At 71.1% G+C, this 47,771-nt stretch carries 40 protein-coding genes and 2 tRNA genes; 17 read left to right on the top strand and 25 right to left on the bottom strand.

Annotation, left to right across the window (positions count from 1 at the left end; genetic code table 11):
- Positions 1-304: 50S ribosomal protein L21 (rplU, locus tag ASF89_RS06375; RefSeq protein ID WP_055812885.1), on the bottom strand; the 304-nt coding region annotated here is incomplete at its 3' end.
- A 192-nt stretch (positions 305-496) separates the two neighbouring features.
- On the opposite strand from rplU, the gene ASF89_RS06370 reads away from it, so the two are divergent.
- The gene (locus tag ASF89_RS06370) at positions 497-775 is read left to right on the top strand and encodes a DUF4031 domain-containing protein (protein ID WP_055812882.1); all 279 of its coding nucleotides are present in this window, start codon (positions 497-499) and stop codon (positions 773-775) included.
- A gap of 33 nt (positions 776-808) precedes the next feature.
- Here ASF89_RS06370 and ASF89_RS06365 read toward each other — a convergent pair whose 3' ends face one another.
- From ASF89_RS06365 to ASF89_RS06355, 3 genes are read right to left on the bottom strand one after another with little or no spacing between them, the layout of a single operon-like run.
- Positions 809-2,242 carry a hypothetical protein gene (locus ASF89_RS06365; RefSeq protein WP_055812879.1) on the bottom strand — a complete coding sequence of 478 codons (1,434 nt, stop codon included), beginning with the start codon at positions 2,240-2,242 and terminating at the stop codon, positions 809-811.
- Complete coding sequence (locus ASF89_RS06360; RefSeq protein WP_055812876.1) at positions 2,239-3,045, bottom strand: hypothetical protein; 807 nt, start codon at positions 3,043-3,045, stop codon at positions 2,239-2,241. The genes ASF89_RS06365 and ASF89_RS06360 overlap by 4 nt, the downstream gene beginning before the upstream one ends.
- 18 nt (positions 3,046-3,063) lie before the next feature.
- Positions 3,064-6,036, bottom strand: coding sequence for an Rne/Rng family ribonuclease (locus ASF89_RS06355; protein WP_156463322.1), 2,973 nt, complete (start codon positions 6,034-6,036; stop codon positions 3,064-3,066).
- 396 nt (positions 6,037-6,432) lie between these two features.
- Here ASF89_RS06355 and ASF89_RS06350 point away from each other — a divergent pair, with 396 nt between their 5' ends.
- A complete protein-coding gene (locus ASF89_RS06350; protein WP_235483996.1) occupies positions 6,433-7,062 on the top strand; it encodes a vitamin K epoxide reductase family protein in 630 nt (209 codons plus the stop codon).
- A gap of 75 nt (positions 7,063-7,137) precedes the next feature.
- Entirely contained in the window at positions 7,138-8,058 is a 921-nt protein-coding gene (locus ASF89_RS06345; RefSeq protein WP_055812873.1) for a thioredoxin domain-containing protein, read from the top strand.
- An 82-nt stretch (positions 8,059-8,140) separates the two neighbouring features.
- Here ASF89_RS06345 and ndk read toward each other — a convergent pair whose 3' ends face one another.
- The 4 genes from ndk to ileS form a co-directional block, all read right to left on the bottom strand.
- Positions 8,141-8,557, bottom strand: coding sequence for a nucleoside-diphosphate kinase (gene ndk / locus ASF89_RS06340; RefSeq protein ID WP_055794738.1), 417 nt, complete (start codon positions 8,555-8,557; stop codon positions 8,141-8,143).
- 62 nt (positions 8,558-8,619) lie between these two features.
- On the bottom strand, positions 8,620-9,036 hold the full coding sequence (locus ASF89_RS06335) for a DUF4233 domain-containing protein (RefSeq protein WP_055794736.1): 417 nt from the start codon (positions 9,034-9,036) through the stop codon (positions 8,620-8,622).
- Positions 9,033-10,430 (bottom strand): folylpolyglutamate synthase/dihydrofolate synthase family protein, encoded by a 1,398-nt coding sequence (locus ASF89_RS06330; protein WP_055812870.1) that lies wholly within the window; start codon positions 10,428-10,430, stop codon positions 9,033-9,035. The genes ASF89_RS06335 and ASF89_RS06330 overlap by 4 nt, the downstream gene beginning before the upstream one ends.
- Positions 10,427-13,708 (bottom strand): isoleucine--tRNA ligase, encoded by a 3,282-nt coding sequence (gene ileS, locus ASF89_RS06325; RefSeq protein ID WP_055812867.1) that lies wholly within the window; start codon positions 13,706-13,708, stop codon positions 10,427-10,429. The genes ASF89_RS06330 and ileS overlap by 4 nt, the downstream gene beginning before the upstream one ends.
- A 278-nt stretch (positions 13,709-13,986) precedes the next feature.
- On the opposite strand from ileS, the gene ASF89_RS06320 reads away from it, so the two are divergent.
- The gene (locus ASF89_RS06320; protein WP_055794730.1) at positions 13,987-14,955 is read left to right on the top strand and encodes a cation diffusion facilitator family transporter; all 969 of its coding nucleotides are present in this window, start codon (positions 13,987-13,989) and stop codon (positions 14,953-14,955) included.
- A 122-nt stretch (positions 14,956-15,077) separates the two neighbouring features.
- Positions 15,078-15,587 (top strand): GtrA family protein, encoded by a 510-nt coding sequence (locus ASF89_RS06315; RefSeq protein ID WP_200937103.1) that lies wholly within the window; start codon positions 15,078-15,080, stop codon positions 15,585-15,587.
- A 54-nt stretch (positions 15,588-15,641) separates the two neighbouring features.
- Here ASF89_RS06315 and ASF89_RS06310 read toward each other — a convergent pair whose 3' ends face one another.
- Entirely contained in the window at positions 15,642-16,286 is a 645-nt protein-coding gene (locus ASF89_RS06310; RefSeq protein WP_055794726.1) for a TetR/AcrR family transcriptional regulator, read from the bottom strand.
- A 98-nt stretch (positions 16,287-16,384) separates the two neighbouring features.
- On the opposite strand from ASF89_RS06310, the gene ASF89_RS06305 reads away from it, so the two are divergent.
- The 6 genes from ASF89_RS06305 to ASF89_RS06280 all read left to right on the top strand — a co-directional run bounded on the left by ASF89_RS06305 (position 16,385) and on the right by ASF89_RS06280 (position 24,489).
- On the top strand, positions 16,385-18,022 hold the full coding sequence (locus ASF89_RS06305; protein ID WP_055812861.1) for an ABC transporter substrate-binding protein: 1,638 nt from the start codon (positions 16,385-16,387) through the stop codon (positions 18,020-18,022).
- Positions 18,000-19,022, top strand: a complete 1,023-nt coding sequence (locus tag ASF89_RS06300; protein ID WP_082489806.1) for an ABC transporter permease — start codon at positions 18,000-18,002, stop codon at positions 19,020-19,022. Before ASF89_RS06305 ends, ASF89_RS06300 begins: the two co-directional genes overlap by 23 nt.
- A gap of 5 nt (positions 19,023-19,027) precedes the next feature.
- Positions 19,028-19,882, top strand: coding sequence for an ABC transporter permease (locus ASF89_RS06295; RefSeq protein WP_369814538.1), 855 nt, complete (start codon positions 19,028-19,030; stop codon positions 19,880-19,882).
- Positions 19,879-21,513 carry an ABC transporter ATP-binding protein gene (locus tag ASF89_RS06290; RefSeq protein ID WP_055812858.1) on the top strand — a complete coding sequence of 545 codons (1,635 nt, stop codon included), beginning with the start codon at positions 19,879-19,881 and terminating at the stop codon, positions 21,511-21,513. Before ASF89_RS06295 ends, ASF89_RS06290 begins: the two co-directional genes overlap by 4 nt.
- 124 nt (positions 21,514-21,637) lie before the next feature.
- Positions 21,638-24,232 carry a valine--tRNA ligase gene (gene valS, locus ASF89_RS06285; protein WP_082489843.1) on the top strand — a complete coding sequence of 865 codons (2,595 nt, stop codon included), beginning with the start codon at positions 21,638-21,640 and terminating at the stop codon, positions 24,230-24,232.
- Positions 24,232-24,489, top strand: a complete 258-nt coding sequence (locus tag ASF89_RS06280; protein WP_055812852.1) for a hypothetical protein — start codon at positions 24,232-24,234, stop codon at positions 24,487-24,489. The genes valS and ASF89_RS06280 overlap by 1 nt, the downstream gene beginning before the upstream one ends.
- A 70-nt stretch (positions 24,490-24,559) precedes the next feature.
- On the opposite strand, the gene ASF89_RS06275 is transcribed toward ASF89_RS06280, so the two are convergent.
- Together ASF89_RS06275 and ASF89_RS06270 are read right to left on the bottom strand one after the other, a co-directional pair.
- Complete coding sequence (locus ASF89_RS06275) at positions 24,560-24,763, bottom strand: hypothetical protein (protein ID WP_156463321.1); 204 nt, start codon at positions 24,761-24,763, stop codon at positions 24,560-24,562.
- Between the two features lie 241 nt (positions 24,764-25,004).
- A complete protein-coding gene (locus ASF89_RS06270) occupies positions 25,005-25,823 on the bottom strand; it encodes a methyltransferase domain-containing protein (RefSeq protein WP_055812846.1) in 819 nt (272 codons plus the stop codon).
- Between the two features lie 75 nt (positions 25,824-25,898).
- Here ASF89_RS06270 and ASF89_RS06265 point away from each other — a divergent pair, with 75 nt between their 5' ends.
- Positions 25,899-27,926, top strand: coding sequence for a M3 family metallopeptidase (locus ASF89_RS06265; RefSeq protein WP_055812843.1), 2,028 nt, complete (start codon positions 25,899-25,901; stop codon positions 27,924-27,926).
- A gap of 77 nt (positions 27,927-28,003) precedes the next feature.
- On the opposite strand, the gene clpX is transcribed toward ASF89_RS06265, so the two are convergent.
- From clpX to ASF89_RS06240, 5 genes are all read right to left on the bottom strand, one after another.
- Positions 28,004-29,284, bottom strand: coding sequence for an ATP-dependent Clp protease ATP-binding subunit ClpX (gene clpX, locus ASF89_RS06260; protein ID WP_055794709.1), 1,281 nt, complete (start codon positions 29,282-29,284; stop codon positions 28,004-28,006).
- 175 nt (positions 29,285-29,459) lie between these two features.
- On the bottom strand, positions 29,460-30,122 hold the full coding sequence (locus ASF89_RS06255) for an ATP-dependent Clp protease proteolytic subunit (RefSeq protein WP_055794708.1): 663 nt from the start codon (positions 30,120-30,122) through the stop codon (positions 29,460-29,462).
- Positions 30,123-30,159: 37 nt separating this feature from the next.
- Positions 30,160-30,747: an ATP-dependent Clp protease proteolytic subunit gene (locus ASF89_RS06250; RefSeq protein ID WP_043597035.1), complete on the bottom strand. Its 588-nt coding sequence runs from the start codon at positions 30,745-30,747 to the stop codon at positions 30,160-30,162.
- Positions 30,748-30,918: 171 nt separating this feature from the next.
- Entirely contained in the window at positions 30,919-32,244 is a 1,326-nt protein-coding gene (gene tig, locus ASF89_RS06245) for a trigger factor (RefSeq protein ID WP_055794706.1), read from the bottom strand.
- A gap of 62 nt (positions 32,245-32,306) precedes the next feature.
- Positions 32,307-32,379, bottom strand: a tRNA-Pro gene (locus ASF89_RS06240).
- A 151-nt stretch (positions 32,380-32,530) separates the two neighbouring features.
- On the opposite strand from ASF89_RS06240, the gene ASF89_RS06235 reads away from it, so the two are divergent.
- Positions 32,531-32,604: transfer RNA gene (locus ASF89_RS06235), tRNA-Gly, on the top strand.
- Position 32,605: 1 nt separating this feature from the next.
- Here ASF89_RS06235 and ASF89_RS06230 read toward each other — a convergent pair.
- On the bottom strand, positions 32,606-34,414 hold the full coding sequence (locus tag ASF89_RS06230) for an acyltransferase (protein ID WP_055812840.1): 1,809 nt from the start codon (positions 34,412-34,414) through the stop codon (positions 32,606-32,608).
- Between the two features lie 114 nt (positions 34,415-34,528).
- Here ASF89_RS06230 and ASF89_RS06225 point away from each other — a divergent pair, with 114 nt between their 5' ends.
- Positions 34,529-35,314: an SGNH/GDSL hydrolase family protein gene (locus ASF89_RS06225; RefSeq protein WP_055794703.1), complete on the top strand. Its 786-nt coding sequence runs from the start codon at positions 34,529-34,531 to the stop codon at positions 35,312-35,314.
- Here ASF89_RS06225 and ASF89_RS06220 read toward each other — a convergent pair.
- From ASF89_RS06220 to ASF89_RS06210, 3 genes are all read right to left on the bottom strand, one after another.
- Positions 35,288-36,595, bottom strand: coding sequence for an acyltransferase (locus ASF89_RS06220; protein WP_055812838.1), 1,308 nt, complete (start codon positions 36,593-36,595; stop codon positions 35,288-35,290). The genes ASF89_RS06225 and ASF89_RS06220 overlap by 27 nt on opposite strands.
- 86 nt (positions 36,596-36,681) lie before the next feature.
- The gene (locus tag ASF89_RS06215) at positions 36,682-37,347 is read right to left on the bottom strand and encodes a response regulator transcription factor (protein ID WP_055794699.1); all 666 of its coding nucleotides are present in this window, start codon (positions 37,345-37,347) and stop codon (positions 36,682-36,684) included.
- A 4-nt stretch (positions 37,348-37,351) separates the two neighbouring features.
- Entirely contained in the window at positions 37,352-38,761 is a 1,410-nt protein-coding gene (locus ASF89_RS06210; protein ID WP_055812835.1) for a sensor histidine kinase, read from the bottom strand.
- Positions 38,762-38,947: 186 nt separating this feature from the next.
- Here ASF89_RS06210 and ASF89_RS06205 point away from each other — a divergent pair, with 186 nt between their 5' ends.
- Positions 38,948-39,436, top strand: coding sequence for a Dps family protein (locus ASF89_RS06205; protein ID WP_055794695.1), 489 nt, complete (start codon positions 38,948-38,950; stop codon positions 39,434-39,436).
- A 96-nt stretch (positions 39,437-39,532) separates the two neighbouring features.
- On the opposite strand, the gene ASF89_RS06200 is transcribed toward ASF89_RS06205, so the two are convergent.
- The 5 genes from ASF89_RS06200 to ASF89_RS06180 form a co-directional block, all read right to left on the bottom strand.
- A complete protein-coding gene (locus ASF89_RS06200; protein ID WP_055812832.1) occupies positions 39,533-41,038 on the bottom strand; it encodes an amidohydrolase in 1,506 nt (501 codons plus the stop codon).
- A complete protein-coding gene (locus ASF89_RS06195; RefSeq protein ID WP_055812830.1) occupies positions 41,035-41,655 on the bottom strand; it encodes an FMN-binding negative transcriptional regulator in 621 nt (206 codons plus the stop codon). The genes ASF89_RS06200 and ASF89_RS06195 overlap by 4 nt, the downstream gene beginning before the upstream one ends.
- A 4-nt stretch (positions 41,656-41,659) precedes the next feature.
- Positions 41,660-42,634: an Fpg/Nei family DNA glycosylase gene (locus ASF89_RS06190; protein WP_055812827.1), complete on the bottom strand. Its 975-nt coding sequence runs from the start codon at positions 42,632-42,634 to the stop codon at positions 41,660-41,662.
- A gap of 97 nt (positions 42,635-42,731) precedes the next feature.
- Positions 42,732-43,217 carry a ribose-5-phosphate isomerase gene (locus ASF89_RS06185; protein WP_055795553.1) on the bottom strand — a complete coding sequence of 162 codons (486 nt, stop codon included), beginning with the start codon at positions 43,215-43,217 and terminating at the stop codon, positions 42,732-42,734.
- Positions 43,218-43,296: 79 nt separating this feature from the next.
- Positions 43,297-43,923, bottom strand: coding sequence for a DsbA family protein (locus ASF89_RS06180; protein WP_055812824.1), 627 nt, complete (start codon positions 43,921-43,923; stop codon positions 43,297-43,299).
- Between the two features lie 89 nt (positions 43,924-44,012).
- On the opposite strand from ASF89_RS06180, the gene pepN reads away from it, so the two are divergent.
- A complete protein-coding gene (gene pepN, locus ASF89_RS06175; RefSeq protein WP_055812822.1) occupies positions 44,013-46,553 on the top strand; it encodes an aminopeptidase N in 2,541 nt (846 codons plus the stop codon).
- Positions 46,554-46,680: 127 nt separating this feature from the next.
- Positions 46,681-47,682 carry a mechanosensitive ion channel family protein gene (locus tag ASF89_RS06170; protein ID WP_055794683.1) on the top strand — a complete coding sequence of 334 codons (1,002 nt, stop codon included), beginning with the start codon at positions 46,681-46,683 and terminating at the stop codon, positions 47,680-47,682.
- Positions 47,683-47,771: the final 89 nt, after the last annotated feature.

Raw genomic sequence — 47,771 nt, 5'->3', positions numbered from 1 at the left:
TGATCGAGGTGATCTTGACGCGGGTGAGGTCGGCACGGAAGCCCATGCGGCGCTTGTACCCGGTCTTGTTCTTGTAGTTCTGGATGACGATCTTCGGGCCGCGGAGGTCACCGAGGACCTCGGCCGTGACCGTGACGCCCGACAGGGCGTCCGCCGCCGAGAGGATCGTGTCGCCGTCGACGTGGAGGACGGGCACGAGGGTGATGCTGTCGCCGACGGAGGCCTTCAGACGATCGAGGGTGACGATCGTGCCGACCTCGACCTTCTCCTGGCGACCACCGGCGCGCACGACTGCGTAGACCATGTGTGTTCCTTAATGTTGTTGGCTGTACGGGGCCGCCTCGTCGCACGCGAGGTGCGGTGACGGACGGAGGCGGTGACCGGACGGCTCGTGGTCTCCGCGGGTGACGACGCGACCATGGGCCAGCGCGCACCAACCGCTTAGATTACACGGCGGCTCCGACCGCCGTCAACGCATGCGGTCTACCATCGGCGCGTGACCATCTTGATCGACGACCCCGTGTGGCCCGCCCACGACACGGTGTGGGCCCATCTCGTCAGCGACGAGTCGTACGACGAGCTGCATCGCTTCGCGGCCGCCAACGGGATCCCCCGTCGCGGCTTCGACCACGACCACTACGACGTCCCCGAGTCGCGTCATGCCGACCTCGTCGCGGCCGGCGCCCGACCGGTCGGCGGTCTCGAGCTCGCCCGGCGCCTGGAGCGCAGCGGGCTCCGGATCTCGCAGCGCGTCAAACGGGGGCTGCCCGCCTGACCCCGTTACCCGGGCCGGACCCGCCCGGCCCCCTCACCAGGCGGCGGAGTGCCCCGAGAAGCTCGCCACGACCCCGCCCGAGGCGATGTCGACGACGGTCGTCGTCACCGTCGCCGGCACGGGGTCGATGGTGTACGTGAAATCGGTCTCCGCCGTGGCGTCGGCCGTCTCGACGGCGAGGTACTGCCCGTTGGGCGAGACCGAGAAGCCCTCGATCGTCGTCCCGGCGGTCGACGGCTCGTACAGGCTCCGCGCCTCCTTCTCGTCGTCGACGACGATGAGGTTCCGGTACGCGGCGCCGTCCGAGGTCGGGATGGCCACCTGCTGCACGTACGTGGTCTCGCCGATCGCCACGAGCTCCCCGCGGAACGGCGTGCCGCCCTCGACGGCGGAGAAGGGGATGGCGGTCTGCTCGCCGGTCTCGAGGTCGATGCGCGACGACTCGACGGCCGTCGCCGCGACGATCGTGCCGCCGTCGAGGGCGACGCCCTGCAGCGAGACGAAGGTGCCGTAGGGCCGCGGAGGCGCCACGCCGGTCAGATCGTAGGCCGCGACCGACTCGTCGGCGGACTGCACCACGACCGTGGCGCGACCCGGCACGAAGAACCAGTCGAGGGCCGTGAGCGGCTGCCCGGCGAGGGACTGGACCGGGGTCGCGGCACGTTCGCCCTGAAGGGGCATCGCGTAGAGAGCGTCGGTCTCGGCACCCTGCGGACGCCACGAGAAGGCCAGGGTCGTCGAGGTGCGGTCGGCTCCGAACCGCGTGATGAGCCCCGGCCCGTCGGGGAGCGGCAGGTCCTCGACGGCGACGCCGTCGAACGCGACGAGGCTGAGCCTCGAGGTGGTGCCGTCGTCCGTGACGACGGCGACCGCGGTGTCGAAGACCTCGAAGGCCTGGATGCGCGGCGCCTGGTAGACGACGGTGCGGTCGGCTCCCCCGGTCAGAGGGGCCCGTTCGATCCGGTCGTCGGATCCGTCCACGCCGTGGACGATGCGCCACGTCTCGGCGGCGGCGGTGCCGAACGTCGTCGACAGCTCGGACGCTCGCGCCTGATAGACGCTGGAGACGCCCGTCACCGTCACCGTGTAGTCGGTCCCGTAGCGCAGGCGGTCGGTGAACCGCACCGCGATGACGTCCCCCGAGGTCGACACGGTGTGCGGTGCCGCCGGCGAGACGACGACCTGGTCGGCGTCGACGTGCGCGACGACCTGGTTGGCGAACATCCGCAGCTGCTGCCCGGGCTGCGCCACGGCGGCCTCGGTGTCGATCCGGGTCTCGGTCAGCTTGGGGCCCTGGAGGTTCGACAGCACGCCGAAGAGGGCGCAGACCACGGCGAGCACGACGACGACCGCCCCGAAGCGGAGGCGCTGACGTCGGCCGAGCTCGGCGTCGTCGAGGCCTGCGCCCTCGCCCGGTGCGCGCCCGCGTCCGGCCGGCTGGAGGCGATCGCGGAGGGGTCCCGTCACCTGTCCGACTCGTTCGGGGCCGGAGGAGGCGCGTAGCGCGACCAGTCGTCGGCTCCTGTCGGTGCGGAGGGGGTCTCGCGGAGGCTGCGACCCGGTGCGGAGCCGTCGTCGGGGGTCGTCCGCGTGCCGATCCCCCGCGCCTCATGGGTGACGGGCGGCGTGGGGGCACCGGCGACCGCATCGACCTCCCCGTCTCGACCGGGCTCGTCGTCGGCGGGGTCGTCGGTCGTCGACCGGTCGTGGTCGGAGGCGGGCGAAGTGTCGCCGGCCCGGAGCCACCACCAGGCCAGCACGCCGCCGAGCGCGAGCACGGCGGTGTCGACCACGCCGGCCGAGAGCGGGATGGTCGTGAGGTACAGGGCGAGATTGGCCCAGGTGCCGCCCTCCTCCGACAGGGTGATCCCCGGCACGATGCCGACGACCGCCAGCGCCGCCGTGCCGACGGCTCCGGCGACGAGGGTGCTGCGGAGGACGACCCCGAGGCCGTCACGGGCCCGGATCGGCCTGGCCACCACGAGGGTCGCGAAGGCGGCCACGTAGAACGGGAAGGGGTAGAGGACGAAGCTCCCGAGGAACTGGCCCACCGGCGTCGCCGTGAAACCGCTCGGGAAGGCCGTCACCGAGTACCCGATGGCGGACCCCACCAGGGCGAGCAGGCCGAGCGCGAACCGGACGACGAGCAGGACGCCCAGCGCCGTCGCGGCGGTGAGGAACGCCTCACGGCCGTCCGCGCCGCGAGCCGAGACGACGACAGCCCGGAGCCGCGACCATGCGGTCGGGGTTCCGGGCTGGGTCGGGGTCACGCAGTCACCCTAGACGACTCAGAGGTCGTCGGAGCTGACCCCCACACCGAGGATGAACGGGCCGGACTCGTCGCTCGGCGTGGCCGCCGGTGCGGTCGCCGGGGCCGTCCCGGAGCTGGAGGCGCGGCGCGAGCGGCCACGCCCCTGACCGGGCTGCTTGGGCTCGGGCAGAGCCCCCAGCACCGAGTCGAGCAGCTGCTCGGCGTCGTCCCTGCTGAGGCGAGGGGCCTCGCGACGCGTCGTCGCGACGGGGATGTCGAGGATCGCCACCGTCGCGTCGGGCGTCGACACGGTGGCCCGCGATCGACGCGGCTCCGTGCTGCGCTCGGGCTTGTCCGCCGCTGCGGTCCGGTCCGCCACGGGAGCGGCCGCGACCGGAGCCTGTGCGGCGGGCGCCTCGACCTCGGTCGTGGTGGTGGTCGGCGCGGTCACGATGGCCGGACGGTCGGCGGAGTCGTCCGAGACGGACGGCGTCGGGGCCTCGGGCGTCGAGGTCGCCGACTCGACGGCCTGACCCTCGTCACGCGATGCCCTGCCGCCGCGGCGACCCTTGCGAGCCCCCCGGGTGCGACGGGGCTCGTCGCCCGTGGTGTCGGCGCCGTTCGTCTCGCCGCCGGTCGCGGACTCCGAGCCGGGGGCCTCCGTGCCGGCCGCCTGCGCCGCGGCGTCGATGGCCGCCTCGACGGCCGCCGCAGCCTCGGTGGCGGAGTCCGTGCTCCGGTCGCCGTCCTCGGCCTGGGCGATGGTGGACGCCGCGATGCGCGACAAGGCGTTCTTGACGTCCTCGGTGATGGCGTGCGTGCCGGTCGACGGGCCGGCCGCCGGCGACGACGAGCCGCCTCGCCCGGAGGACGCGGGAGCGCCGTTGCCCTGGTTCTGCCCGGCGCCACCGGTCTTGCCGGCCTGCGCCGCGCCTCCTCGGCGTCGCTGCTGGTCGTTCCTGCCCCGACCCTGCGGCTGCTGCTCCTGCACGCGAGCGGCGCTGCCGGCCTCGGAGAAGGACTCGGCGAGCCCCAGCCCGAGCTTCTTGCGGGTCATCTGCACGAGACCCAGGGAGGTGACCTCGGCGACCTGGTGCTTCGTGCGGTCGCGGCTGAGGCACTCGACCAGACGACGCAGCACGAGGTCGCGGTTCGACTCGAGGACCATGTCGATGAAGTCGACCACGATGATCCCGCCGATGTCGCGCAGCCGCAGCTGGCGCACGATCTCTTCTGCGGCCTCGAGGTTGTTCTTCGTGACGGTCTCCTCGAGGTTGCCGCCCGAGCCGACGAACTTGCCGGTGTTGACGTCGACGACCGTCATGGCCTCGGTGCGGTCGATGACCAGCGAGCCGCCCGAGGGCAGCCAGACCTTGCGGTCGAGCGCCTTCTCGATCTGCTCGTTGAGCCGGTACTCGTCGAACGCGTCCTTCTCGCCCTCGTAGCGCTTCACGCGGTCCATGAGGTCGGGGGCGACCGCCGAGAGGTACGACTGGAGCGTGTCGAAGGCCTCGTCGCCGTCGATCACCATCTCGTGGAAGTCCTCGTTGAAGACGTCGCGGACGATCTTGATCAGCAGATCGGGCTCGGAGTGCAGCTGGTTCGGGGCGTTGCCCGCCTCGACCTTCTTCTGGATGTCGGCCCACTGGTTGAGCAGGCGCTTGACGTCGAGGGTCAGCTGCTCTTCGGTGGCACCCTCGGCGGCCGTGCGGACGATGACGCCGGTGTTCTCGGGCAGGGCCTCTTTGAGGATCTTCTTCAGACGCGCGCGCTCGGTGTCGGGGAGCTTCCGGCTGATGCCGTTCATCGAGCCGTTGGGCACGTAGACCAGGTACCGGCCGGGCAGCGAGATCTGGCTGGTCAGACGGGCGCCCTTGTGCCCCACCGGGTCCTTCGTCACCTGGACGAGAACCCGATCGCCGGGCTTGAGGGCCAGCTCGATGCGACGCGGCTGGTTGCCGTTGGCCAGGGAGTCCCAGTCGACCTCGCCCGAGTAGAGCACGGCGTTCCGACCGCGTCCGATGTCGACGAACGCCGCCTCCATCGAGGGGAGGACGTTCTGCACGCGACCGAGGTAGACGTTGCCGATCAGCGAGACGTTCTGCGCCTTGGCGACGTAGTGCTCCGCGAGGGTGCCGTCCTCCATCACGCCGATCTCGATGCGGTCGCCCGACGAGCGGACGATCATCTTGCGGTCGACGCTCTCACGACGCGCCAGGAACTCGGCCTCGGTGATGACGGTGCGGCGACGACCGGCGTCGCGTCCGTCGCGTCGACGCTGCTTCTTCGCCTCGAGGCGGGTCGAGCCCTTGATGCGCTGCGGCTCGGTGATGAGCTCCGCCTGGCGCTGGGGACGCTCGCGCGGCGAGCGGTCGGACTGCTGGCGCGGCTCGGAGTCGCGCTCCTCGCGATCGTGCGAGCGGCCACGCGACCGACGTCGCGAGGTCGGCTGCTGGGGCTCGTCGTCGCCGTCGTAGCCCTCGTCGTCGGCCTCGTCGCCGTCGTCGTATCCGTCGTCGTAGTCGTCGTCGCGTCCGGGGCGCCGACGGCCGGGCCGTGCCGGGAGCGGGACGATCTCGGGGGCGTGGAAGATGAGGCTCGTCGTCGTCAGCTGAGCCGGGATGGGCGACGACGGGGCGTCCTCGCGCTGACGCACCTCGTCGGCCGCCGCGAGCGCGGCATCGGCCCGCTCGACCGACGTGGTCTCGGTGGGGTCGTCGACCGCCGTCGGGTCGACGAGCGACCCGGTGACGGCGGAGTCGGTCGCGGTGGCGTCGGTCGGGGCGGTCGCCGGCTGCGCCGCGACCTCGTTCTCGTGAGTCACGGCTGATGCCTCCTGGGCGTCGTCTCGTCGGGTGGTCCGGAGGGTGGTGTCGTCTGCGGGCGATGCCGCCGCCAGGGCGCGCTGCCCCGAGGGGGCGGCGGCCTGGCGGGCGCGGAGCCCGCTGAACAGCCCCCGTCTCTTCTTCGGACCGTTCTCGTTGCTGGTGTCGTCTCTGTTGTTCACCACGGGTGGTGCGCTCCTCGCCCCGCCGAGGTCGAGCCGTCGGCGGGTGGTCTCGTGTCGTGGCCGGTCGGCGCCCCGCGCCTGCCCCGGTCACCGCGTCCTCTCACGACGCGCGGTGTCGGTCACGCGACGTTCGGTCACGGGGCCCACCGTCTCTGCGGTGGCGGCCGTCGTGTCGTTCGTCGTCGTGCGGTTCTTCGTTGCTGTTCGGAACTGGCCATCCGACGAGGGGCGGCTGCGCCCCGGCCCGGTTTCCGTCGCACCCGCGCGAGGCCCCCGGAGGGGATCGCGGGGTCGACACGGCCCGGCAAGTCTCGATCGCGGCTGTCACCCGGCGACTGAAGCGATTATCGCACGGTTGGCCGCAGACCACTCATCGGGGCATGGAACAATCCCCGTGTGACGACCACTCCGACCACCCCGCGCACCCACCCGATCGGCCGCACCCCGGCGGCGACGGCCGTCCTGCTCGTCGTCGCCGGCGTCGTCGGGCTGATCGGGTCGTTCGCCCTGACCCTCGACAAGTTCCGGCTGCTCGAGAACCCCACCGAGGCGCTCGGCTGCGACGTCAACCCGTTCGTCGGCTGCTCCCCCGTCATCAACAGCTGGCAGGCATCCCTGTTCGGGTTCCCGAACCCCGTCCTCGGACTCGTCGGGTTCATGGCCCCCGTGGTGGTCGGCGTCGCCCTCCTGGCCGGTGCGCGCTTCGCCCGGTGGTTCTGGATCGCGTTCACCGCGGGCACGTTCCTGGCCTGGATCTTCGTGACGTGGCTCTTCACGCAGACCGTCTTCGTCATCGGCGCCCTCTGCCCCTGGTGCATGCTCGTCTGGTCGGTGACCATCCCGCTCTTCTGGCTGACGACCGTCTGGGGCCTGGCACGAGGCATCACCGCCCCCGCCGGCGGAGGGGTGCAGCGTGCCGCCGCGCGCCTCCTGCCGTACTCGTGGGTGCTCCCGGCGATCAACTGCATCGTCGTCCTGACCGTGATCGTCGTGAAGTTCCCCCTGCTGCTCCCGACCCTGTTCTGACCCGGCCGCCGTTCCCAGGCTCCTCTTGGAGGCCCCCGCGAGACTCGCCGGAGCCCACCCGAGAATCGAGGAACGATGACGCCGTCACCCGGCACCGGAGACACCAAGCGCGAACGCCGGGACGCCGCCCGCGAGAAGGCCCGTGCGACCCGGGAGGCCGAGGCGCGACGGCGTCGACGGAACCGCGTCCTGACGCAGGGCGGCCTCGTGGTCGGGGTCCTCGCCGTCATCGGCGTGATCGCCCTCGTCGTCAGCCGCTCGCTCGTGCCGGCGGGGCCCGGGCCGCTCAACATGGCGAGCGACGGTCTGCTGCTGACGGGCGACGGCACGACGATCTCCGCCGCGACCACCGATGCGCCGGCGGCCGATGCGGACCCCGTGGCCTCCCCCGCGGGCACGGCGCAGAAGCCGAGCATCGTCGTCTACCTCGACTACATGTGCCCCTTCTGCGGTCAGTTCGACACGACCAACGCCGAGCAGCTCGAGACCTGGGTGTCGCAGGGCGACGTCGACCTCGAGATCCACCCCCTGGGCTTCCTCGACAACGCCTCGCTCGGCACGAAGTACTCGACCCGGTCGGCCAACGCCTTCGCCTGCGTCGCCGAGCACCAGCCCGATGCGGCCCTCGACGTGAACACGGCGCTCTTCGCCCAGCAGCCGGCCGAGAACACGAGCGGCCTGACCGACGCCGAGCTCGTCTCGCTGGTCGAGGGAGCCGGGGCCGACGACCCGGCCGTCGCCGCCTGCATCACCGGCGGCGACTTCGACGACTGGGTCGCCGCCGCCACCCAGCGCGCGCTGAACGACCCGCTGCCGAACTCCGACGAGCCGAAGGTGACGGGCACCCCGACCGTTCTCGTGAACGGTCGCAAGTACGGCGGCTCGCTCACCGACCCGACCGTCTTCGCGCAGTTCGTCTCCGAGGTGGCGAGCGGCGCCTCGACCGACGACACGTCGTCGGGCGGAGCGGAGTCCACCCCCGCGCCGACTCCGTAGGAGCGCCGACGGAACCGGGCCCGCGCCTCCTCGGATCAGGAGGCGCGGGCCCGGTCGGTCACGCGCGAGGGCGGTCGTGGGGTCAGAACCAGAGCGCCAGCTCGCGGGCGGCGGACTCGGCCGAGTCGCTGCCGTGGACGAGGTTCTGCTGCACCTTGAGACCCCAGTCGCGGCCCAGATCGCCCCGGATCGTGCCGGGTGCGGCGGTCGTCGGGTCGGTGGTGCCGGCGAGCGAGCGGAAGCCGGCGATCACCGAGTGGCCGGCGACGCGGATCGCGACCGTGGGGCCGCTCTGCATGAACTCGACGAGGGGCTCGTAGAAGGGCTTGCCGACGTGCTCCTCGTAGTGCGAGGCCAGCAGGTCGCGGTCGGCCTGCACGAGGCGGATGTCGACGAGGGCGTAGCCCTTCGCCTCGATGCGGCGCAGGATCTCTCCGGTCAGGCCGCGGGCGACGCCGTCGGGCTTGACGAGGACGAGGGTTTCTTCGAGGGCGGTCACAGGTGCTCCTTAAGATCGGTGACGAGGGGGTCGAGGGGGTTGGGGGGCCGGGGAGGCGCGGGTCAGGCCGACTCGCCGGGGTCGCCGTAGCGCGCGGCGTTCAGGCGGTCGAGCTGCAGTCCCTTGATCAGGCAGTACGTCCACAGCGCGACGAAGACGGCGGCGACGACGTACATGACCGGGTCGAGCAGGCCGCAGGCGATGAGCCCGATCTGCACGAGGCAGCCGAGGACGATCCCCCAGCGGAACCTCAGCACGCGCGACACGAGCAGCATGACGACGATGGCGCCCAGCCCGCCGCCGAACGCGACGCCGGTGGGCAGGAGGTCGCGGCCGTTCACCACGAGCATGACGAAGAACATCGACATGGCCTCGAGCACGAGCACGATCGAGAGCAGGCTCTCGGCGGCTCCGCGTCGACGGCGGGGGCGGCCGGGGCTCGCGGCGACGCCCTCGGGCGGCGGCGGGGCGGCGCTCATGCGAGGCCCTCCGGACCCTGCGCGAGGGCGAGCACGTCGCCGACGAGCGTGATCGAGCCGGTGACGACGACGCCGCCCGGGCGGTCGCCCTCGGTCTCGTCGGCGATGTCCCGCGCTGTGCGGAGCGCAGCCGCGAGGTCGGTCTCGACGACGACGCGGTCGGCGCCGACGACCTTCACCGCGACCGCGGCGAGCTCGTCGGCCGGGACGGAGCGGTCGGAGTCGGACTGGGTCACGACGAACTGCTGCACGGTGCCCGAGAGCGCGCGGACGATGCCCGCGGCGTCCTTGTCGGCCAGCACGGCCAGGACGGCGACGACGCGTCCGAACGGGAAGTACGACTCGACGGCCTTCGCGAGGGCCCGCGCGCCGTGCGGGTTGTGCGCGGCGTCGACGAGGATCGTCGGGTCGTTGGCCACGATCTGCAGACGCCCCGGAGAGGTCACCTGAGCGAGCCCGTCCGAGAGGACGTCGAGATCGAGCGCCTGGGTGCCGCTCCCGAGGAACGACTCGACGGCGGCCACGGCCACGGCCGCGTTCTGCGCCTGGTGGTCGCCGAAGAGGGGCAGCACGAGATCGGGGTACCGACCGGCGAGGCCCCGGATGGTCACGACCTGACCGCCCACCGCGACCGTGGTCGACTCGACCCCGAAGCCCGTGCCCTCGACGACGAGGGTCGACTCGGTCAGCTCGGCCGCGCGCTCGAGCTCGGCGAGCGCCTCGGGCGCCTGCGACGCGCTGACGACCGAGGCGGAGGGCTTGATGATGCCCGCCTTGGTGCGGGCGATGGCGTCGACGGTCGAGCCCAGACGATTCTGGTGGTCGAGCGCGATGGGTGTGAGGACCGCCACCTGGCCGTCGGCGACGTTGGTGCTGTCCCATTCGCCGCCCATGCCGACCTCGAGCACGACCACGTCGGCGGGGGCGTCGGCGAAGCAGGCGAAGGCGAGCACCGTCAGAGCCTCGAAGAAGGTGAGGGCCTGCTCACCGGCGGCGCCGAGCTCGGCGTCGACCATGGCGAGGTAGGGCTGGATGTCGTCCCAGTTGGCGACCAGCCTCTCGTCGCTGATCGGCTCGCCGTCGATGACGATCCGCTCGTTCAGCCGGACGAGGTGGGGGCTGGTCAGCAGACCCGTCCGCAGCCCGTACGACCGGAGGATGCTCTCGATCATGCGCGACGTCGACGTCTTGCCGTTCGTGCCCGTGACGTGGATCACCGGGTAGGCGCGCTGCGGGTCGCCGAGCAGCTCGGCGGCCCGACGCGTCGCGCCGAGACGGGGCTCGGGCGCCTGCTCGCCCACGCGTCGGAGGAGCTCGTCGGAGACGCGGGCCGCACCCTCGGCGAACTCGCCGTCGTCGGCGGGCTCGGGATTCCTGCTCTTCTTGGGGGTCATGCGCGTCGCACCTCCACGGTCACGGCCGAGCCGGTGCCGACGGCGACCGCGCCCTCGCTGGTCGCGAGGTCGCCTCGCCGCTCGATGACGAGCTCGGTGGTCAGGGTCTCGGCCTGGATGAGGTCGCGGTGCGTCTCGACGGCGTCGGCGCCCGGGGCGTCGAGACCCAGGGTCGTCGCGATGCGGTCGCCGACGTCCAGCCCGGCGTTCTTCCGGGCCTGCTGCACGGCGCGGACCACGTCGCGGGCCAGGCCCTCGGCCTCGAGCTCGGGGGTGGTGGCCGTGTCGAGCAGCACGAATCCGCCGTCTCCGACGAAGCCGATGGCGGCGGACGCGTCGGCGACGGCCAGTTCGAGGGTGAACTCGCCCGGCAGCAGCTCGACGCCTCCGACGACGACGTTCTCGCCCGACGGCCGCCAGTCGCCCTTCTTGGCGGCGGGGATCACCTGCTGCACCTGCTTGCCGATGCGCGGGCCCGCCGCCCGGGCGTTGACGGTCAGCTTGCGGGTCACCCCGTAGTCGGCGAGGCTCTCCTCGCTCAGCGGCGTGAGCACGACGGACTTGACGTTCAGCTCGTCGCGGAGGATCGACGCGAACGGCTCGAGGGCGGCGGGGTCGGGGGCGACGACCGTGAGGCGCGCCAGCGGCAGCCGCACCCGCAGACCGGTCGACTTCCGGAGCGACAGACCCGACGACGCGATGGCCCGCACGGAGTCCATCGCCTCGACGAGCGCGTCGTCGGCGGGGAACGCCGTGGCGTCGGGCCAGTCGGCGAGGTGGACGCTGCGACCGCCGGTGAGACCCTTCCAGATCTCCTCCGAGACGAGCGGGGCGAGCGGCGCGGCGACTCGCGTCACCGTCTCGAGCACCGTGTGGAGGGTGTCGAACGCATCGCGGTCGTCGCCCGACCAGAAGCGGTCGCGCGAGCGCCGCACGTACCAGTTCGTCAGCACGTCGGCGAAGTCGCGCAGGGCCGCGGCGGCGAGCGGCGAGTCCAGCGCGTCGAGGTGACGCTCGACGTCGGTGACGAGGAGGCGCGTCTTCGCCAGCAGGTACCGGTCGAGCACGTCCGTGGAGTCGGTGCGCCATGTCGCGACGTAACCGTCGGCGACGTGGCGACCCGCGCCTCCTGAACCGGCGGAGTCCGCCGCGTTGGCGTAGAGGGTGAAGAAGTAGTAGGTGCTCCACAACGGGAGGAGGAACTGCCGGACCCCCTCGCGGATCCCCTCCTCGGTGACGACGAGGTTGCCGCCGCGGATCACCGAGCTCGACAGCAGGAACCACCGCATCGCATCGGCGCCGTCGCGGTCGAAGACCTCGGAGACGTCGGGGTAGTTGCGGAGGCTCTTCGACATCTTCTGACCGTCCGAGCCGAGGACGATGCCGTGGCTGATCACGTTCGAGAAGGCCGGGCGGTCGAAGAGCGCGGTCGACAGCGCGTGCATGACGTAGAACCAGCCACGCGTCTGACCGATGTACTCGACGACGAAGTCGGCGGGCGCGTGCGTCTCGAACCAGTCCTGGTTCTCGAACGGGTAGTGCACCTGGGCGAACGGCATCGAGCCCGAGTCGAACCACACGTCGAAGACGTCCTCGATGCGGCGCATCGTGCTGAGGCCGGTGGGGTCGTCGGGGTTCGGACGGGTGAGATCGTCGATGTAGGGGCGGTGCAGGTCGGGTTCGCCCTGCTCGTTCAGCGGCAGCCGTCCGAAGTCCGCCTCGAGCTCGGCGAACGACCCGTACACGTCGACGCGCGGGTACGTCGGATCGTCGCTCTTCCAGACGGGGATCGGCGATCCCCAGTAGCGGTTGCGCGAGATCGACCAGTCGCGGGCTCCGCCGATCCACTTGCCGAACTGGCCGTCCTTCACGTTCTCCGGCACCCAGGTGATCTGCTGGTTGAGCTCGCTCATGCGGTCGCGGAACTCGGTCACGCGCACGAACCAGCTCGAGACGGCCTTGTAGATCAGGGGGTTGCGGCAGCGCCAGCAGTGCGGGTAGCTGTGCTCGTAGCTGGCCAGGCGGACGAGGCGGCCGTCGGCCCGGAGCCGCTGGATCAGGGTCCTGTTGGCGTCGAACACCTGCTGCCCGGCGACGCCGAGCTCGTCGAACATCGGCAGGAACCGGCCGGCGTCGTCGACGGAGACGAGCACGGGGATCCCGGCGGCGGCGCAGACCTGCTGGTCGTCCTCGCCGTAGGCGGGCGCCTGGTGCACGATGCCCGTGCCCTCGCCGGTGGCGACGTAGTCGGCCACGAGGATCCGCCAGGCGTTCTCGGTCCCGTAGGTCTCGGTGTCGGCGTAGACGTCCCAGATGCGGTCGTACTCGACGCCCTCGAGCTCGGCGCCGGCGAACGTGGCCGTGACGGCGGCCTGCGCGGCCTCGGCCGAGTCGTAGCCGAGGTCTCGGGCGTAGGCGGCGAGCGTGTCGGCGGCGAGGAGGAACACGCTGCCGGTCAGCAGCTGCTGGTCGCCGGTGCGCTCGCCGGGCAGGAGCGCGTGGGGCACGGTGACGTAGTCGATCGCCGGTCCGACGGCCAGCGCCATGTTCGTGGGCAGGGTCCAGGGCGTCGTCGTCCAGGCGAGCGCCTCGACCCCGGTGAGCCCGAGCGATTCGGCCTTGGCCCCGACCAGGGGGAACGCGACGGTGACGGTCTGGTCCTGACGCATCTTGTAGACGTCGTCGTCCATCCGCAGCTCGTGGTTCGACAAGGGGGTCTGGTCGTGCCAGCAGTAGGGCAGCACCCGGAAGCCCTCGTAGGCGAGCGACTTGTCGTGCAGCTGCTTGAACGCCCAGATGACGCTCTCCATGAACGTGGAGTCGAGGGTCTTGTAGTCGTCGTCGAAGTCGACCCAGCGCGCCTGGCGGGTGACGTAGCCCTGCCACTCGTCGGTGTACTTGAGCACCGAGCTGCGGGCGGCGGCGTTGAACGCGCCGATGCCCATGTCGTCGATCTCGTGCTTCTCGGTGATGCCGAGCTGACGCATGGCCTCGAGCTCGGCGGGCAGCCCGTGGGTGTCCCAGCCGAATCGGCGGTGCACCTGCTTGCCGCGCATCGTCTGGTACCTCGGGAAGACGTCCTTGGCGTAGCCGGTCAGGAGGTGCCCGTAGTGCGGCAGCCCGTTGGCGAAGGGCGGCCCGTCGTAGAAGACCCACTCGTCGCATCCCTCGCGCGCGCGGATCGACTCGCGGAAGGTGTCGTCGCCCTTCCAGAACGCGAGGATCCCCTGCTCGACGTCGGGGAATCGGGGCGATGCGGGTACCGGCTGGTAGGCCATGGGAGCTCCAGGTGGTGCGGATGTCCGTTCACGAGGACGCCTGCCGAGGGTTCTCGGTCGGCGCGGTACCACCCCGCTTGCCGCCCCGGACGGGGCGACCACTCTGCTTCGGCTGTGACGGGCCTGCCCCGCTCGGGTCTACTGACGTCTCGTGCCCTGTCGGGCCGGTCGACGCGTTCTGCCGAGAGCTCCCCGGTGATGGCCGGATCACAGCGGTCCCATCGTACAAGGCGAGGAGGCGCGGCGCGATCAGGTGCAGAGAGTGCAGAATCGGGTCCATGACAACCGAGACCGGCGCGGCGACCCGAGGGGCGGCGAAGCCCGAGAGCTTCGTCACCGTGCTGGTCGCCTTCGTGGCCAATCTGCTCATCGCCGTCGCGAAGACGGTCGCGGCGCTCCTGACGGGCTCGGCCTCGATGGTCGCGGAGTCGGCGCATTCGTGGGCGGACACCGGCAACGAGGTGTTCCTCTTCATCGCCGACAAGCGCGGGGTGCGGCGGCGGGACGCCGATCATCCCCTCGGCTACGGGAAGGAGACCTACGTCTGGTCGATGTTCGCGGCGTTCGGCCTCTTCACCGTCGGCGCCGTGGTCTCGATCCAGCACGGCATCTCGCAGCTCGGGGCGGCCGAGGCCGCCGAGGACTACCTGGTCAACTACATCGTGCTGGGCGTGGCGTTCGTCCTCGAGGGCACGTCGTTCCTCCAGGCTCTCCGACAGGCCCGCGGCAGCGCCCGCGAACGCCGCCAGCCGACCCTCCGCTTCGTGCTCCGCAGCTCGAACCCCACGCTGCGGGCCGTGTTCGCCGAGGACGCCGCGGCCCTCGTCGGCCTCGTCATCGCCTTCCTGGGCATCCTCCTGCACCAGATCACCGGCTCGGCCGTGTTCGACGCGATCGGGTCGATCGCCGTCGGCGTGCTGCTCGGCGTCGTGGCGATCGTCCTCGTCGACCGCAACCGGAGGTTCCTCGTCGGCGAGAGCCCCAGCGACGAGCTCGAGTCGCTCGTGCTGGACCGCCTTCTGAGCCGACCCGAGATCGCCCGCGTGACGTATCTGCACACCGAGTTCGTCGGGCCCGGCCGCCTCTACCTCGTCGCCGCCGTCGACATGACCGGCGACGAGACGGAGGAGCACGTCGCCGTCGCCCTCCGACGCGTCGAGCGCGAGATCGAGGAGCACGACGCGGTCGAGGAGGCGGTGCTCACCCTGGCCACGCCCGACGAGCCGAGCCTGCGGCTGCGGAGCTGACCCCCGAGCGGCCGTCCATCGTCGGCTGCGCCGTCCGTCGCCGGCTGTCCGTTGTCGGCTGTCCCGGCGCATCGTCACCACCCTGTCAGGTAGACGAGGGGCCGGGCGTCTAACGTGAAGCGGTGCGCGCAGTGATCCGGTTGGCCCGAGCCAACCCCTCAGCCCTTCGATTCCTCGTGGTCGGCGGCATCGGCTTCGTCATCACCATGGTGATCAACTACGGCCTCAAGCTGTTCGTCATCCCCCAGCATCCGGTCACCGCCCTCGCCGTCGGGATCATCGTGGCGACGGTCGTGTCGTACTGGATGAACAAGAAGTGGTCGTTCGACGACCGGGGCGACCGCCATACCGGCTACGAGATGCTGCTCTTCGTGATCGTCAGCGCCATCGGCGTCGGTCTCAACTCGGCGCCGCTGTACTTCTCCCGCTACGGCCTCGGCCTCGAGGTGCCGAACGTGTCGTTCGCGACCCAGGAGGTCGCGGACTTCATCAGCGGACCGATCATCGGCACTCTGATCGCCATGGTCTTCCGCTACTGGGCCATGAACAAGTGGGTGTTCCCGAAGCGCGCCGAGATCGCCGACGTGCTGTCGCCGACCTCGCCGCCCACGCAGCCGACGCCGACCCGCTGACCGGCGCGCGCCTCCTCGGGGGCGGCGTCGCGATGATCGCGGCGGGGCAGCCGGTCAGTCGACGATCGGGTCCGACCGGACCGCGTGTCCGGCGACCGACTCGAGCCCGTCGGCGACGGGGCGGATCGCCTCGGCCAGCACGTCGTCGAGCCCACGCCTGCCGACCCCGGAGCGCGCCCACCAGGTGATGGCCGTCGCCGCTGCGGCCACCAGCGCGGAGGCCGCCACCTCGGCGGCGAGCCCCCCGCGGGACCCTCCCGAGGCCTCGGCCAGGTGGGTCGCCACCACCGCCTGCAGACGCATCACGCGCACCGCGGCCGAGGCGACGAGCTCGTCACCGAGCCCCATGGCCTCCGACTGGGTCAGGGCCCACGGCACCCGGCCCGGATCGTGCGCCCGCCCCACCTCGACGAGAGCGGCCTCGACGACCCGCACCGGCGAGCCGCCCCGGCCTCCGCCTTCGCGGAGCAGGCCCGCGAGACCGGCGAGCCCCTCGTCGAGGTCGAGCCAGAAGAGATCCGACTTCGACTCGAAGTGGTTGAAGAACGTGCCGCGACTGACCCCGGCGCGCTGCGCGATCTGATCGACGGTCGTGTGCGACCAGCCGTTCTCGAGGAACAGCTCGGCCGCCGCGTCCGCGAGCGTCTCGGCCGACGAGCGCCGCGGTCGGCCGATGGTGCGCCGGGACGGTTCTGACATGCCCCCATCATGTCGGTACACTCGGGGAGCCACTTGTTGTACTCAGTACAACAAGTGGCTCCCGCTGCCACGCACGACCGCACCCGACCCGGAGTCCCATGCGCACCCGCCTGTCCGCCCTCATCGCCCTCACCGCCGTCGGCAGCCTCGTGCTCGCCGGCTGCACCTCGGGCGGCGACGCCTCCGACGCCTCCGCTCCCCGCTCGGGCGGCACCCTCACCTACGCGACCGGCGACGCCGAGCCGACCTGCCTCGATCCCCATGTCGGCGGCAACTACCCGCAGGCGCTCGTGTCGACCCAGTACCTCGAGTCGCTCGTCTCGAAGGACTCCGACGGGGAGATCGTCCCCTGGCTCGCCACCTCGTGGGAGGAGTCCTCCGACGGGCTCAGCTGGACCTTCGACCTGCGAGACGACGTCGCCTTCAGCGACGGCACGCCCTTCGACGCCGCCGCGGTCGCCGCCAACGTCGCCCACCTCCAGGACCCGGAGACCCTCTCGTCGACCGGCTACCTCGCCCTCGGCAAGGTGACGGGCGTCGAGGCCGTCGACGAGCACACCGCGCGCTTCGACCTCAGCGCCCCCGACAGCGCCCTTCTCGAGTCGTTGACCCAGCCCTGGGTCGCCATGGAGTCCCCCACCGCCCTCGAGCGCAGCCAGGAGGAGAACTGCGAGTCGCCGGTCGGCACCGGCCCGTTCGTCGTCGAGTCGTGGACGAAGCAGGACCGCGTCGTCCTCACCCGCAACGACGACCACACCTCGCCCCCCGCCGATGCCGCCCACGACGGACCCGCGTACCTCGACGAGATCGTCTGGCGCTTCATCCCCGACTCCGCCGCCCGCTACGCGGCACTCCAGGCCGGGCAGGTCGACGTGATCGACAACGTGCAGCCCGACACGCTGGTCGCGGCCGGGAAGGACGACGCGCTCGCCGAGATCGACGCCCCCCGCCCCGGCGCGGCGAACCGCATCGAGTTGAACTCGGGCAAGGCGCCCTTCGACGACGAGCGCGTGCGCGAGGCCTTCATCACCGGGGTGGACGTCACGGACGGCATCGACTCCCTGTTCTTCGGCACGGCCGAGCGCTCCTACTCGCCGCTGTCGAGCATCGAGCCCCTCGCGTACTCCGACCCGTCGCTGTTCGAGGTCGACGTCGACGCGGCGAACGCCCTGCTCGACGACGCGGGATGGACCGAGCGCGACTCCGACGGCTTCCGCACCAAGGGCGGCGAGCGCCTCACGCTCGAGTTCCCGGTGAGCACGAACCAGTCGATCCCCGCCGAGCAGTCGCTCTTCGAGCAGATCCAGGCCGGAGCCCGCGACCTCGGCTTCGACGTCGTCCTGTCACCCCTCGACGTGTCGAGCTGGTACGGGGCCCTCGCCGCGAACGACTACGACCTCGTGAGCGCGCCGTACACGAAGGTCGGTCCCGACGTGCTGCGGATCCTCTACGACACGGCGGGCATCACCCCGGCGCCGAGCGGCTACTTCGCGAACCTCGCCCAGCTGAGCGACCCGGCCCTCGACGACCTCCTGAAGCGCGCCTCCGAGACGTCCGACGCCGACGAGCGCGCCGACCTCTACGAGCAGGCTCAGACGATCGTGCTCGAGAGCCGCACCGTCCTGCCCCTCTACGACCAGCAGAACCACTACCTGGTCGGCCCGGCGGTCACCGGGGTGCGTGCGCTCCCGCCCGTCTCGGCGGTCACGCTGTATGACGCGTACACCGTCGACTGAGGCCGACGGCGCGGTCGACGGGCCGACGGAGGCGACCGTCCCGGAGCCGAGGAGGCGCGGGGTCGTCCCCGCACCGCTCCGGTGGGTCACGGGTCGCCTCGTCGGAGCCGTCGTCGTGCTCTGGGCCGTCGCGACGCTGATCTTCTTCGCCATCCGGCTGGTGCCGGGCGACCCGGCCGAGGCGATCCTGGGCGGGCCCGGCTCGCAGGCCTCCGCCGAGGCGCTCGCGCTGGTGCGCGAGCAGTACGGTCTGGATGATCCGCTCGTCGTCCAGTACCTCGCGCAGCTCGGCCGTCTGGTGGTCGGCGACCTCGGCACGTCGTACTCGCTCCGCACCGACGTGTCGGGGCTGCTGCTCGAGCAGCTGCCCGGCACGGTGCTGCTCGCCGTGCTGTCGCTGGTCGTCGCCTGGGCGCTCGCCCTCGGCACCGCCTGGTGGGCGACGCTCGGCGGGCGGACGGCGGCGGCGGTCTCGTCGTCGCTCGAGATCGTGGCCTCCGCCGTTCCGCACTTCTGGCTGGCCGGCGTGCTCGTGCTGGTGCTCAGCACGCAGCTGGGCTGGCTGCCGCCGGTGAGCACGGGCACGCCCGTCGGCATCGTGCTGCCGGTCGTCACCCTCGCGATCCCGGTGGCCGGGTTCCTGGGGCAGGTCACGCGCGACTCCCTGCTCGACGCGGCGGCCGCCCCCTTCGCGCTCACGGCCCGGGCCCGAGGCGAGTCGCGGTCGGGGCTCTTCCGTCGTCATCTGCTGCGGCACGCCGCCCTGCCCGGCCTCGCGCTCTCCGGCTGGGCCTTCGGGTCGCTGCTGAGCGGCGCCGTGGTGGTCGAGTCGATCTTCGCCCGGCCGGGTCTGGGGCGGACCCTGCTGCAGGCGGTGACCCTGCGCGACATCCCGCTCGTGACGGGCGTCGCCCTGGCCTCGGCTCTGGCGTACGTCGTGGTCGTGGCGCTCGGCGACCTGGCCGAGCGCGCCGTCGACCCCCGGGAGCGTGCCGCGTGACCGTCATCGCCGAGCTGCCCCGGGTCCGGTCGCGGGCGAGGGCCCGCGTGCGTCCCCCCGAGGTCGCGGCCGCGATCGTCCTGGGCGCCGTCGTGCTCGCGGCGGTGGCCCCGCAGCTCCTCGCGCCCGGCGACCCCCTCGCCGTCTCCCCCGTCGACGCGTTCTCACCGCCCGGGCTCGCGCACCCGTTCGGGACCGACGAGTCGGGGCGCGGCATCTGGACCCGCGTCGTCCACGGGACCGGCGCCTCCTTGTCCATCGGGGCGATGGCGACCCTCATCGGCACGGCCCTCGGGGTCGTGCTCGGCGTCGCGGCCGGATTCGGCGGCGGTCGGCTGCCCGGGCGCATCGCCGACGCGGGGGTCAGCCGGCTCCTCGAGGTGCTCTTCGCCCTGCCCGGTCTGCTGCTCGCGCTGGTCGTCATCGCGTTCACGGGCCCGGGTGCGGTGCCCGCGACCATCGCGGTCGGGCTCGCCACCGCCCCCGGGTACGCGCGCATCGTGCGCAGTCAGGTCGTCCGGGTGAGGCGCTCGGCCATGGTCGAGGCCGCCGTCGTGCTCGGGAGGCGACCCGGCACGGTGCTGCTGCGTCACGTGCTGCCGAACGCGCTCGCGCCCGTCGTCGTCCTCGCCACCCTGGGGCTCGGCCAGGCCGTCGTCTGGGCCTCGTCGCTCAGCTACCTCGGGCTCGGGGCGCCTCCGCCCGCGCCGGAGTGGGGCGCCATGCTGTCGGCCGGGCGCACGTACTCGACGACAGCCTGGTGGATGACCGTGTTCCCGGGCCTCGCCGTCGTGGTGACCGCCGCGTCGGCGACCGTGCTCGGTCGAGCGCTCGCCCGGCGAGGGAGCGAGCTCCCGTGACGGCAGCCCCGCAGGCCCCCGGCGCTCCCGGCCCCCTCGAGGTGCAGGGCCTCCGCGTCGCATTCGGTGCGACGACGGTCGTCGACGGCGTCTCGTTCTCGCTCGCGCCGGGCGAGTGCGTCGCCCTCGTCGGCGAGTCGGGCTCGGGCAAGAGCGTCACGGCCCGGTCGCTGCTCGGACTCAGCGGCGGGCGGGTCGAGGTCGACCGTCTGACCCTCGGCGGACGCGACCTCTCGGGGCTCGACGACCGCGCCTGGCGGCGGATCCGCGGCGCTCGCATCGGGCTCGTGCTGCAGGACGCCCTCGTCTCGCTCGACCCGCTGCGTCCGATCGGGCGCGAGATCGACGACGCCCTGCGCCTCCACAGCCGCCTCGGGCCTCTCGAACGCCGGGCCCGCGCCGTCGAGGTGCTCGCGGAGGTGGGGATGCCCGACCCCGAGGCCCGCCTCGGTCAGCGCTCGGGCGAGCTCTCGGGCGGACTGCGTCAGCGGGCCCTGCTCGCCGCCGCCCTCGTGCTCCGACCCGAGGTGATCGTGGCCGACGAGCCGACGACTGCGCTCGACGCCGAGGTCCAGCGTCTCGTGGTCGATCACCTGGCAGCCCTCCGCGACGCAGGGACGGCCGTGCTCGCGATCAGCCACGACCTGGGGGTCGTGCGTCGACTCGCCGACCGGGTGCTCGTGATGCGCGACGGTCGCGTCGTCGAGCAGGGCGCCACGGCCGACGTACTGGGCTCCCCCGAGACCGAGTACACGCGGCGCCTGCTCGCGGCGCTGCCGGGCGGGGTCCCCCGCGGGCGCCGCCTGTCGCGGCCCGCCGACGCCGAGGGGCAGGAGGTGCGGGTCGCGTCGTCTCCCGAGCCCGACGCCGCCGTCGTCCTCTCGGCCGACGCCCTCCGCCGGGTCTTCCCCGCGGCCCGCGGACGGGCCGCCCGGGTGGCCGTCGACGGGGTCTCGCTCGAGCTGCGCGAGGGCGAGACGCTGGGCCTCGTCGGCGCGTCCGGGAGCGGCAAGACCACGACCGCGCGCCTCCTGCTCGGACTCGACGAGCCGGACGCCGGCACGGTGCGCCTCCTCGGCGGGCCCTGGTCGCCGGGCCGCGAACGCGACCGCCGCCCCCGCCGGGCGGGTCTCGGCGCCGTCTACCAGGATCCGGCGAGCTCGTTCGACCCCCGCCTGACCGTGGGGCAGCTGCTCGCCGACGCGGTCACCGCGGGTCGCAGCACCCGGCCGGGGACCGCCCGCTCCGAGGTGACGGCGCTGCTCGCGCGCGTCGGACTCGCCGACGACCTCGCCGCACGGCGTCCGGCCTCGCTCTCGGGCGGGCAGCGCCAGCGGGTCGCGATCGCCCGGGCGTTGGCACCACGGCCCCGCGTGATCGTCTGCGACGAGCCCGTGTCGGCGCTCGACGTGTCGGTGCAGGCCCAGGTGCTCGACCTGCTCGACGATCTGCAGCGAGACGACGGCCTCTCGTACGTGTTCATCTCGCACGATCTCGACGTGATCGGGCACATGGCCGACCGCGTCGCCGTCATGCACGACGGTCGCGTCGTCGAGCAGGGGCGCACCGCCGACGTCTTCGCGTCCCCTCGTCATCCGCACACCCGCGCCCTCCTGGCCGCGCGTCCCTGAACCCGCGCCACCCCTCCGAGGAGGCGCGGTGCGGCCCGCGTAGACTGGCCGTCGTCCCACAACCAGGCACCTCCACACCGACACGGTGCCGCCCACAGAACCGGAGAAGACCATGCCGTCAGCCATGCCCGAGAAGCCCGCACTCGAAGGACTCGAGGCCCGCTGGGGCCAGGTCTGGGAGTCCACCGGCACCTACCGGTTCGACCGCGCCGACGCGACCCGCGCCTCCGTCTTCTCGATCGACACCCCGCCGCCCACCGCATCGGGCAGCCTGCACATCGGCCATGTCTTCAGCTACACGCACACCGACGTGAAGGCCCGGTTCGAGCGCATGCGCGGCAAGCGCGTCTTCTACCCCATGGGCTGGGACGACAACGGCCTCCCGACCGAGCGTCGCGTGCAGAACTTCTACGGCGTCCGCTGCGACCCGTCGCTGCCCTACGAGGCCGACTTCACGCCGCCGTTCGAGGGCGGCGACAACAAGTCGTCGAAGGCCGCCGACCAGGTGCCGATCTCCCGCCGCAACTTCGTCGAGCTCTGCGAGCGGCTGACGATCGAAGACGAGAAGCAGTTCGAGGACGTCTGGCGGAAGCTCGGCCTCTCGGTCGACTGGACGCAGAGCTACCGCACCATCGGCGACGACTCGCAGGCCGTCGCTCAGAAGGCGTTCCTCCGCAACCTGTCGCGCGGCGAGGCCTATCAGGCCGACGCTCCGACCCTGTGGGACGTCACCTTCCGAACGGCCGTCGCCCAGGCCGAGCTCGAAGACAAGGACATGCCCGGGGCTTACCACAAGCTCGCGTTCCACCGCACGGACGGGCAGGGCGACGTGCTCATCGACACGACGCGCCCCGAGCTGCTGCCGGCCTGCGTCGCCCTCGTGGCGCACCCCGACGACGAGCGTTACCAGGCGCTCTTCGGCACGACGGTGCGCTCGCCCCTGTTCGAGGTCGAGGTGCCCGTCGTGGCGCACCACCTCGCTCAGCCCGACAAGGGCTCGGGCATCGCCATGGTCTGCACCTTCGGCGACACCAACGACGTCGTCTGGTGGCGTGAGCTGCAGCTGCCGAACCGCGCCGTGATCGGCTTCGACGGCCGCTTCGTCAGCGAGGCCCCTGATGCGATCACCTCCGAGGCGGGTCGCGCCTCGTACGCGCAGCTGGCCGGCAAGACCGTGTTCAGCGCCAAGCAGTCCGTGGTCGAGCAGCTGACCGCCTCGGGCGAGCTGGTCGGCGAGATCCGCACGATCACCCACCCCGTCAAGTTCTTCGAGAAGGGCGACAAGCCCCTCGAGATCGTCTCGACCCGTCAGTGGTACGTCGTCAACGGCGCCCGCGACGAGTCGCTGAAGTCGTCGCTGCTCGAACGCGGCGCCGAGGTGGCCTTCCACCCCGAGTTCATGCGCGTGCGCTACGAGAACTGGGTGAACGGACTGAACGGCGACTGGCTCATCTCGCGTCAGCGCTTCTTCGGCGTGCCGATCCCGGTCTGGTACCCCCTCGACGGCGACGGCAACCCCGTCTTCGACGACGTCATCGTGCCGACCGAGGCGCAGCTGCCCGTCGACCCGTCGTCGGACGCGGCGCCCGGATACGACGAGTCGCAGCGCGGCGTGCCCGGCGGCTTCGTCGGCGAGGTCGACGTCATGGACACCTGGGCGACGTCGTCGCTGACCCCTCAGCTGGCCGGCAAGTGGGAGACCGACCCCGAGCTGTTCGATCTCGTGTTCCCGTACGACGTGCGTCCGCAGGGCCAGGACATCATCCGCACCTGGCTGTTCTCGACGATGCTCCGTGCACAGCTCGAGGCGGGCACCGTCCCGTGGCGGAACGCCTCGATCTCGGGATTCATCGTCGACCCCGACCGCAAGAAGATGTCGAAGTCCAAGGGCAACGTGGTCACCCCGGCCGCGATGCTCGACGACCACGGCTCGGACTCGGTCCGCTACTGGGCGGCCTCGAGCCGGCTCGGCACCGATGCGGCGTTCGACCCGCAGAACCCGAAGCAGATCAAGATCGGCCGACGTCTGGCGATCAAGGTGCTGAACGCCGCGAAGTTCGTGTACTCGTTCGAGCTGCCCTCGGGCGAGCACGCCGTCACCGAGCCGCTCGACCGCGATCTGCTGGCCGCCTTCGCCTCGGTGATCGAGACGGCGACCGAGGCGCTCGAGGGCTACGACCACGCCCGGGCGCTCGAGACGACCGAGAAGTTCTTCTGGACCTTCTGCGACGACTACCTCGAACTCGTGAAGGAGCGCGCCTACGGGGCGACCACTCCGGCGGAGCAGGCCTCGGCGGTCCTCGCACTGCGCACGGTCCTCGAGGGCCTGCTCCGACTGCTGGCGCCCTACCTGCCCTTCGCCACGGAGGAGGTCTGGTCGTGGACGCACGACGAGTCGATCCACCGGGCGTCCTGGCCGACGGTCGCCGAGCTCGGTCTCGCCGACGGAGAGAAGGCCACGGGCCTCGTCGGTCTCGTCGGACAGGCGCTGATCTTCGTCCGCCGCGCGAAGTCCGATGCGAAGGCCTCGCAGAAGACCCCCGTGTCGACGGCCGTCATCACGGCTCCGGCGGCCCAGCTGGCGCTGGTGCGTCTCGCCGCCGGCGACCTCGCCGCGGTCGGAAAGATCGCCGACCTGTCGTTCGCCGAGGGCGACGAGCTGGCCGTGGGCGACATCGTCTTCGCCGAGCAGCCGGCCGACACGGCGGCGGGCGCCTGATGCAGCTCGGAACGCGCTGGAGCGTAGGAGGCACGGCTCCCGCCGATCTCACCCCTCCCGTCCTCGGGGCGATCGCCTCCGTCGAGCGCGAGCTCGCCGATCAGGGCGTCGACGCGTCGACCTGGCGCTGGACCCTCACCTGGCTCGAGCGGCGCCCGGTCGTCGAACTCGACGACGGCACGGTCATCAAGGTCGACGCCGTGACCGGCGAGGCCCACGTGCACGAGCCCGTCGACGCCGAGGGCGACGACGACTAGCCGGAGCCCACACCACGAACGACGACGTGCCGCTCACCTCCATCGGTGAGCGGCACGTCGTCTTCTGAGGTCAGACGGGGTCCGCCCCCGCGTGAGCCGGGACGACCTCCTCGGCCGGAAGAGCGACTTCGTTCGCCGGCGCCGGCCGAAGGGCCGAGACCACGAGCGCGACCAGGGCCGCGATCCGGACTGAGGCCCAGAACCAGGTCTGCGTCTCTGAGACTCCTGCCAGCACGGCATCGATCATCGAGACGAAACAGACGAGCACGAGCATGACGACCAACCAGACGCGAGACATGGTCACTTCATACTCAGCAGCCTTGCTCGCGTTTTCGTCATCTTCTCCGATCCGGGATGCCTCGTCGCATCCAGAGAGCCAGAATAGGCGTTATGCCAACAGCTGTCACAACAGATGTGTAACAGTGTCGAATCGGTCGGAGGTGTCTCAGATCAAGGTCCAGGTTCTCATGCATCCTGCCCGATGATCCTTCACTGCGAGGCATGCACGTGAGTCGTCAGACACGACCGAGCACCTCGCCGTGCGGCATGACCAGCAAGCCGTCGGGGGCGTCTCGCCAGGAGCGCCAGGCGTCGGCGATCGCGTGCAGCTCGTCGTGGGTGGCCGCGCCCTTCGCGATGGCGTCGGCGTAGAAGGCCGACTCGGTCGCTCGGGCGGCCCAGCTGTCGCCCCACCAGGTGCGCTCGTCGTCCGAGGCGAAGCACCAGACGGAGGCGCTGCTCGCCACCTCGTCGAAGCCGGCCTCGAGCATCCAGCCCTTCAGGCGCCTCCCGGCGTCCGGCTCGCCGCCGTTGCCGCGGTGCACGGCCTGGTAGACGTCCATCCAGCTCTGCAGACCCGGATTCTCCGGCGCCCAGACGCAGCCGTGGTAGTCGACGTCGCGAGCCGCGACCACTCCCCCGGGGCGCGCGACGCGACGCATCTCGCGGAGCGCCGCGACCGGGTCGCCGACGTGCTGCAGCACCTGGTGCGCGTGCACGACGTCGAAGGAGTCGTCGGCGAAGGGCAGGTCGAACAGATCGGCCGTCTCGAAGCGCACCCCGGACAGGCCTCGCTCGGCGGCCAGCCGCGTGGCCTGCTCGACGATCTCGGCCGACGAGTCGATCCCCACCACCGTGCCGGGTGCCACGCGCTCGGCCATGTCGACCGTGATCGTGCCCGGACCGGCGCCGACGTCGAGCACGCTCGCCCCCGCCGTGAGATGCGGCACGAGATAGGCCGCCGAATTCTCGACCGTGCGCCACGTGTGACTGCGCAGGACGCTCTCGTGATGACCGTGGGTGTAGCGGGCCGTGCCCTCGGGGCGTTCGCTCATGCGCCGACCCTAGCGCGCCTCCCCGGCTCACCTCCGGCCTCGTGAGGGCACGACCACCCGGCCTAGGCTCGGAGCATGACGAACCCGTTCCTCGCCCCCAGCACGCTGCCGTACTCGCTGCCGCGGTTCGAGAGCATCACCGACGACGACTACCGGCCCGCGTTCGACGCGGGTCTCGCCGAGCAGCTGGCCGAGGTCGAGGCGATCGCCGCCGACCCCGCCGAGCCGACCTTCGAGAACACCGTCGCCGCTCTCGAGCGCAGCGGAGCGACGCTCGCCCGGGTCGGTCACGTCTTCTTCAACAAGACGTCGTCCGACTCGAACCCGACCACCGATGCGCTCGAGCTCGAGCTCGCGCCCCGACTGGCCGCGCACTCCGACGCGATCCGCCTCGACCCCCGCCTGTTCGGGCGCCTCCGGAGCCTGCACGACCGACGCGACGCCCTCGCCCTCACGCCCGAGCAGCGCTACCTCGTCGAGCGGCTCGTGGACGAGGCGAAGCGGTCGGGTGCCGATCTCGGAGACGACGACAAAGCGCTGCTGCGTGATCTGAACGGGCGGCTCTCGACCCTGACGACCCGCTTCGAGAAGAACCTGCTCGCCGACACGAACGACCTCGCGGTCGTCGTCGACGAGGTCGCCGAGCTCGACGGTCTCGACGCAGGGGCGATCGCCGCCGCCGCCGAGGCTGCCCGAGATCGAGGGCTCGACGGCCGCCACGTCATCAGCCTCGTGCTGTTCAGCGGTCACCCCTACCTCGCGTCGCTGACGGACGAGCGCCTGCGCGAGCGGATCATGCGGGCCTCGCTCTCGCGCGGGCGCCGCGGCGGCCCGTTCGACAACCGCGAGCTCGTGCTCGAGATCGCTCGGCTGCGCGCCGAACGCGCCGAACTGCTCGGCTTCGCGAGTCACGCCGCCGCGGTCACCGCAGGCGAGACGGCCGGCACCCCCGAGGCCGTCGCCGATCTGCTCGGGCGACTCGCGCCTCCTGCGGCGCGCAACGCCCGCGCCGAGCAGGCGGAGCTCGAGAGGCGGGCCGGGCGTCCGATCACGGCGTCCGACTGGGCCTTCGTGACCGAGCTCGTCCGCACCGAGCAGCACGACGTCGACACCGCGGCGATGAGACCCTGGTTCGAGGCCGAGCGGGTGCTGCACGACGGGGTCTTCTTCGCCGCCCAGCGGCTCTACGGACTGCGCTTCACCGAGCGACCCGACCTCGTGGCCTACCACCCCGACGCGCGGGTGTTCGAGGTCGCCGACGACGACGGGTCGCCGGTCGGCCTGTACGTGCTCGACCTCCACACGCGCGACAGCAAGCGCGGCGGGGCGTGGATGAACCCGCTCGTGTCGCAGTCGGCGCTGACCGGGCTGCCGAGCGTCGTGGTCAACAACCTGAACGTGCCGAAGCCGCCGGCCGGGCAGCCGACCCTGCTGACGCTCGACGAGGTGACGACGTTCTTCCACGAGTTCGGCCACGCGCTGCACGGCCTCGTCGCCCGCGTGACGTACCCGACGTTCTCGGGCACGAACGTGTTCCGCGACTTCGTCGAGTTCCCGAGTCAGGTCAACGAGATGTGGATGCTGCACCCCGAGGTGCTCGCGAACTACGCAGTCCACCACGAGACCGGCGAGCCGCTGCCCTCCCGGCTGGTCGACGCCCTCGTGGCGTCGCAGGGCTTCAACCAGGGCTTCGAGACGAGCGAGTACCTCGCCGCCGCCCTGCTCGACCAGGCCTGGCACTCCCTGTCCGCCGCCGAGGCGGCGACCGTCACCGACGTCGAGGCGTTCGAGCAGGAGGCGCTGGCCGCGGTCGGCCTCGATCTCGCTGCCGTCCCGCCCCGCTACTCGAGCACGTACTTCGCGCACACGTTCGCCGGAGGCTACGACGCCGGCTACTACTCGTACATCTGGAGCGAGGTGCTCGACGCCGACACGGTCGAGTGGTTCGACGAGAGCGGCGGGCTCGTGCGCGAGAACGGCGACCGGTTCAGGTCCCGCCTGCTCGGCGTGGGCGGCTCGAAGGACCCCCTCGAGGCGTACCGGGACTTCCGCGGTCGCGACGCGCGGGTCGAACCGCTGCTCGCCCGTCGCGGGCTCGCCTAGCCCCGACGGTTCGAGGCGCCCGTGTCGACGACGGAACGCCCCGGCCGCGGCGGCCGGGGCGTTCCGTCGTCGATCGACTAGGCGGACTTCTCGGTGCGGTGCTCGACGACGCGCGGCACGATGGTCGGCGCCGCGTTCTCGAGGACGGAGGCGCGGGTCACGACGACCTTTCCGACCGTCTCGTCGGAGGGCACGTCGAACATGATCGGCCCGAGGACCTCTTCGAGGATCGCCCGCAGCCCGCGGGCACCGGTCTGGCGCAGCACGGCGAGGTCGGCGATCGCCTCGAGGGCGCCGCGGTCGAACTCGAGCTCGACGCCGTCGATCTCGAACATGCGCTGATACTGACGGACGAGGGCGTTCTTCGGCTCGGTGAGGATCTGCATGAGCGCCGGCTGGTCGAGCTGGGTGACCGTCGTGACGACGGGCAGACGACCGATGAACTCGGGGATCAGACCGAACTTGTGCAGGTCTTCGGGCAGGACCTCGCTGAACAGCGCCGCCTCGTCCTCTTTGCTGTGCAGCGGGGCGCCGAAGCCGATGCCCCGCTTGCCCGCACGGTTCGAGATGATGTCTTCGAGCCCGGCGAACGCACCGGCGACGATGAACAGCACATTCGTCGTGTCGACCTGGATGAACTCCTGATGGGGGTGCTTTCGCCCTCCCTGCGGCGGCACGGACGCGACCGTGCCCTCGAGGATCTTCAGGAGAGCCTGCTGCACGCCCTCGCCCGAGACGTCGCGGGTGATCGACGGGTTCTCGGCCTTGCGGGCGATCTTGTCGATCTCGTCGATGTAGATGATGCCGGTCTCGGCGCGCTTGACGTCGTAGTCGGCGGCCTGGATCAGCTTGAGGAGGATGTTCTCGACGTCTTCGCCCACGTAGCCGGCCTCGGTGAGAGCCGTGGCGTCGGCGACCGCGAACGGCACGTTGAGCCGCTTGGCCAGGGTCTGAGCGAGATAGGTCTTGCCGCAGCCTGTGGGGCCGATGAGGAGGATGTTCGACTTCGAGATCTCGACCTCGTCGGCGAGGGACTCGGCCGCCGTGAGCGTGGACGCCGCACGGATGCGCTTGTAGTGGTTGTACACGGCGACGGAGAGCGCGCGCTTCGCCGCGTCCTGACCGATCACGTACTCTTCGAGGAACGAGTAGATCTCGCGGGGCTTCGGCAGATCGAACTCGCTGGCGGGCTCTTCGCCGGCCTCGGCGAGACGCTCTTCGATGATCTCGTTGCAGAGCTCGACGCATTCGTCGCAGATGTAGACGCCGGGACCGGCGATGAGCTGCTGGACCTGCTTCTGGCTCTTTCCACAGAACGAGCACTTGAGCAGATCGGCGCTCTCACCTATACGTGCCATGCTCGGACCCTCTCGTGGCGTGCTGATCGGCGACCCTCGACGATCGTCGTGCTGAGAGCCTAACGCGATCCTCCGACAGCGTCGGACCCCCGCGCGGTCGCCCTCGGATCGGGGACGGCACGAAGCCCCGGGCCGAGGGCCCGGGGCTTCGCGTCGACCACGGTCGAGGTGCGGATCAGCGCGTGAGCGCCGGCTGGTTCTTCCGCGAGGTCAGCACCTGGTCGACGAGACCGTAGGCGAGCGCCTCGTTCGCGCCGAGGATGTTGTCGCGCTCGATGTCGCGGTTCACCTCTTCGGGCGTCTTGTTCGAGTGGAACGACAGCGTCTCCTCGAGCCAGGTGCGCATCCGCAGGACCTCGGCGGCCTGGATCTCGATGTCGGAGGCCTGGCCTCCGCTGCTGCCGCCGGTCGCGGGCTGGTGGATCAGCACGCGGGCGTTGGGCAGGGCGAGGCGCTTGCCCGGCTGGCCGGCCGCGAGCAGCACGGCCGCCGCCGAGGCGGCCTGACCGAGGCAGACGGTCTGGATCTCGGGACGGATGTACTGCATCGTGTCGTAGATGGCCGTCATCGCCGTGAACGAGCCGCCGGGCGAGTTGATGTAGAGCGTGATGTCGCGATCGGGGTCCATGCTCTCGAGCACAAGCAGTTGCGCCATGATGTCGTCGGCCGACGCGTCGTCGACCTGCACGCCGAGGAAGACGATGCGGTCTTCGAACAGCTTGGCGTACGGGTCCTGGCGCTTGTACCCGTAGGCGGTGCGCTCTTCGAAGCTGGGGAGGATGTAGCGGGAGTCGGGGCTCTGCACCCGGCCCGCGCCACCCATCATCGGGAGTTCCATGAGTTCTTCTCTTTCTGTGATGACGATCGGGTGGGGGCTACGCCTGGTCGGTGCCGGCGCCGCCGACGACGTCGGTGGCCGAACCGCGGATGTGATCGACGAAGCCGTATTCGAGGGCTTCCTCCGCCGTGAACCAGCGGTCGCGGTCGCCGTCCTCGTTGATCTGCTCGACGGTCTTGCCCGTCTGAGCGGCCGTGATCTCGGCGAGGCGACGCTTCATCGAGAGGATCAGCTGAGCCTGCGTCTGGATGTCGGACGAGGTGCCGCCGAAGCCGCCGTGGGGCTGGTGCAGCAGCACGCGAGCGTTCGGCGTGATGTAGCGCTTGCCCTTGGTGCCGGCGGTGAGGAGCAGCTGCCCCATCGAGGCCGCCATCCCGATGCCCACCGTGACGATGTCGTTCGGCACGAACTCCATGGCGTCGTAGATCGCCATGCCCGCGGTGATCGACCCGCCGGGCGAGTTGATGTAGAGGTAGATGTCCTTCTCGCTGTCCTCCGCGGCGAGGAGCAGGAGTTTCGCTGCGATCTCGTTGGCGTTCTCGTCGCGCACCTCGGAGCCGAGCCAGATGATGCGGTCCTTGAGCAGTCGGTCAAAAACACTGTTGGGCAGTGTCACGTCGGCCATGGTGGAGCTCCCATTCGTTGTCGCTTGGTGTCGAATCTATAGGGTCCAACCCGCGTGTTCCGGGCTGTTCGCCCACGGCAGATAGTGGCCGGCGAGGGGGACGACGAAGGGCCGGGTGCGTTCAGCACCCGGCCCTCTCATGTCGACCTCCGGTCGAGTCGGTCGCGACCGTTATGCGTGGTCGTGACCCTCGTGGTCGTCGTCGTCCGTGCCGACGCCCGCGGTCGCGGTGAAGGCCGACAGGTCGACCGCCGCACCCTCGCCGTCGACGACCTTGGCCTTCGACAGCACGACCGCGAGGGCCTTGCTGCGCGCGACCTCGCCGACCATGGCCGGGATCTGGCCGTTCTGGTCGAGGACCTTGATGAACTCGCCGGGCTCCATGCCGTACTGGGCTGCTCCCTGGATGAGGTACTGGGTCAGCTCGTCCTGCTCGACCTTGACCTCTTCCTTCTCGGCGATGGCGTCGAGGAGGATCTGGTTGCGGAAGGCCTTCTCGCTGCTCTCCTTCACCTCGGCGCGGTGCTCGTCGTCCTCGAGACGGTTCTCCTGCTCGAGGTGACGGTGGACCTCGTCCTCGACGAGCTTCTCGGGGACGGGGATCTCGACCGACTCGAGGAGCTTCTCGACGACCTGGTCGCGAGCCTGGCCGCCCTGGCCGAACGACTTCGACTTGGCGAGCTGCTCGCGCAGATCCGACTTGAGCTCGTCGATGGTGTCGAACTGGCTGGCGATCTGAGCGAAGTCGTCGTCGGCCTCGGGGAGCTCGCGCTCCTTGACCGCGGTCACGGTGACGGCGATGAGGGCCGTCTCGCCCTCACGGTCGCCGCCGAGCAGCTTGGACTCGAAGGTCGTGCTCTCGCCTGCCGTGAGGGACTCGAGGGCCTCGTCGATGCCCTCGATGAGCTCGCCCGAGCCGAGCTCGTACGAGATGCCCTTGGCGGTGTCGACCTCGTCGTCGCCGATGGTCGCGGTCAGGTCGATCTGCGCGAAGTCGCCGGTGGTGGCCGGGCGGTCGACGGTCACGAGGGTGCCGAAGCGCGTGCGCAGGTTCGCGAGCTCCTCGTCGACCTCGTCGTCGGAGATCTCGACCGTGTCGACGGTGAGCTCGATGCCCTCGTAGTCGGGCAGATCGAAGTCGGGGCGCACGTCGACCTCGACGGCGATGGTCAGGTCGCCCGAGAAGTCCTTCACGTCGGGCCAGCCGACGACGTCCGCCTCGGGACGGCCGAGCACGCGGATCTGCGTCTCGGTGACGGCCTCGCGGTAGAACTTGTCGAGGCTCTCGCTCACGGCGTGGTTCAGGACCTCTTCGCGACCGACGCGCTGGTCGATGATGGGCGGCGGCACCTTGCCCTTGCGGAAGCCGGGGATGTTGATGGTCTCGGCGATGTGCCCGTAGGCGTGCGTGACGCTGGGCTTCAGCTCGTCGGGAGTCACGACGATGTTGAGCTTGACGCGCGTGGGGCTGAGCTTTTCAACCGTGGTCTGGACCAATGTGGGGCTTCTCCTGTGTTGACGACGCTGAACTCACATCCGAGACAGCAGGTAGACGATCGTCGGGGCGACAGGACTCGAACCTGCGATCTTCCGCCCCCAAAACGGACGCGCTAGCCACTACGCTACGCCCCGTGTATCACCTGGATCGGTCTCGCCCCGTTCGGTCCCGTTGAGGTCGGGTGGGGAAAAGGCCGCGGTCAGTCTAGCCGACGCGAGGGGCCGGTTACTGAACGAACCGGGGGATGGTTTATAGTGGTCTCACCCGTGCGGTGCGAACCGCTCCGGGGATGTAGCTCAATGGTAGAGCCTCAGTCTTCCAAACTGATGGCGCGGGTTCGATTCCCGTCATCCCCTCCACTCACTCCTCCGGCGTGACCGACTCCATGATCGCGTCGAGCCCGGTCTCCGGCAGCACGCGTTGCCCGAAGTACTCGGCTCCGTACTTCGTGAAGTGGATGCGATCCGGTGACAGGACCCGCCCCTCCTCGTCCGTGATCGGGATCCGCCCGCCCTCGGCGAGGTCGAGCCACGGCACGAGATGCTCGGCCGGCACGAGCTCGCGGGCGACGCGGTCCCGATCGACGATCTCCTCGGGCACGCGGTTGGTCAGCAGAGCGCGCTCGACCGGGCCCTGGCGGATGATCCAGTTGGCATTGTCTCCGAAGTTCTTCGCCCCTCCGACGAACATATCCTTGCCGTCGGCCACGGCCCGGTCGAGATCGTCCCGCACGCACGGCTCGTAGGTCCGATCGGTCGCGTAGAGGATGAGATCGGCCTGCTCGTAGCGCTCGTCGAAGTGCGCGGGTCGGGGCTCGGCGTCGAAGCAGCCCAGCACGCCGGGCTGGTGGATCATCTCGAGCCTGGCGTCCGGGTACGTCTCGAGGACCGCGTTGCCGAGGTCGCGCGAGAAGCTGTTCCCCACCACGAAGACGTTCAACCGGTCGTCGTCGACGAAGCGCGCCGCGTCGGACTCGATGAGTCGCTGCACGTACATGACGTCGATGGCCCCGTCGGCCAGCACGTCGGGCCCGTACACCCGTCCGGGCAGCCCGTCGCCGGCGTTCAGCACGAGCCCGAACGCGGTGACGACGACGACCGTCGAGCCGATCACCGGCACGAAGACCCGGGGCCGGACGGCGCTCGGCGACCGGAACGGCGTCTCGACGAACCGCCAGGTGAGCCACGCCAGACCGAGAGAGGCGAACGACAGGGCGGCGAACACGACGACGGGCGGCTGCTCGGGCGACCAGACCCGGGCGAAGGCGAAGAGCGGCTGATGCCAGAGGTACGCGCTGAAGCTGATCAGCCCGACGCCGACCATCACCGGTCGCGAGAGCACCCGGGCCGCGAGCGTCCCCTCGTGCGCGAAGGCGATCACCAGGGCGGTGCCGACGACGGGCACGGCCAGGACGGCCGGAGGGACGGCCGTGCTGCCGTCGACGAGGACGACGGCGCCGACGATGGCCGCGAGGCCGACCGCGGCGGCCGCGCCGGCGGACCGCGGGCCGAGGAGGCGCGGTGCGGCATCGCCCCGCCCCGCCATCCCCAGGGCGAGCCCGGCCCCGACGAGGAGCTCCCAGGCCCGCGACGGCAGCAGATAGAACCCCGCGTCGGGGTCGACGACCACGAGCCAGGAGGCCACAGCGATGCTGGCGACGGCGAGGACGGCGACGCCGAGCAGAGCCGTCCGGCGGCCGCGGGCGAGCAGCACGAGGAGGAGCAGGGGGAACACGAGGTAGAACTGCTCCTCGACCCCGAGGCTCCAAGTGTGCATGAGCGGCTTGAACTCGGAGGCGGTGTCGAAGTAGCCGCTCGAGACGTAGAGCAGCAGGTTGTTGCCCGACAGGATCGTCGACACGAGCGACTGCCCGAAGCCCTCGAGCTCGTCGGGCATCATCCAGAGCAGAGCGAACGGGGTGCAGACGACCAGGACGACGAGGGTCGCCGGGAGGATCCGCCGGATGCGCCGCATCCAGAAGGACCGCAGGGAGAAGGCGCCTCGAGAGCGCTGGCCGACGATGATGCCCGTGATCAGGTAGCCGCTGATGACCAGGAACACGTCGACGCCGACGAGTCCCCCCGAGAACCCCGCCACCCCGGCGTGGAAGAGGATGACGCTGACGACCGCCACTGCTCGGAGGCCGTCGATCTCGGGTCTGTACGTCATCTCTCGGGGCCTCCGGGCTCGGAATTCAGTGAACAGATATCAACTTTAGCATATCAATATCGGCTGACCCGGGGCGATTAGACGTCGGGCGGCCGGGTGCCGCACAATGTCGCCATGACCCCGGGCCCGTCACTCCTCCGCCGCCGCCGACCCCGTGCCCTCGGGGTCGCCCTGCTCGGACTGGCGCTCGTCACGGGCCTCGGCCTCTCGGGCTGCAGCACGCCGAGCACGACGCCGCCGCGCGCCGAGGGCGGCGCGGCTCCAGCCGCCGCCGCGGGCGACCTGCGCGTGGCCGTCGTGGGCGACTCGCTCAGCGCCGGGCGGAGCAGGTTCCTCGGGAACGGCCTCGACGACAAATCCTGGATGACCTACGCCCAGGGCGACGGCATCGAGTTCGCCGGGGGCTGGGCCAAGGCGGGCGCGACCGTCGAGGAGATGGCAGCCGCCGTCTCCCCCGTCGACGCCGACCTCCTGGTGCTCATGGGCGGCACGAACGACGTGCGCCTCGGGACGAGCTTCGCCCAGGCGCGATCGTCGTACGAGTCGATCATCGAGACCGTCGGCGCCGACCGCGTGCTCATCGCCGCCATCCCGCCCTACGAGCGGGCGCCCGAGGCCGCGACGACCTACGACGCCGATCTCGCCTCGTGGGCCTACGGCGAGGGATACGCCGTCGTCGACCCCTGGACCTTCGCGAGGGGCGACGACGGCCTCTTCGCGCCGGGTGCCAGCGCCGACGGCATCCACCCGACGTACAGCGGATACGCCCGTCTCGGTCGCGCGTTCCGTGACCTCATCCTCGAGACGATCGTGCCGAGCGACGCCATCACCTCGGGCCCCGAGGCGTCCGACGATCGCGGCGTCTCCGCGCCGTCAGCCGCGGGCGCGCTCGTCGGCTGACGGCGTCGAGCCGTCGGTGACAGCCTCGTCACCGGGCGCGGTCGCTCCGAGACCCGCGGGCCCCCCGCCGCGCGACGGCCGACTCGAGGGCTTCAGCCTGAGAGCCTGCTTCTCGACGGCCCAGTAGGTCGCGGTGGCCAGCAGCAGGGTGATCGTCACGGTCACGACCAGATAGAGCGCGTAGAGCGCCCGCCCGCCCTGCCCCGGATCGAGGAGATCCTGCATGATGCGGATGACCGGCATGTGCCAGAGGTACACGCTGAACGAGATGACGCCGAGATTCCGCACGGGCGACCAGTCGCAGAACCGCGCGATCCAGCCCAGACGATCGCCGTGAGCGGGCAGGACCATGAGCAGCAGCATCCCCGTGAAGCCGATCGAGGCGAAGGTGTCCTGGAACTCGGGGGTGGAGCCGATCCAGGCGACGACGAAGGCGGCGCCGATCACCACCATCAGCGTGCCGCGGAGGGCGGAGATCGCGATGGGGGTCGCCGACCCGCGTCGGACCGCGATGTACAGCAGCGCCGCCGCCATGCCGAAGGCGAAGAGGTCGGCGTGCAGCAGGAGGCTGCGGCTGACCACCGAGAACCAGTTGTCCGACCAGCTCAGCTCGCCCCCGCTGAGACCTGAGGTCTCGCCGACGGTGTGCTGCCAGATCTTGCCGCCCACCCCGGCGACGAACATGACCCCCACGGGCACGAGCGCGCCGATCCACCCCGAGGTGCGGAGCGCCACCCGGCGACCGAGCATCGCCAGGAACGGCAGCACGAGGTAGAAGGTCAGCTCGACGGTGAGGGTCCACGACACCTCGAGACCCGTTCGGAGGGTGCTCGGCAGGTACGAGTGCAGCAGAGTGAGGTCGACGATCGTCTTCCACCACGGGAGCCGCCCGAACTCGTTCTGCGACAGGAACGACATCTGCAGTCCGAAGTTCACGATCAGGAGCACCACGACGTAGGCGGGCCAGATCCGCAGGAACCGGTTCGCCGTGTACCGCTTCAGCGACGGCAGCTCGCGCCCCTCGATGATCCGCGTCGCGAAGGGCCAGAACAGCAGGAACCCCGAGAGCACGAAGAACAGGCTGAGACCCTGGTGCATGAGGAAGACGAGCAGCGGAAGGGTCTCGTCCTCCACATCCCGGGTCAGCACGTGGGCCACGTGGTAAGCCAGCACGGCCATGGCCGCCAGCCCTCTGAGCCCTTCGAGTCCGACGATCCGGTCGCCCCAGTGCCGACTCGTCGACGAGGTGGTCGAGGTCGGGATCGAGGCGGGCGCGGACATCGCAACAGGCTACCCGAGGCCTCCGGCGCGCGCCCCGTCGTCTCGCGCACCGGAGTCGTGACGGGGGATCCCGAGGAGGCGCGGGTCTAGTTCTGCAGGTACGCCAGCACCGCGAGCACCCGCCGGTGGTCGGTGCCGCTGTCTTCGAGGAGCAGCTTCTGGAAGATCGACGTGACGTTCTTCTCGACGGCGCCGGTGCCGATCACGAGCGCCGACGCGATCGCGGCGTTCGTCCGCCCCTCCGCCATGAGGGTCAGCACCTCGCGTTCCCGCGGCGTCAGCGCGGCGAGGGGGTCGCTGCGCCGACCGAGCAGCTGCGACACCACCTGCGGGTCGAGCACCGTGCCTCCGTTCGCGACCCGCTCGAGGGCGTCGCGGAACTCGTCGAGCGAGGCGATGCGGTCTTTGAGCAGATAGCCCACTCCCCCGGAGCCGGCTTCGAGGAGATCGCGGGCGTAGGCCACCTCGACGTACTGCGAGAGCAGGAGGATCGCCGTGCCGGGTCGGCGAGACCGGATCTCGATGGCCGCGCGCACCCCCTCGTCGGTGTGGGTCGGCGGCATGCGGACGTCGAGCACGGCCACGTCGGGGGCCGCGTCGTCGAGACCGGCCAGCAGCTGATCCGCGTCGCCGAAGGCGCCCACCACCGTGACCCCGAGCTCGTCGAGCAGTCGGACGAGCCCCTCGCGCAGCAGCACGGAGTCGTCGGCGACCACCACGCGGAGGGCGGGGTCGAGGGTGGTGTCGGGCATCCGCTCAGTCTACGAGCGGGACCGTGTCGACGGGCAGGGTCGCGGTCGTCGCCATCGGGATGCTCACCGTGACGATGGTCGGGCCGCCCGCCGGGCTCGAGATGTCGAGGAACCCGCCGAGACCGACGAGACGCTCCTGGACGCCGGCCAGCCCGTGTCCGTCGCGGAGCCCCGCTCCACCGCGACCGTCGTCCGTGACGACGAGCTCGAGGAGGAGCCCCGCGCCGTCCGGGGCCTGTCGGGTCCGGACCACCAGGTCGGCCGACGACGCCTCGGCGTGCTTGCCGATGTTGGTCACGAGCTCCGACGCGATGAAGTAGGCGTTGCGCTCGATGTCGCTCGAGACGACGACGTGGGCGGGGACCCGGTCGAGCAGGGTCGTGGGGATCACCGATCGGTCGACGAGCGACTCCAGGGCGGCGATGAGACCTCGGTCGAGCAGCAGCGGAGGCGCGAAGCCGCGGGACAGCGCACGCAGCTCTTCGAGGGCCTCCTGGGACTGCAGCCGCGCCTCCTCGATGAGGGTCCGGCTCCTGTCGGGGTCGGTCTCGATCGCGCGTGAGGCGGCGGCGAGATCCATCTGCAGACGCACGAGGCGCTGCTGCGGACCGTCGTGGATGTCGCGCTCGAGGCGGCGCAGGGCCGTGCCCTCGGCCGACAGGGCGGCGGTGCGTGAGATCTCGCGGTCGGCCAGCTCCACCTCGAGCTCGTCGGAGCGGAAGCCGCCGAGCATCGCCGCGGCGATGGCCTGGTGCATCACGACGAAGCCGTGGACGACGTAGGGCAGGAGGAGCACCACGGCCGTGAGCACGACCACGCCGAAGAAGAGGGCCAGGAGCCCGAACGACGTGCCGCCGATCGTCTCGGTGAACGAGTACGCGTCGGATGGGGCGATGGAGGTGACGAAGAGGACGCCGGCGAGGACGAGCCCGAGGGGCACGACGAGCGAGGCGACGGTCACGAACGCGGTGAATCCCGCGACGGCCGGGAACACGACGAGCGCATAGAGCAGGTAGAGCCAGTAGTGGGGGTTCGCGACGACGGACACGGCCCGGACCACCCGCTTGTCGGACCGACCCCAGACGGTGTTCGGGGTCCAGTCGACCGGGCGGATGGGCCGCTCGGAGGCCCACCGGAGCCTGATGACCTCGAAGGTGCCGAACCACCTGGCCAGCCAGAGCGAGGCGAAGACGAGGACGGCGAAGGCGACGAAGCCCGTGACCGTGTCGCCGACGCCCCGCAGCGCCGACAGGAAGATGCTCGCGCCGATGCCCACCACGACGACCAGCACCGCCGAGAGGGCGATGTAGCCGAGCTCGCGGGGAAGCCCCCGCCATCGGCGGGCGTAGCCGCCCGACTGCCGCGGCGGCGAGAGGTAGGGGTTGTGGGTGGCGATGACGCTCTCCTGGTTCATGCTGTCGAGCCTGGTCGACGACCGGCGCGCGACCCATGGTGCCAGCGACCGGAAGCCCGGTGGGGTTATCCCCCCTCGGCGGCGACGATGAGGTCAGGCTGCCCTTGGTGAGCCGAGCCTCAGCTTGCTTGCGGAATCTTCTCAGACCTCTAGCGTTGTCCCCATCGTCAAGGAAAGGACCACGTCATGACCGACCTCACCCGCACCGTCCCCCAGGGATCCGTCGACCCCGACGTCGCTGCCGGCGTCGCCCAGTTCCTCAGCCAGATCGTCACCGACATGACCGCGCTCTCGGTCAACGGCAAGCAGGCGCACTGGCACGTCCGCGGCATCGCGTTCATCGCCGTGCACGAGCTCATCGACGTGGTCGTCGACCACGCCCGCGAGTGGGCCGACCTCGCCGCCGAGCGCGTCGTCGCTCTCGGCCTCCCGGTCGACGGCCGCATCGCCACCGTCGCCGCCAACACCGTCATCCCCCCGACGTCGCCCGGCTTCAACCAGATCGACACCACCATCGCCGAGCTCGTCGCCCAGATCGATGCCTCGCTGGTGGCCGTCCGCACAGCGATCGACGAGCTCGGCGAGCTCGACGCGTCGAGCCAGGACGTCGCCATCGAGATCTCGCGCGGCCTCGAGAAGGACCGCTGGTTCCTCGCCGCGCACGTCGCCGGCTGAGTCCGCTCCCCCGACGACGGAGGCCGCCGCCCCTCGGGGCGGCGGCCTCCGTCGTCCGCGGGTGCCGCGCTCGTCGTCGATCCGGCGGTGGCCGGGTCAGTCCAGCGTGCCGTGCGTGAGACGACCGCCGAGCAGGGTCGCCGACACCGGCATCGAGCGCATCGTCTCGTCGTCGACGCTCAGCGGATCCGCCTCGGCGACGACGAGGTCGGCGACCGAACCGGTCGTCACGGCCGAGCGCCCGCCGGTCGACGCCGCGAGGGCCGCCGAGGCGACGATGCGCTGCTCGGGGTGCCAGGGCTCGCGGCCGTCGCGCGACCGCGAGACGGCCGCGGCCATCGTCACCCACGGGTCGAGCGGGGCGACCGGGGCGTCCGAGCCGAGCCGCAGCGCGACACCGGCCGCCAGCAGCGTCTCGAGGGCGAAGGCCCGATCCGTCCGGCCGGCCCAGAGCAGGTCGGCGACGTCCCGGTCGTCCATCGCGTGCTCGGGCTGCATGCTCGCCACGACCCCCAGTCGCGAGAAGCGCTCGACGTCGGCCGCGTCGACCAGCTGGGCGTGCTCGATCCCCCCGCCGCAGCCGACCTGCTCGAACGCGTCGAGGGCCATGGCGTTGGCCGCATCGCCGATCGCGTGGACCGCGGGGACGAGACCCGCCGAGGAGGCGCGGCGCAGCCAGTCGACGAGCTCGTGCGTCGTGTAGGCGGCCACCCCCCGATGGGCGGGCTCGCCGCCGACCGCGGGATACGGGTCGTGGCACCAGGCGGTGCGCGTGTTCAGCGAGCCGTCGGTGATGATCTTGAACGGCCCCATGGTGACGAGACCGTCGGTCCCCTCGATCGGATCGCCCGTCCGGAGGCCCCGGTCGACGACGCGATGGAGGTCGGCCGGGTAGACCCCGGCCGCGATCCGCAGGCTCCGCGCGCCACCTTCCACCCGCCTGACCCATCGGTCGAGCGAGTACGACATCTCGAGGTCGACGACCCCCACGACGCCGCGGCTCGCGGCCGCCGCTGCGGCGTCGGCGACCCAGCCGTCGAGCAGGTCGTCGTCGACGGCGCTCACCCGGACGCTCACGTCGAACGCCGCCTGCTCGCGCAGCAGGCCGGTCTCGTGGCCCGCGTGTCCGTACCGGGCGAGGGCCGCCGAGTCGAGCCAGGCCGCGTGGAGATCGTTGCTCACCAGCACGACGGGGACGTCTCCGCTGACCGGGTCGAGCACGCCGCGGGTCGGCGCGTCGGGCCAGAGGGCGTCCTGGAAGCCGTAGCCGACCAGGGTCTCGCCGGCCGCCGGCGGGTCGACGCGCAGTCGTTCGCCGACGAGGGAGGCCGCCTGGGCGGCCGACGCCGCACCCGAGAGATCGAGGCGACGTCGGGCCAGGGCCCATTGGTCCATGTGCACATGGGAGTCCCACAGCCCCGGCGCGAGCCAGCGCCCGTCGAGCTCGACGACCTCGGCCCCCCGCCCCGGCGTGATGCCGCGCGCGATCGACGACACCTCGCCCGACTCCACGAGCACGTCGGTCGGGGAGCCGTCGCCGCCGACGAGGCGGGCGCCCCTCAGGAGCAGACTCCGCGCCTCCTCGGTTCCCGGAGGGGTCATCGGTCCCGCACCCGGCGCATCTCGGCGGCCAGGGACGGCTGGGCGTAGTGCTCGCCGTGCTCGAGCTCGTCGATGATGCGGTCGACGACCTCCGGCGGTTTGTTCTGACTGAGTTTGAGCCGCGCGTCGAACCGGGTCACCCGGAGGCGGATGCCAACCGTGCCCTTCGCGACGCGCCGCGAGCCGGCCTCGTCGAGGGTGAGCGTCGACGGTTCGGGCATCACCTGCTCGAAGTGGTCGACGAGCTCGCCGAGCACTCGGAAGTTCTCGTCGTCGGAGAGGATCTCGGGCGTGCCCCAGAGATGGGCCGTCACGTGATTCCAGGTCGGGATGATCTGCTCGGCCGGGTACCAGCCCGGCGAGACGTAGCCATGGGGCCCTTGGATGACGACCAGGACCTCGTGCTCGCCCAGCTCGTGCGACCGCTCGTCGGGGCGGCCGACATGGCTGACGAGGACGATCGCGTCGGGGTCGTCGTCGGGCTCGAGCACGACGGGGTAGTGCGACGCGACGATGCCCTCGCCCGTGTGCGACACGATCGTCGCCCACGGGTTCTCGCGGATCAGCCGCCTGACCTCGTCGACGTCGGAGAGCACGAACCCGGGTGTGTGGCGCATGCGCTCAAGTCTGGTCGGTCGGGCACCAGTAGAGCTTCCGACCCGCGGCCATCTCCATGACGATGTTCGTGCCGCAGACCCGGCAGGGCAGTCCCTCGCGGTGATAGACCCAGTGCCGGTCGGCGCGGCTGCGGAGGGCCTTGGCGTGCTGCGCCTTCGTCAGACCGTCCATGGTCATCATCTGCCCCAGCTCGACGCCGCTCTTCAGGAGCTTCGTCCAGTCCTTGTAGAGGGCCCGCAGGACCTCCTCGGGCACCTGGACACCCGGCGTGTGCGGGTCGAGTCTCGCCCGGAACAGCAGTTCGGCCCGGTAGATGTTCCCGATGCCGCTGACGACGCTCTGGTCCATGAGCAGCAGCCCGATCGGGGTGCGCTTCCTGCCGGCCACCGCGACGAAGCGGTCGGCGCCCTTCCTGGGCGAGTCGACCAGGGGGTCGGGGCCGAGCTTCGCGATCGCGAGATCGACGCCGGCCGCGTCGAGCACCTCGCACTTCGTGGGGCCGCGCAGGTCTCCGACGGCCGTGTCGGTCAGCAGACGCACGCGGACCTGTCCGACGGGCTCGGGCGGGAACGACTCGATGTCGTCCTCCGCCTTCTCCTGCTCGGCCATCCGGACCCGACTCGTGCGCGGCGCCCCGATGCTCGACATCGAGTGCTCGCCGTCGTCGTCGGGCGCGTTCTCAGCGCGCCGCGTCGCGGTCCGCCGACGACGCGACTCGGCCATCGAGTGACCCGTGGCGATCTCCCCCGCGAAGTCCCACGCGCCGTAGAGCCCCAGGTGGACGTGCAGCCAGAGCCCGTTGTCGAACTCGAGGAACATCTGCTTGCCGACGGCCTTGGCGTCGATCATCGTGGCGCCGTCGAGCTTCTCGGCGCCCGCGGCGAAGCGCCCCTGCGGCGAGCTCACCGCGGCTCGATGACCGACGAAGCTCTGCTCGAACTGATTCGCGATGCGATGGACGGAATGACCCTCGGGCACGATGCTCCCTCTCTCGGGGTGGATCCCGGCGACGGGGCCGGGACGACGAAGCGGCGGGACCCCGATCGGGGTGCCCGCCGCAGTCGACGTTACGTCGTCAGTCGACCGGGTGCCCGGCGATGGCCCCGGTGGTCTCGTACTCGCCCACCTGGGCGATGCGGCGGACGTGGCGCTCGTCGTGCGTGAAGGGCTCCGACACGAACGAGTCGATGAAGGCGAGCGCCTCGGCCTCGGTGTGCTGGCGCGCTCCGATGGCGATGACGTTGGCGTCGTTGTGCTGACGCGCCAGCTTGGCCGTCGAGTCGTTCCAGACCAGCGCGGCCCGGACGCCCTCGACCTTGTTCGCGGCGATCTGCTCGCCGTTGCCCGATCCGCCGAACACGACCCCGAGGGCCTCGTGGCCGGCGCGCTGGTCGCGGACGACCGCCCGGGCCGCCGCGATGCAGAACGACGGGTAGTCGTCGAGCGGCTCGTACGAGGCGGGGCCGTGGTCGGTCACATCGTGGCCCGCGTCGGTCAGGTGCTGGATGACGGTCTGGCTGAACTCGAGGCCGGCGTGATCGGTCGCCACGTGGATGCGCATGGTGATCATCTTAGAACCGGGGGCGCGCGGTGCCGACGACCCGCACCTCCTCGGCTCCGGGTCGCGGAGGCGCGGGTCGTCAGTCGAAGATCGGCCCGACCGTGCGTGTGCGCTTGATCTCGAAGAAGCCGGGATACGAGGCCACGGCGACGACGCCGTCCCAGAGACGGGCGGCCTCGTCGCCCTTCGGCGCCGGCGAGATGACCGGCCCGAAGAAGGCGGTGCCGTTCACGGCGATCACGGGCGTGCCGACGTCCTGTCCGACGCGCTCGATGCCGTCGAAGTGGCTCGCGCGCATCTGCTCGTCGTACTCGTCGGAGTCGGCGTACCGGGCGAGGTCGGCCGGCAGACCGACCTCGGCGAGCGCCGCCGGGATCACGACGTCGGCGTCGGTCTCCCCGCCGGGGTGGATGCGCGTGCCGAGGGCGTCGTAGAGCGGCTTGACGTGCGACTGACCGTGCAGCTCGCCGACCGCCGTGACGAGGCGCGTGTAGCGCAGCATGCGCGCGAAGTTGGCGCGGTACTCGTCGCTCACGTCGTTGTCCTCGTTCAGGACGGCGAGGCTCATGATGTGGAAGGTCACGTCGAGGTCGCGGTGGGCGCTGACCTCGTCGATCCACCGGCTGGTCATCCAGGCCCAGGGGCACGACGGGTCGAACCAGAAGTCGACGGCGGTTCGGGGGGCGGGGGCGACGGTGTCGGTCATCGCCCCAGTCAACACCCCGCGCCACGACGGCCGGTCTAGGCTCTCAGCGGACCACGAGTCCCCTCACTACCTACACGGATGGAGCAAGCGTGCCCGGAGAGAACCTCACCCGCGTCGAAGCGCAAGAGCGCAGGAGCATCGTCGACGTCCGGTCGTACGAGATCGACCTCGACCTGACCCGCGGCGACGAGGTGTTCGGCAGCTCGACCACCGTGCGCTTCACCGCCACCCCGGGCGCCTCGACGTTCATCGACGCCCTGACCCGCACCGTGCACTCGGTCGTCCTGAACGGCACGGCGCTCGACGCCTCGGCCGTCTCGGACGGCGTGCGCATCCAGCTCGACGACCTGGCCGCCGAGAACGTGCTCGAGGTCGTCGCCGACGCCGAGTACACGAACACGGGCGAGGGCCTCCACCGCTTCGTCGACCCGGTCGACGGCGAGGTGTACCTCTACTCGCAGTTCGAGGTGCCCGACAGCCGCCGCGTCTTCGCCGTGTTCGAGCAGCCCGACCTCAAGGCGACGTTCCAGTTCACCGTCACGGCACCCGCCCGCTGGCAGGTCGTCAGCAACCAGACGACGCCCGAGCCCGTCGTCGACGGCGAGAACGGCACCTGGACCTTCGCGCCGACCCCGGTGCTCTCGAGCTACATCACCGCGATCATCGCCGGCCCCTATGACGTGGTGCGCAGCGATCTCACCAGCGCCGACGGCCGCACGATCCCCCTGGGCATCTTCACCCGTCGCTCGCTCACCGAGTACCTCGACGCCGACTACATCTTCGAGAAGACCCGTCAGGGCTTCGCGTACTACGAGGAGAAGTTCCAGTACGCGTACCCGTTCGAGAAGTACGACCAGCTCTTCGTGCCCGAGTTCAACGCGGGCGCGATGGAGAACGCGGGGGCCGTGACCTTCGTCGAGACCTACGTGTTCCGCAGCAAGGTGACCGACGCGATCAAGGAGCGACGCGTCGTCACGATCCTGCACGAGCTCGCCCACATGTGGTTCGGCGACCTCGTCACCATGAAGTGGTGGAACGACCTCTGGCTGAACGAGTCGTTCGCCGAGTGGGCCTCCACCATCTCGACGGCCGAGGCCACCGAATGGACCGAGGCCTGGACGACGTTCCAGGCGATGGAGAAGAGCTGGGCCTACCGCCAGGACCAGCTGCCGTCGACCCACCCCGTCGTGGCGACGATCAACGACCTGGAGGACGTCCAGGTCAACTTCGACGGCATCACCTACGCCAAGGGCGGGTCGGTTCTGAAGCAGCTCGTCGCGTGGGTCGGCATCGACGCCTTCTACGCCGGCGTCGCCGCGTACTTCCAGAAGCACCACCACTCGAACACCGAGCTGAGCGACCTCCTCGTCGAGCTCGAGGCCACCTCGGGCCGCGAGCTGACCAGCTGGTCGGAGCTGTGGCTCGAGACGGCGGGCGTCAACACCCTCCGCCCCGAGCTCGAGGTCGACGCCGACGGCGTCATCACCTCGTTCGCCGTGCTGCAGGAGGCCCCCGCCGACTACCCGACGATCCGCCCGCACCGCCTCGCGATCGGCCTCTACGCCCGCCGGGGCGAGAAGCTCGTCCGCACGGACCGCGTCGAGATCGACGTCGACGGCCCGCGCACCGAGGTGCCCGAGCTCGTGGGTCTGTCGCGGGGCGATCTCGTCCTGATCAACGACGACGATCTCGCCTACGCGAAGATCCGTCTCGACGAGGCCTCGCTCGAGACCGCTCTCGCGCACCTCTCCGGGATCGCCGACCCCCTGGCCCGCGCCCTCGTCTGGGGCTCCGTCTGGGACGCCACGCGCGACGCCGAGACCCGCGCCTCGGACTACGTTCGCCTCGTCCTCGACAACATCGCCACCGAGACCGAGTCGACGACGATCCGCACGACGCTGTCGCAGCTGCTGCAGGCGGCCCGCACCTACGTGGCCCCGTCGCACCGCGCCTCCACCATCACCGCGGTCGGCGACGGCCTGTGGGCCCTGGCGCAGGGCGCCGAGGCCGGCTCGGACGCCCAGTTCCAGTTCGTCACGTTCTTCGCGGCCATCGCGTCGACCGAGACCCACCGGGAGGCGCTGGCCGGTCTGATCGACGGATCGACCACCCTCGAGGGCCTCACCGTCGACACCGACCTCCGCTGGCAGCTGCTCGAGGGCCTCGTGCTCGTCGGAGGCGCCGGCGAGGCCGAGATCGACGCGGCCCTGGCGGCCGACAACACGGCGAACGGGGCCCAGGCCGCTGCCCGCGCCCGGGCGACCATCGCGACGACCGAGGGCAAGCAGGCCGCCTTCGCCTCGATCGTCGACAGCGCCGAGCAGCCGAACGCGATCGTGCGCGCGACGACCCTCGGGTTCCAGCACGCGAACGACCCGGCGGTCCTGCAGCCGCTCGTCGAGCCGTACTTCGCCTCGTTGACCGGCATCTGGGAGTCGCGCAGCTACCACATCGCCGACACGCTCGTCTCGGGGCTCTACCCGGCCGGGCTCGCCGATCAGGCCCTCGTCGACGCGTCGTACGCGTGGCTCGAGGCCAACCCGGAGGTCCCTGCGCTCCGTCGCATCGTGAGCGAGAGCGTCTCGGGCGTCGAGCGGGCGCTGCGCGCACAGGAGACCGACGCGCGGTAACCCCTCGCACCTCGCCCGCTCGCCCGGGCGAGCGACTCGGACGGCGGATCCCTCACAGGGTCCGCCGTCCTCGCGTTCAGCGTCCGTCGAGTCGGGCTTGCGTGGGCGTGCTTGACTTGTCGCTCATATGGACCTCCTCCTCCTCGCGCAGACACCCGCCGCCACGCCCGCCTCGTTCGACTGGGACGCCTTCTGGCAGATGTGGGGTGTGCCCATCCGCATCGCGGGGATCCTGCTCGTGGCCGTGCTCCTCCGGGTGGGGCTGCACTTCACGATCCGACGCGTCGTCGATCAGGTGGTCAACGGGATCAAGCGCAAGCAGAACGTCGACGACACGCAGGCGCTGATGGCCTCGCCCCTCCAGGCCGTGCGGGTGGTCCAGCGCACCCGCACCCTGGGCAGCGTCCTCAACAACGTGGTGACGGTCGTCATCGCCGCGGTCGCGCTCGTGCTGATCATGGGCGAGCTCGACTTCAACGTCGTCGCGATCGTCAGCGCGGCGGGCGTCGTCGGGGCAGGCCTCGCCTTCGGTGCTCAGAACATCGTCAAGGACATGCTCAACGGCATCTTCATGGTCGCGGAAGACCAGCTGGGCGTCGGCGACGTGGTCGACGTCGGCCCCGCCGCGGGCGTCGTCGAGGCCGTCGGCATCCGGGTGACGCAGATCCGCGACGTCAACGGCGTGCTGTGGTTCGTCCGCAACGGCGAGATCCTCCGGGTGGGCAACATGTCGCAGGGCTGGAGCCGCGTCGTCATCGATCTCGCCGTGCCGTACTCGGCCGACGTCGACGAGGTGCAGGACGCCATGCAGAGGACCGCCGACGAGCTCGCCGCCATCCCCAAGTGGCGACGCGCGATCATGGATCAGCCCGAGGTCTGGGGTCTGCAGTCCGTCGCCGACGAGCACGTGGTCATCCGGATCGTGGTCAAGACCCGATCCTCCGACCGGGACACGGTCGACCGCGAGCTGAGGGCGCGACTGAAGAAGACCACCGACGCGATGGACATCGTCCTGCCGTCGCTCACGAGCGTCGTGCTGACCGGCTTCGACAGCGCCTTCTCCGTGCAGGGCGCCCGTGCCCCGCGCACCTCGCCGACACCGCACATCCCGAAGGGCAAGCGCAAGTGACCGGATCCCCTCTCACCCCCTCGTCGTCCGGCCCGAACGGCGGGGCCGGTCTGCCCGTCGGCCCGCCGAGCCCGGGAGGCGCGGGTCAG

Source organism: Frigoribacterium sp. Leaf172, from assembly GCF_001424285.1.
Taxonomy (GTDB): domain Bacteria; phylum Actinomycetota; class Actinomycetes; order Actinomycetales; family Microbacteriaceae; genus Frigoribacterium.
This window is presented reverse-complemented; position numbering and strand designations above follow the sequence as displayed.

What these genes read in the sequence shown, in the direction of transcription:
- ASF89_RS06345 (WP_055812873.1), top strand. Translation starts at nt 7,138, where the DNA reads ATGACGCCGTCACCCGGCACCGGAGACACCAAGCGCGAACGCCGGGAC.
- ASF89_RS06335 (WP_055794736.1), bottom strand. Translation starts at nt 9,036, where the DNA reads ATGAGCGCCGCCCCGCCGCCGCCCGAGGGCGTCGCCGCGAGCCCCGGC.
- ASF89_RS06330 (WP_055812870.1), bottom strand. Translation starts at nt 10,430, where the DNA reads ATGACCCCCAAGAAGAGCAGGAATCCCGAGCCCGCCGACGACGGCGAG.
- ileS (WP_055812867.1), bottom strand. Translation starts at nt 13,708, where the DNA reads ATGGCCTACCAGCCGGTACCCGCATCGCCCCGATTCCCCGACGTCGAG.
- ASF89_RS06320 (WP_055794730.1), top strand. Translation starts at nt 13,987, where the DNA reads ATGACAACCGAGACCGGCGCGGCGACCCGAGGGGCGGCGAAGCCCGAG.
- ASF89_RS06310 (WP_055794726.1), bottom strand. Translation starts at nt 16,286, where the DNA reads ATGTCAGAACCGTCCCGGCGCACCATCGGCCGACCGCGGCGCTCGTCG.
- ASF89_RS06305 (WP_055812861.1), top strand. Translation starts at nt 16,385, where the DNA reads ATGCGCACCCGCCTGTCCGCCCTCATCGCCCTCACCGCCGTCGGCAGC.
- ASF89_RS06300 (WP_082489806.1), top strand. Translation starts at nt 18,000, where the DNA reads ATGACGCGTACACCGTCGACTGAGGCCGACGGCGCGGTCGACGGGCCG.
- valS (WP_082489843.1), top strand. Translation starts at nt 21,638, where the DNA reads ATGCCCGAGAAGCCCGCACTCGAAGGACTCGAGGCCCGCTGGGGCCAG.
- ASF89_RS06280 (WP_055812852.1), top strand. Translation starts at nt 24,232, where the DNA reads ATGCAGCTCGGAACGCGCTGGAGCGTAGGAGGCACGGCTCCCGCCGAT.
- ASF89_RS06275 (WP_156463321.1), bottom strand. Translation starts at nt 24,763, where the DNA reads ATGCTCGTGCTCGTCTGTTTCGTCTCGATGATCGATGCCGTGCTGGCA.
- ASF89_RS06270 (WP_055812846.1), bottom strand. Translation starts at nt 25,823, where the DNA reads ATGAGCGAACGCCCCGAGGGCACGGCCCGCTACACCCACGGTCATCAC.
- ASF89_RS06265 (WP_055812843.1), top strand. Translation starts at nt 25,899, where the DNA reads ATGACGAACCCGTTCCTCGCCCCCAGCACGCTGCCGTACTCGCTGCCG.
- clpX (WP_055794709.1), bottom strand. Translation starts at nt 29,284, where the DNA reads ATGGCACGTATAGGTGAGAGCGCCGATCTGCTCAAGTGCTCGTTCTGT.
- ASF89_RS06255 (WP_055794708.1), bottom strand. Translation starts at nt 30,122, where the DNA reads ATGGAACTCCCGATGATGGGTGGCGCGGGCCGGGTGCAGAGCCCCGAC.
- ASF89_RS06250 (WP_043597035.1), bottom strand. Translation starts at nt 30,747, where the DNA reads ATGGCCGACGTGACACTGCCCAACAGTGTTTTTGACCGACTGCTCAAG.
- ASF89_RS06230 (WP_055812840.1), bottom strand. Translation starts at nt 34,414, where the DNA reads ATGACGTACAGACCCGAGATCGACGGCCTCCGAGCAGTGGCGGTCGTC.
- ASF89_RS06225 (WP_055794703.1), top strand. Translation starts at nt 34,529, where the DNA reads ATGACCCCGGGCCCGTCACTCCTCCGCCGCCGCCGACCCCGTGCCCTC.
- ASF89_RS06220 (WP_055812838.1), bottom strand. Translation starts at nt 36,595, where the DNA reads ATGTCCGCGCCCGCCTCGATCCCGACCTCGACCACCTCGTCGACGAGT.
- ASF89_RS06215 (WP_055794699.1), bottom strand. Translation starts at nt 37,347, where the DNA reads ATGCCCGACACCACCCTCGACCCCGCCCTCCGCGTGGTGGTCGCCGAC.
- ASF89_RS06210 (WP_055812835.1), bottom strand. Translation starts at nt 38,761, where the DNA reads ATGAACCAGGAGAGCGTCATCGCCACCCACAACCCCTACCTCTCGCCG.
- ASF89_RS06205 (WP_055794695.1), top strand. Translation starts at nt 38,948, where the DNA reads ATGACCGACCTCACCCGCACCGTCCCCCAGGGATCCGTCGACCCCGAC.
- ASF89_RS06200 (WP_055812832.1), bottom strand. Translation starts at nt 41,038, where the DNA reads ATGACCCCTCCGGGAACCGAGGAGGCGCGGAGTCTGCTCCTGAGGGGC.
- ASF89_RS06195 (WP_055812830.1), bottom strand. Translation starts at nt 41,655, where the DNA reads ATGCGCCACACACCCGGGTTCGTGCTCTCCGACGTCGACGAGGTCAGG.
- ASF89_RS06185 (WP_055795553.1), bottom strand. Translation starts at nt 43,217, where the DNA reads ATGCGCATCCACGTGGCGACCGATCACGCCGGCCTCGAGTTCAGCCAG.
- ASF89_RS06180 (WP_055812824.1), bottom strand. Translation starts at nt 43,923, where the DNA reads ATGACCGACACCGTCGCCCCCGCCCCCCGAACCGCCGTCGACTTCTGG.
- ASF89_RS06170 (WP_055794683.1), top strand. Translation starts at nt 46,681, where the DNA reads ATGGACCTCCTCCTCCTCGCGCAGACACCCGCCGCCACGCCCGCCTCG.